Below are 56,510 nucleotides of genomic sequence, written 5' to 3'. Positions count from 1 at the left end.
GCCAAAGGCACGGATCGCGGCGGCGTTCCGATCGGCATCATTGCCCAGATCGAGCGTTGCGCCATCGCGCCAGAAATGGCGCGCCAGAACCGTCTCGGGGATCAGCGCGACATGGTCGGACAGTCGCGCGCCGACATCGGCAAACAGCGCTTCGAACACAGGCTTTAGCGTCATCACGGTCGGCCCGATATCCACCGGCCCCGCAACCGACGCCCGGGTGCGCATCTTGCCGCCCGGGGTGGGTGCCATGTCGATGACGGTTACGGCCAACCCCGCATGGGCCAGCCTGAGTGTCGCCGAAAGGCCGCCGATCCCGGCCCCGATCACGACCGCGCGGAGCGGCGCTTGTGTCACCTTCGTCTCCTGGTTGAGTGTCAATTCATGTTGACAGTTTGCGGGCATTTGTCCACCCTGATTTACATAGGAGCTGTCACTCTGCACAGATTCCCAAAGATGGGAGAGACCGCGCATGTCACTTAAGCCTCGGATCGAAGCGGCGATTGCCGGCGCCATCCGGCAGGGTCAGGCGGGCTTTCCGCCGCCGAAACTTGCCTCGGCGCTGGATTATGCGGTCAACCCGGGCGGCGCGCGCATCCGGCCAACGATCTGCCTGTCGGTGGCGATGGCCTGTGGCGACAGGCAACCGGCGATGGCCGATGCCGCCGCCAGCGCCATCGAATTGATCCATTGCGCCAGCCTTGTGCATGATGACATGCCCTGTTTCGACAATGCCGATACGCGGCGCGGCAAGCCGTCTGTGCATCGCGCCTATGGGGAGCCTCTGGCGCTTTTGGCTGGCGATTCGCTTATCATCATGGCGTTCGAGGTTTTGGCCCGCGCGGCCGAGGCCGATCCGCGTCGCGGTCTGCAATTGATGCGCATCCTCGGTGAAACCAGCGGCATGCCCGGCGGCATCTGCGCCGGTCAGGGCTGGGAAAGCGAGACCGAGATCAATCTGTCCGCCTACCACCGCGCCAAGACGGGCGCGCTGTTTGTCGCGGCGACCCGGATGGGCGCGGCCGCCGCCGGTCAGGATCCCGAAGCCTGGACCGAATTGGGCGCACGCATCGGCGAGGCGTTTCAGGTGGCCGATGATCTGCGCGATGCGCTCTATGACGAGGTGACCTTGGGCAAGCCTGCCCATCAGGATGAAATCCATGGTCGTCCCAACGCGGTGTCCGAACTGGGCGTGCGCGGCGCGATCCGGCGGCTCGAAGATATCTTGTCGGGCGCCATCGCGTCGATCCCGTCTTGCCCCGGTGAGGCAGGACTGGCCGCGCTGGTGCGCAAGACCGCCGAACGGCTGACCCCGGTTCTGCCCGCCAATCAGATGGTATGATCCGTGGCCTTGGCCGATCCCACCCATGATGACCGGCCCCGCCTGCGCGACAGGATCTATGCGTGGCGCACCGGCTTGCTGCGGTCGACGCGGTTTCAAAACTGGGCCGCGCGCACGCCGGTTGCCGCCCGCATCGCGCGCAAGGATGGCGAGGCGTTGTTCGATCTGGTCGCGGGATTCCTGCACAGTCAGGTTTTGATGGCCTTTGTCGCGCTGGACCTGGCCGATCACTTGTCGGCCCAACCCCGAAGCGTCGACAGTCTGGCGCTGCGGACGGGCGTTGCGCCGGATCGCATGCGCGTCTTGTGTCAGGCCGCGACGGCGCTGGGTCTGATGCAGCGCAAGGCCGATGGCCGCTATGCGCTGGGTCGGTTGGGTGCAGCGCTTCCCGGTATTCCGGGTCTGGCGCAGATGATCCGCCACCATGATGTGCTTTATCGTGACATGGGCGACCCGGTGGCGTTTTTCCGCGATGCACCTGCCACTGAATTGGCGGCGTTCTGGCCCTATGTTTTTGGCGCGGGCGGCACCATCGACCCCGAAACGGCCGCTGTCTATTCGCAATTGATGGCCGATAGCCAGACGCTTGTCGCGGCTGAGGCGCTGAGCGTCCTCGATCTCAGGGGCATATCGCGGCTGTTGGATGTCGGTGGTGGCACAGGCGCATTCCTTACGGCTGTGGGCCAAGCCTACGCGGATCTGGCGCTGCATCTGTTCGACCTGCCGCCCGTGATTGCGCCTGCAAACCGGCGTTTTGCCGAGGCGGGGCTTGATGGGCGCACGACTGTCACTGGCGGCAGCTTTCGCACCGACGCGCTTCCCATGGGGGCTGATGCAATCAGCCTGATCCGGGTGCTCTACGATCATTCCGATGACACGGTGCGCATGCTTCTGGCCAAGTCGCACGCAGCGCTTTGCAATGGTGGGCGCATTATCATCAGCGAACCCATGTCTGGCGGCGAGCGCCCCAATCGGGCAGGTGACGCCTATTTCGGCCTGTATTGTCTGGCCATGGGAACGGGCCGCGCGCGCAGCGCCGCCGAAATTGCCGCGCATCTGGACGCGGCAGGATTTACGCAAATCGCGCATCGCAAGACCGCGCGCCCCTTCATCACTTCGGTGGTTGAAGCCCGCAAGGCGTAAATAAAACCTGACACTTATGTCTATTTGGATTGACATAAAAAAGTGTCAGGATAAACTGACAGTCGAGTTGCGGTGGGTGTCAGATTCCCTGACCTGCCTGCAAAAAGATCGGAAAAGACCCTCGTGAGAACGACCGCCGTCATACTGCAAGGCCCCAAGGCCCTCGGACTGGGCGAAGTCGCCTTGACCGATCCGGCTCTGGGCGAGCTTGTGGTTGATGTGCGCCACTCGGGCATTTCCACCGGCACCGAGAAACTGTTCTGGTCGGGCCAGATGCCACCGTTTCCCGGTATGGGTTATCCGCTGGTGCCCGGCTACGAGGCCGCAGGCGAGGTGGTCGAGGCCGCCCCCGGCACGGGCTTCAAGCCCGGCGATAGGGTCTTTGTGCCCGGCGCCAATTGCTTTGGCGATGTTCGGGGCCTGTTTGGTGGTGCCGCGGGCCGTCTGGTGACCAGCGCCGATCGCGTGGTGCGGATCGACCCCGCCCTGGGGGCCGAAGGCGCGCTTTTGGCTTTGGCGGCAACCGCACGTCACGCGCTTGCGGGCATGAACACACAGCTTCCCGAATTGATCATCGGGCATGGCGTCTTTGGCCGCTTGTTGGCGCGCTTGACGATCGCAGCAGGCGGCGCGGCCCCCACCGTTTGGGAAATCAACCAGGACCGCCAATCGGGTGCCACCGGCTATAGCGTGATCCACCCTGATGCCGACCCGCGGCGTGATTATCGCTGCATCTACGACGCATCGGGCGTGTCGTCGCTCTTGGATACGATGGTTGGCCGTCTGGCCAAGGGTGGCGAAATCGTTCTGGCCGGGTTTTATCCCGAGCCGCTTCAGTTTTCCTTTCCGCCGGCATTTCTGCGCGAAGCCCGCTTCCGCATCGCGGCGGAATGGACGCGTCAAGATCTGGTCGCGACCCGCGACCTGATCGACCACGGTGCGCTCAGCCTGTCGGGGCTGATCACACACACCGCAACAGCAGATCAGGCCAAGGGTGCGTATCAGACCGCGTTCGAAGATCCGGCTTGTCTGAAAATGATCCTGAACTGGGAGAACGCCGCATGAGCCTCGATGTTCCGAACCTGCGCGATTACGACGCCAAATTGCGCGAAGAAGCCGCCGAGCCCACGCTGGAGGTGCCGCAGGGCGAGCCGACCAAGAAAACCCAGATCATTGCCATCTATGGCAAGGGCGGCATCGGCAAATCCTTTACGCTGGCCAACCTCAGCCACATGATGGCTGAACAGGGCAAGCGTGTGCTGCTGATCGGCTGCGACCCGAAATCCGATACCACCAGCCTTTTGTTCGGCGGCAAGGCCTGCCCCACGATCATCGAAACCTCGACCCAGAAGAAACTGGCAGGCGAGGAAGTGAAGATCGGCGATGTCTGCTTCAAGCGCGGCGGTGTTTTCGCGATGGAACTGGGCGGGCCCGAGGTCGGCCGCGGCTGTGGCGGTCGCGGGATCATCCATGGCTTCGAGCTGCTCGAAAAGCTGGGCTTCCATGACTGGGATTTCGACTATGTCTTGCTCGACTTTCTGGGCGACGTGGTGTGCGGCGGCTTTGGATTGCCCATCGCGCGCGACATGGCGCAAAAGGTGATCCTGGTCGCATCCAACGACCTGCAATCCCTTTATGTGGCCAACAACGTCTGCTCGGCGGTCGAATATTTCCGCAAGCTTGGCGGCAATGTCGGTGTGGCCGGTCTGGTCATCAACAAGGATGACGGCTCGGGCGAGGCGCAGGCCTTTGCGCAGGCTGTTGGCATCCCGATCCTGGCCGCAATCCCGCAAAATGACGACCTGCGCAAGAAGTCGGCGAATTATCAGATCGTCGGCACCGCTGAAAGCGAATGGGGCAGCCTGTTTGCCATGTTGGGCGACAATGTGGCGGTGGCCCCGCCGATGAAGCCCGTGGCGCTGTCGCAAGATCAGCTGTTGCAGCTGTTCGATGGATCGGAAACCGGCGCTGGCATCACGCTGGAGCCCGCAAGCGACATCGACATGCGCGGCAAGAATGCCGTGGCCAAGCCATCCCTCGAAGTCATCTACGACGAGGCGTGAACCGATGGCCGATGATCTCAGAGAAGTGCGCTACGACGACACGGCCGAGGCCCCGGTGATCCGGGGCGAGGCCGTCGTTGACGCCATCCCGACGGGATCCGCACCGCAGGGCGGGGATGGCATGGGATGCCATGCCGGGGCCGGGGAAATGGAAAAGGCCGCCCGGATGGCGGGCAAATCCGAGATCCTTGACCAATACGCCAAGGATTATCCCCAAGGTCCCCATGACAAGCCGCAATCCATGTGCCCGGCGTTCGGCAGCCTGCGGGTGGGTCTGCGGATGCGCCGCACCGCCACCGTGCTGAGCGGTTCGGCCTGTTGCGTCTATGGGCTGACCTTTGTGTCGCATTTCTACGGCGCGCGCCGGTCGGTCGGTTATGTGCCGTTCAATTCGGAGACGCTGGTCACCGGCAAGCTGTTCGAGGATATCCGCGAAGCGGTCCACGACATGGCCGATCCGGAACGCTATGACGCCATCGTGGTGACGAACCTGTGCGTTCCCACAGCATCGGGCGTGCCGCTTCGGTTGCTTCCAAATGAGATCAACGGGGTCCGGATCGTGGGCATCGATGTGCCCGGTTTCGGCATCCCCACCCATGCCGAAGCCAAGGATGTCTTGGCAGGTGCCATGCTCAATTATGCCCGCAAGGAAGTGGAGGCTGGCCCCGTGCAAGCCCCCGTCTCGGGCAAATCCGATCGTCCGACAGTGACATTGTTGGGCGAAATGTTCCCTGCAGACCCATTGGGTATTGGAGGGATGCTCGCGCCACTCGGTCTGGCGGCAGGTCCGGTCGTTCCCTGCCGAGAGTGGCGCGAGCTCTATTCTGCTTTGGATAGCCAGGTTGTTGCGGCGATCCACCCGTTCTACACCGCCGCCATCCGCGAGTTCGAGGCGGCAGGCCGCACCATCGTGGGTTCGGCCCCGGTGGGCCATGATGGCACCGCCGCCTGGCTGGCTGCGATCGGGGCGGCCTATGGCGTTGATCGTGCAAAAATTGCCGCCGCTCAGAACGCGTTCTTGCCTGCGATCAAGGCCGGGCTGGAGGCAAATCCGATCAAGGGCACGATCACCCTGTCGGGCTATGAAGGATCCGAATTGCTGGTTGCGCGGCTCTTGATCGAAAGCGGCGCCGATGTGCCCTATGTCGGCAGCGCCTGCCCCCGGACGAAATGGTCCGCCCCTGATATCGACTGGCTCGAGGCGCGCGGCGTCAAGATCAAGTTCCGCGCCAGCCTTGAGGATGATTGCGCCGCGATGGAGGCCATCAAGCCTGACCTCGCTATCGGTACCACCCCTGTGGTGCAAAAGGGCAAGGAAATGGGCATCCCGTCGCTCTATTTCACCAACCTGATTTCGGCCCGCCCGCTGATGGGCCCGGCCGGTGCCGGATCGCTTGGCCAGGTTGTCAACGCCGCCATGGCCAACAAGGGCCGCATGGATCATATGCGCGACTTTTTCGAAGGCGTGGGCGAAGGCGATACCGCCGGCATCTGGGAAGGCGCGCCGAATCTTCGGCCCGATTTCCGCGCCGCGTATCAGAAAAAGCTCGACAAGGCCGCGCGTGCGGCCGCCGCGGAGCAGATGATATGAGCGCAGTTTTTCATAGGGTTTCGGCCCTGCGGGCCGACCCAGCCGGGGGGCCAGCCCCCCGGAGTATTTGCAAAGCAAAGACGGGGGCGCCGTCATGCTGATCCAGGATCACGATCGCGCCGGAGGCTACTGGGGGGCAGTTTATGCCTTTACCGCCGTCAAGGGGCTTCAGGTTGTCATCGATGGCCCGGTGGGGTGTGAAAACCTGCCCGTGACATCGGTGCTGCATTACACCGACGGATTGCCGCCGCATGAATTGCCCATCGTGACCACGGGTCTGGGCGAAGAAGAACTGGGCCGCGACGGCACCGAGGGCGCGATGAAGCGCGCCTGGGGTGTGCTGGACCCGGCTTTGCCTTCGGTCGTTGTCACCGGCTCCATCGCCGAGATGATCGGCGGCGGCGTGACGCCGATGGGCACCAACATCCAGCGGTTCTTGCCGCGCACCATCGACGAGGATCAGTGGCAGACCGCTGACCGCGCGATGACGTGGATCTTTACCGAATTCGGCATGACCAAGGGGCGCATGCCGCCCGAAAAGCCGCGTGATCCGGGTGCCGCGCCGCGCGTCAACATCCTTGGGCCGATGTATGGCACGTTCAACATGCCCTCCGATCTGCACGAGATCCGGCGTCTGGTTGAAGGCATCGGGGCCGAGGTCAACATGGTCATGCCCCTGGGCAGCCATCTGGCCGAGATGCGCAACCTTGTGAATGCGGATGTGAATATCTGCATGTACCGCGAATTTGGCCGGGGCCTGTGCGAAGTTCTGGGCAAGCCCTATCTGCAAGCGCCCATCGGGGTGGAAAGCACCACCAAATTCCTGCGCAAGCTGGGTGAATTGCTGGCGCTTGATCCTGAGCCTTTCATCGCGCGTGAGAAGCATTCCACAATCAAGCCGGTCTGGGATCTGTGGCGGTCGGTCACGCAGGATTTCTTTGCCACCGCCAGCTTTGGCATCGTGGCCAATGAAACCTATGCCCGTGGCGTGCGGCAGTTTCTGGAAACCGATCTGGGCCTGCCCTGCGCCTTTGCGGTGGCGCGGGTGGCGGGGCGCAAGACCGACAATGATCAGGTGCGCGCGCTGGTGACCCAGAAGCGGCCGCTGATCTTGATGGGGTCAATCAACGAAAAGATGTATCTGGCCGAGATGGCGGCGGGGCATGGGCCCAAGCCGGCCTTTATTCCCGCGAGCTTTCCGGGTGCCGCGATCCGGCGCGCGACCGGCACGCCCTTCATGGGCTATGCGGGCGCGACCTACATGTTGCAAGAGGTCTGCAACGGCCTGTTCGATGCGCTGTTCCACATCCTGCCCTTGGGCAGCCAGATGGACAGCCTTGAGGCCACACCCACCACGCTGCGCCGGGATTTCCCGTGGGATGCCGACGCGCAGGCGCTATTGGATCGCATCGTGGCCGAGCATCCGATTTTGACCCGTATTTCCGCCGCCAAGACGCTGAGGGATGCCGCCGAAAAGACGGCGCTCGCCAGCGGGGCAGAGCGGGTGATGAAGCATACCGTCCGTGCCTTGGCGCCGGCCGGGTTCGAGTTCAACGAGGGAGAGGAAAGATGACGGACTTCACCTCCGACCATCCGGTCGCGCGGCACAAGACGCCCAAGGCCGAATTCATGGTCTATTTCGCAATCATCTTCCTGGCGACATTGCCGCTGGCGACCCTGACATGGGCGTTGGCTGCGATTCGCACGGGAAGTCTGACGGATAAGGGCCCGGTCAAACGGGCCTGGAGCCAGGCCCGGATCATCACACCGATGATCTTTTCCGCCTGATCCGGCTTGAACCCGCCCAACACAGCCTGTCGTCAGACCACAGGCGGGCGGGGGGAGCCACCACAGAACACTCGGCGTGACGACCGGAGCCGATAGAGAATTTACCGCATTTCGAGCGATCGGGATGGGGTGAATGGCCGACAGGGCAATGAGGCCTTGTCGGGGCCCGGCCGCGGGGTTCGCGGCATCGGTCTAACGTTCCGGAGGAAAGTTAATGGCTGATAATTCCGACCTGTCCTTCACGGGTCTTACCGACGAGCAGGCGCAAGAGCTGCACGCGGTGTACATGAGCGGGCTCTGGCTGTTTGCGGCCGTCGCCCTGGTAGCTCATCTCGCCACGTACATCTGGGCGCCCTGGTTCTGAGGAAGGAGCAACATCATGGCTAAGTTCTACAAGATCTGGCTCATTTTCGACCCCCGCCGCGTGTTCGTGGCACAGGGTGTCTTTCTGTTCCTTCTCGCGGCGATGATCCACCTCGTGGTTTTGTCGTCCGGTCTGAACTGGTTCGAATCCGCTGCTGCAACCGCAGGGTTTGGCGGCTGATCCGAAGCCCCGCGCCAGATGCTGGCGCGGCGACCTTTGCTGCGGGCGGTGCATGAGCGTGTCTCGCCCGCAGCGATCCGACCGAATTCATTGACGGCTGACCGGCACTGCCCGTTGACGCCGCCGAACGCGGAGACAGACGCATGGCTTTGCTTAGCTTCGAAAAAAAGTATCGCGTCCGCGGAGGGACGCTGATTGGCGGCGATCTGTTCGACTTCTGGGTTGGCCCGTTTTACGTGGGCTTTTTCGGGGTCACGACAGCCTTTTTCGCCTTGTTGGGGACGATCCTGATTTTCTGGGGCGCTGCCATGGATGGCAACTTCAACCCCTGGACCATCAACATCGCGCCCCCTGACCTGAGCTATGGGCTTGGGTTCGCACCGCTCATGGAGGGCGGTCTTTGGCAGATCATCACCTTCTGCGCGATCGGGGCCTTTGTGTCCTGGGCGCTGCGCGAGGTCGAGATCAGCCGCAAGCTGGGCATGGGGTACCACGTTCCCTTTGCCTTTGGCTTTGCGATTTTTGCCTATGTGACACTGGTCGTATTCCGCCCGCTCTTGATGGGGGCCTGGGGGCACGCGTTCCCCTATGGCATCTTCAGCCACCTCGATTGGGTGTCGAATGTGGGCTACTCCTATCTGCACTTCCACTACAATCCGGCGCATATGATCGCGGTCTCGTTCTTCTTTGCGACGACCTTTGCGCTGGCGCTGCATGGGGGCCTGATCTTGTCGGCGGCCAACCCTGAAAAGGGCGAGGAAGCCAAGACGCCGGATCACGAAGACACCTTTTTCCGGGACTTCATCGGCTATTCCATCGGCACCTTGGGGATCCATCGTGTGGGCTTGCTCCTTGCGCTGAATGCCGGGTTCTGGAGTGCGGTTTGCATCATCATCTCTGGCCCGGTCTGGACCTCTGGCTGGCCCGAGTGGTGGAACTGGTGGCTCACCCTTCCGATCTGGCCCGATGCGGGCCCGGTGCACACGTCCACTTTCCTTGAGACCTACGGGACCAACGCCCCCGTCGTCGCCGGAGGGACCAACTGATGGCCTACTTCGAATATCAAAACATCTTCACTCAGGTGCAGGTGCAGGGCGAACCCGAAATGGGCATGGCCCAGACCGGCGAGAATATCCTCGGCGGCGAGCGGACCAGAAAGGCGACGTTTTCGACGCTGATCGGTTGGCTCGGCAATGCGCAGATCGGCCCGATCTATCTGGGGTGGGCGGGTCTGATCAGCTTGGCCACCGGCACCTTGTGGTTCAACATCGTTGGCTTGAACATGCTGAGCCAGGTGGATTGGTCGCTGACCCAATTCGTCCGTCAGCTGTTCTGGCTGGCGCTGGAACCTCCGGGGCCAGAGCATGGGCTATCGATGCCGCCGCTCAATGATGGTGGCTGGTACATCATCTCGAGCTTCTTTCTGTTGATCTCGGTGATGGCATGGTGGCTGCGGACCTATCTGTTGGCTGCGCAGCACAAGATGGGCAAGCATATCGCCTGGGCTTTTCTTGCGGCGATCTGGCTGTTCCTTGTGCTGGGTCTGTTCCGCCCCATCCTGATGGGATCGTGGAGCGAGGCGGTGCCCTACGGCATCTTCCCGCACCTTGATTGGACCACGGCCTTTTCGATCCGCTACGGGAACCTCTATTACAACCCGTTCCACGCGCTTTCGATCGTGTTCCTGTATGGCTCTGTCCTGCTCTTTGCGATGCATGGCGCGACCATTCTGGCCGTGTCGCGCTATGGCGGTGATCGGGAACTGGAACAGATCTATGACCGCGGTACGGCATCCGAACGTGCTGGCCTGTTCTGGCGCTGGACCATGGGCTTCAACGCCACGATGGAAGGTATCCATCGCTGGGCGTGGTGGTTCGCGGTTCTGACGCCCATCACCGGCGGCATCGGTATCCTGTTGACCGGCACTGTCGTGGACAACTGGTTCATCTGGGCCATCGAACACAACTTCGCACCCGAATATCTGGGCGCCTATGGCTACGAGGCTTACGGCACCTATCAGGATTTCGGCGGCGTCCCGGCGGGAGGTAACTGAGCCATGTTTCCCAAGTGGTTTGACAACTGGAACAAGGACAACCCGACCAATATCTTCGGCCCCGCCATTGCGGTGGGTGTCGCGGGATCGGCGGTGTTCGTGGCGGCCATGATCGTGGCCTTCGGCCAGCCCTTCAAAACCGAAAGCCAACAGACCGGCCCGCGCGGCACCGGCATGCATGTGCAGGAGTTCGTGAGCGATCTGGCGGTTTATCCCGATGTGGCGGGTTTCTACACCTCTGAGCCGATCGTTCCGGCCCAAGGTGCGGCGGTCATGGGCGATGCAGCGGGGGTTCCCCCCTCGCTGGCCAACCTGACGCCGGAAAACTACGATCGTCTGGTCACCGCCATGCGTGAGTGGACGGGCATTCCTGATCTGCTTGCGCCCGGTAACGACAGCTATCAGACGCAAGTCGCCTATTCGATGATCGAGATGACCCAGAACATCAACCAGAACTGGATCGGCCATGTTCAGGCCAATGCCGAGGTGGGGGTGACTTGCTACACCTGTCACCGCGGTCAGGCCGTGCCGAACAATGTCTGGTTCAAGGTCAGCCCGGTCAATTCCAACGTGGCGGGCTGGTCGGCCAACCAGAACCGGGTGACGATGGTGTCGAATTTCACCTCGCTGCCCTCGGATTATCTGGAGACCTATCTGCTGGCGGACGAAGCCGGCAACTACGCCAATATCGGCGTGCATGACCTTGAAAGCCGCGTTCAGCAACAACCGGGCGATCCGCTGATCCAGCAGGCCGAACGCACCTATGGCTTCATGAATTACATCGCGAATTCATTGGGCGTGAACTGCGTCTTCTGCCACAACAGTCGCGCCTTCTATGATCCGGGCCAAGTGACCCCGCAATGGGCCACAGCCAGCCTTGGCATCGTCATGGTTCAAGAAACATTGGCCCAGTACATCTTGCCGCTTCAGGATGTGTTGCCAGCCGAGCGGCTTGGCCCTGTCTATGCCGATGTGCCCAAGCTGGCTTGCCGGACCTGCCATCAGGGCGAGCAGCAGCCGCTCAATGGCTTGAACGTGATCCGCAACTGGCCCGAGCTTGCCGTTCTTGACGGTGCGCCGGACTACTCGGCCTTCGAGTAGGCCATGCGGGCCGCGGCCCATAATCCATGTGACCGGGGGCGGGCGGCCCCGCCCCCGGTTTATCCCGACCCTTACGTCCCTTCGTGAGGTGACTCAAACGGCGGGCGGGTCAGACCCTGCCTGCGGTTTTTTCGTCCTTGACCCGCCGGTTCGGGAGGACCAGCAAAATGACCGACAGACCCCACACCCCCGTTCTTGACCGCGTGACCTGGCCCGCCGACCTGCGTCGCCTGACCGATGCACAGCTCAAGCAATGTGCCGATGAGCTTCGCGCCGAAACGATTTCGGCGGTGTCCGAAACGGGCGGTCATCTGGGTTCATCGCTTGGCGTGGTGGAGCTGACCGTTGCCATTCATGCGGTGTTCAACACGCCCTATGACAAGCTGGTCTGGGATGTGGGCCATCAATGCTACCCCCACAAGATCGTCACCGGCAGGCGCGACCGCATCCGCACGCTGCGCCAGAAGGATGGTCTGTCGGGGTTCACCAAACGCTCGGAAAGCGATTACGATCCTTTTGGCGCGGCCCATTCTTCTACAAGTATTTCCGCAGCGCTGGGATTTGCCATGGCGCGCGAGATGGGGCAAGCCACGGGTGATGCCATCGCGGTCATCGGCGATGGGTCAATCAGCGCGGGCATGGCCTATGAGGCGCTGAACAATGCCGGCCATATCGGGCGGCGTCTGTTCGTCATCCTCAATGACAACGACATGTCGATCGCGCCGCCGACGGGTGCGATGTCAAGCTATCTGGCCGGGCTTGCCAAGAATTCGCCGCTTGCCGCGCTGAGGGATATTGCCGATGGCATGGCCCAGCATTTGCCCGAACCGTTGCGTCAAGGGGCCGAGCGGGCGCGCGAACTGGTCACGGGCCAGCAGAAATCCGCCACGCTGTTCGAGCATCTGGGCTTTACCTACATTGGCCCTGTCGATGGTCATGATATGGGTCAGTTGTTGAATGTTTTGCGGTCGGCCAAGGCGCGGGCGACCGGGCCGGTTCTGATCCATGCGGTGACCGTCAAGGGCAAGGGCTATGCGCCCGCCGAACGATCAGCCGATTGTTATCACGGTGTAAACAAGTTCGATGTGGCGACCGGGGTGCAAAAGAAAACCACTCCCAACGCGCCTGCCTATACGAATGTGTTTGGGGAATGCCTGACACGCCACGCGCAATCCGATGGCGCCATCGTCGGGATCACCGCCGCCATGCCCGGCGGCACGGGGCTCAACATCTTGCAAAAGGCGATGCCGGGGCGTGTCTTTGACGTGGGTATTGCCGAACAGCACGCCGTGACCTTTGCCGCCGGGATGGCAGCAGGCGGGATGAAGCCGTTTTGCGCGATCTATTCCAGCTTTCTGCAGCGCGGCTATGATCAGATCGTTCATGATGTGGCGCTGCAAAATCTGCCCGTGCGATTCATGATTGACCGGGCCGGACTGGTTGGCGCCGACGGGCCGACCCACGCGGGCGCGTTCGACATCGGTTTTCTGGCGGCCCTTCCAAACATGACGGTCATGGCCTGTGCCGATGAGGCAGAGATGGTGCATATGATGGCCACGGCCGCCGCACATGACAGCGGCCCGATCGCGCTTCGTTATCCGCGCGGCGAAGGCACGGGCGTGCCGATGCCCGAACGGGGCGAGGTGCTGGAGATCGGCAAGGGGCGTGTGATCCAACAAGGTCGCGATATCGCGATCCTGAGTTTCGGCGCCCATCTGGCCGAGGCGACAGATGCCGCCCGCGCGCTTGAGGCACGGGGTCTGAGCGTAACCATTGCCGATGCGCGTTTTGCCAAGCCGCTTGATTGTGCGTTGATAGATCGCCTGGTGGCGCAGCATTCGGCCCTGATCACTGTGGAACAGGGCGCGATGCTGGGCTTTGGTGCCATCGTGCTGCACCATCTGGCGGCCACGGGCCAGCTGGACCGCGGTGTGGCGATCCGTACACTATGCCTGCCGGATCGGTTCATCGACCAAGCCAGCCCGGCGGATATGTATGCCGACGCCGGCCTGACCGCGACCGATATCGCGAACGCGGCGCTTGATGCGATCGGTGTGGCAAGCTTGCATGGAAAAGCCCGCGCCTGAGGGTGCGGGCAACAGATTTTTCGCCGCTCAGGCGGTCTGAAAAATCACGCCTGCATGGTCGCGCAGATAGATTTGCAGCCAAGGGGTATAGCCCAAGGGCCTTACGGCTACTTCTTCCATAAGATCAGGAAGGGGCGTCCAGATCGTATCCATGACCTCGTCCGGGTTGGGCTGCGGCTCATGGCCATCGGCCAACTCGCCGACAAAGATATCCACCACCTCATGTTCGATCAGCCCGCCGCCCACATCGGCGCGGTATTCCACCGTGTCGCGAAACCGCAATGCGATGCCATCAAGGCCCAGCTCCTGCCCAAGCCGCCGCGTGGCGCAATCAAGGGCCGTTTCGCCCCAATGCGGATGGGTGCAGCAGGTGTTCGCCCAAAGCCCAGGGGTGTGGTATTTTCCCATGGCACGCCGTTGCAGCAGCACCTTGTCGCCCCGCATCAAAAAGACGGAAATCGCCTTGTGCCGAAGACCCTTTACATGGGCCTCCAGTTTTTCAACGGGTGTCAATGTACCGTTCACCCAGGCCGGGATCATGTCGGTCATATGTGCGTCGGCGCCACCAGCCCGGTCAGATGGGCAAGGTTCTTGATGCCGATCTTGATATGGGCAAGGGGGCGCGCCTTGACCAGTTCCTTGTTCATATAGGCCTCGAAGGTCAGGCGCTGCACATCGATGTCATGGCACAGCGATACAAAGCGCTCGCGACGTTCATCGGATTTGTAATAGGCATCCTGCATCGCGCCCAATACCTTGAAGACGGATTTATGGTCGCGCATGAACAGTTTGCGCGCAAGTTTCAGATCCTTGATCATGCCGGTCTGAAGTTTCGTCGCCGCCGCAATCGCGGCCACGCGCCCGCCGACCATGGCGTAATAGATGCCTTCGCCGCTGGAGGGTGCCACAACGCCCGCCGCGTCGCCTGCCAGAACCACGTCGCGGCCATTGTCCCATTCATCCAGTGGCTTCAGCGGGATAGGGGCGCCCTCTTTGCGGATCGTCTTGCAATCGGCCAGCCCACTGGCCGCGCGCAGATCGGCGGTGGCTTTCTTCAGATCGACCTCGCGCAGAAAGCTGCCCATCCCGATCGAGGCCGATTTGCCATGCGGAAACACCCAGCCGTAGAAATCGGGGCTGATGCGCCCGTCATAGATCACATCGCAGCGGTCGGGGTGGTAATCACCGCGCGGGCCGGGGGCTTCGACGATCTCGTGATAGGCGATCACATAGGGGATCTTGTCGCCATCCTTGATTTCGGTTCGCGCCACATTGGATCGCGCGCCATCGGCGCCGATGACCATCCGTGTGGTCAGCGCCCGATCCTCGCCGCTGGCCTTGTCGCGGTAATGCACATGGGTGCCGTCACGGTCGCGGGTGATTTTCGTATAGGTCCCGGTCAGCCGTTCGGCCCCGGCATAGGCGGCGCGCGCGCGCAGGAATTCATCGAAATCCTCGCGATCGACCATGCCGACAAAACCGTTCTCGATCGGGATGTCGACACGCCGCCCGGTGGGCGAGATCATGCGGGCCGTCGTGATCTTGGCCACAAGCTGATCTTCGGGGATCTGGAAATCCCGGATCAGGCGGGGTGGGATGGCACCGCCACAGGGCTTGATCCGCCCCGCGCGATCCAGCAACGCCACCCGGTGCCCCGATCGCGCCAGATCTTCGGCGGCGGTCGCACCCGAGGGGCCACCGCCCACAACAACGACATCGTAGATCATGATCATTCCCCCGGAACGGTCGCGCCGGTCTGCCGCGACATGGAAACCCCGCCCTCCATCACGCGCAGCGCCATAAGGGCTGCGGCCAGATAAAGAAGCGCTTCGAATGTGAACACGGCCCCAAAGGCCGATGCGTCATTGGTCACAAGCCGGGCCAGATCAGCCAAACCCGCCCCTGCCAGCCCGCCGAAACCCGCGGCAATCGCCTGTGCAGCCCCCCAAAGGCCCATCCGTGTGCCTTCGCGGGCGTGGCGCCCCTCACCGGCCAGTGCCATCATCGACCCGATGGCCGCGACCGCGAACATGCCGTTGAAAAAGCCAAGCCCGACCACAGCGGGCAACAGCGGCGCGCCCGGCCCGATGTGGCCCAGCGCCGAAATGCCGATCAGCGCCCCCGCCGATCCGATGCAGCCGATGATCACCCAGGCCCGCAACGTCAAAAGGCCCAAGGCGGTCCCCGCCACGCCGACGACCACCATGCCCAGAAACACGCCACCATTCTGGGCGCCGGAAAGTGTGGTGGATTGGCCGGGGGTAAAGCCAAAGACAAGCCCGGCATAGGGTTCAAGGATCAACTCCTGCATGAAATACGCGGTCATGCTGAGGAACACGAACAGCGTGAACATGCGCGCCTTTGGTTCGGCCCAGATCTCGCGCAGGCCTTGCAGAAACGGGGCGCTTGGGCCCTCGGGCTGCGCGACCACGCGCGCCTCGAGCTTCCAGACCGCAAGACAGGTTAGCGCAAGGGCGCCAGACGTCACCACGGCCACGACAGCCATCAGGCGCGCAGGCGTGTAGGGATCGATGAATTGTCCCGACACGCCAGCCGTCATGGCGATGCCGAAAATCATCATCAGCCATGTGATCGTTGCCGCCGCGGGTCTGCGCCGGGGCGCGGTCGCGGTTGCCAGCAGCGCCAGAAGCGACGTGCCCGATGCGCCGACGCCCATCCCGATCGCGGCATAGGCCAACACCGAAATGATCAGGCCCAGCATGGGCTGATCGGCCATCACCACAACGCCCCAAGCCGCCGACAATCCGCCCAGCGCCAGAATGGCCATGCCGCCGATGATCCAGCGCGTGCGCTTTCCGCCGGTATCGGATCTATAGCCCCATTGGGGTCGGGTGATCTGGATGCCGTAATGCAGCGCCACCAGCGCCCCGGGCAAGACCGCAGGAAGCGCAAGCTCGACCACCATCAGGCGGTTCAGGGTCGATGTGGTCAGCACGACGATGGCGCCGAGCGCCATCTGCACAAGCCCAAGGCGCATGATCTGGAGCCAAGACAGGGTCACGGCCATGCCTCCATACTGCGGATGGCAAAGGCGGTGACCATCATGCCCGACACGTAGAGCGTGACACCCACGCCGTTATACCACGGCGCGCGGCCCTTGGGATCGCGCAGCAAGACCTGCATCGCGTAGGCTTGCGCAATCAACGATGCCGCGATGGCCAGCCCGTGAAGGGGGCGGTCCCAAACGAAGAATAGCAGCAAGAACACGATCGCTTGCGGCACGGCCATCACGATGCAGGCCAGCCTGGCCGCACGTTCGGGGCCCAGCGTCACGGGCAGCGAATTCACCCCCATCTGCCGATCGCCTTCCAGCGCCTTGAAGTCGTTGAGCGTCATGATCCCATGCGCGCCGATGCCGTAAAGCAGCGCAACAATGATCACCGGCCAGCTTGGCGCGCCCATCGACAAGACGGCGGCCCCGGTGAACCATGGCAAGCTTTCGTAAGACAGCCCCACCAGCCCCGGCCCCCACCAGCCCGAGCGCTTGAGCCGGACAGGTTCCGCGGAATAGGCCCAGGCGGCTGCGATGGCGACCAGCGTCGCACCAAAGCCCCACGGCCCCAGTGCCAGACCGATCAGCGCGGCGGCCACCGACATGGCGATGGCGATCCACAAGCCCCAACGTCCCGGAATCCGCCCCGACGGGATCGGGCGGTGGGGTTCGTTGATCGCATCCACATGCCGGTCGCACCAGTCATTCGCGGCCTGGCTCATGCCACAGACGATCGGCCCTGCAAGGACAACGCCCAACACCAGCATCAGCCAATGACCCGTTGGCGCCACACCGGCCGAAACCGCCCCGCACAGATAGGCCCACATCGGCGGAAACCATGTGATCGGCTTGAGCAACGTCAACACCGCCCGAGGTTCGGGCAATGATCGCGCAGCAGAGACAGGGGTGAGGTCGGTCGTTACACTCATAAGTGTAAACATAGCCTGACAGTTTACGAGTCGGCAAGTGTAAAGGCTAGCTTACGACATGCGGAAACGCCCCCGAAAGGGGCACGATCACTCGGTCGTGGAAAGGATCAATCCGCCGCGCTGCGGTCGCTTTTGCTCAAAAGCCCGTATTTGCGCAGCTTCACATAGAGCGATTGCCGCGACAGGCCCAGCATCTCGGCCGCGGCAACACGGTTGTTGTCGGTCAGCTCGACCGCGGTTTCGATGCACATCTTTTCGACCACATCGGTGGTTGCTGCCACGATATCCTTGAGCGGGGCCGAACCGACCAGATCCATCACATTGCGCATGGCATCGTCCGACACCGGGCCGGGTCCGGGCAAGGCCGCGGATGGTTCGCGCACCACCTCCATCCGCGAGGTGTCGCGGATCACGAAGGCAAAGCCGCTTTGGCCCGCCGTGCTCAAATGGGTCGCTGAAAGCTCTACCGACAATTGGGAGCCATAAGCCCCCTCCAGCCGCGTGGCATACATGCGCATCTTGCCGGATCGGGCGGCGTTATCGGTCAGCACCTTGAGGTCGACGCTTCCGCGCGACAAGAACTCGCCAAGCGATTTGCCCTTCACATCGGTCAGTGACCCCGAATCCGTCAGGTTCAGAAAGGCGTCATTGGCCGAACGGATCGTGCCATGGGCATCGGTGATGACGATGGCATCGGGGCCTTCGCGGTAAAGCTGCGCCAGCGTCTTCGACAATTCGACCGCCACCGTTTCCACGGTCTTTGCGGATTCGACCCGACACAGCAGCGATTTATCGCCAGCCGCGCGGAACACGATGGGATGCAGCACGACATCCAGCTTGCCGCGCCGCGTCTTGGCCATGACCGAGCTGCCCGCCTCGTCGCTGGCGGCATGAACCAGACTTTCGATGAATTCGCCGCGGCGGCGGCCTTCGAATTCCTGGGTAAAGGCGCTTCCGGTCAGCGCCTCGGTTTCCGTGCCCAACATCCGGGCAGCGGCGGAATTCAGATCGACGATCCGCCCCGATGATACATCCACCAGAACCATCGCATCGCGCACCGCTTCCATGATCACGCGGTAGCGCGTTTCATAATCGCGGTGGGTCTCGTAGTCCTTTTCCAGCGCAAGCTGTGCCTTGACCAGACGGTGCTGCAATTCGGCGATGGGGCGCAGATCACGACCCAGCATCAAGATGATGTCGGGGTTGCTGGTCTTGTGCACGGTGTAGCGGATCGGGAATTCCCAATTCGCATTGTCGAAATGGTTCACCTCGATCGCGTCGACGGCGGTTTTCTTGCCATGGCGATGCGCGTCAAGCTGTGCTTCCAGCTTGGACAGGCTGTCTTCGGCCATGAAGTCGCGGATGTCGCGGTCTTTCCAATGGTCCAGACGCCCAATCGTGGGGTTCAGCGGGTTGACGATGACGGATTTGACCGTGCCCCCGGTATCGAGAACAAGCGCAAGATCGGCGGCTGTGGTAACGATCTCGTTGAACTGCTCCGGCCCGATGGTCGGGGCCGACGGCTGATCCCAGAAATCCGATCCGCGCGAGTTCATACGATCCATATCCCTAAAGCCGATCCATGCGTGCGCCGGCGGCGTCTACCAGTTCTTGTGGCGATGCCGTAGCCACCACCGGATCCAGACCGCACCGCCGCAGGGCCGATCCTGCATCCCGGGCGGTATGATCCGCTCCTGTCAAGGTAAGCGTGTCATACTCTTTGTCGAGGATGGCACCGCCGATAACCACCGGTGTCACGCGTGTCACGGTGAGGCGTATCATGTCCACCAATTCTCTTGCTGACGCAATTGTTCTGCGCCCTGATACCGTGATGCCGACCATGCTGTAGCGCCGCTTGTGCACCATCTCGGCAACCTCGCGCGGAGATCGATCAATCGCCATGTCCACCTGATAACCGCGGCGGCGCAGCTGATCGGCCAGCACAAAGGCGCCCAGCGTGTGATCTTCCCCCCGCGGGATAATCAACAAGAGGGCCGGCGCCGCGACATGCCGATGATGCCGGCTGGGGTCGTGCCACCCCAGAACGCGCACGGCTTCTTGCAGGCGTGCCGCCCCGATGGTCACATGGGCAAAGCTGATCTCGTCGGCAAACCAGCGATCCCCCATCATGGCCGCTGCCGCGGGCACGATATGGTCGATGATCTCGTGTGTCGTAACGCCATCCTGGCGCAAGCGCATCACCATGTCGTGGCGCTCATCTTCATCAAGCGACAAGAAGGCATCGCACAACTGCCCAAGGCGTTGTGTGATGCCATCGGCCCGGCCCGGACGGTCCGCGGCCAGAACGGCAATCGCGCGCCGCGCCAGCCGGGCGATTTCCGCGGCCTCAATGGCTTGCCGGCTTGCCGGTGTGCTGTGCTGTTCGTTGGTCATGTGATCTCACCGCTTGCGCCGCCGCCTACGTCGTTATGTCGTCTCGCGTCGGTCGGGCAGCAGATGAATTGACCAGATTGTCGCGCATTCGGCTTATCGTGTCAAAGTAAATTGACACGACATCAAAAACAACCGCCCCAGCGCTGGGCCCTCAGGCAAGTTTTCCCTGAAAAAGCAATATTTTCAGGAGGCTTCGCCGTGTTTCCTCAACACCCGGCTGCAAGCAAATTGGACGCTCAAGGTGTAAGTTTTAATTGACACTCTGCCGCTGGCAAGGCTAACTTTTAAGCACTGTCCAAAGGAATCGACACGCGAATGCCGACCGGAACACTGACATCGGTACCGTCACGCCAGCTTTACACCTCCGAAGAACGGGCGCGGCGGGACAGCACGATCTGGACGACCGTGCAGGGCGTGCTGGCGCCGCTGCAATTCGTGGTGTTCCTTGTTTCCTTGGGTCTTGTGCTGCGGTTCTTGATGACCGGCACGGGATATGACGCAGCAACAGCTTCGATCATCCTCAAGACCGTGGTCCTGTTGACGATCATGGTAACAGGCGCGATCTGGGAAAAGGTGGTGTTTGGCCAATACCTGTTCGCGCACGCGTTTTTCTGGGAAGACGTCGTCAGCTTTCTCGTGATCGCGTTGCATCTGGCCTATGTCTGGGCGCTGATTGCGGGGTGGTCGCATGCCGATCAGATGTGGATCGCCTTGGCCGCCTACACCGCCTATGTGCTCAACGCTGCCCAGTTCATCTGGAAACTGCGCATGGCGCGGCTGGATGCGGAGGGGCGGTCATGAACCAACCCGCCAATGTCCTTGCCGCCACAAGCTGCCGCGACACGCCAATCCTGAAGGAGCGCGGCCAGCGCGAGGTGTTTTGCGGCCTGACCGGCATCATCTGGCTGCATCGCAAGATGCAGGATGCGTTTTTCCTTGTCGTCGGTTCGCGCACCTGTGCGCATCTGCTGCAATCGGCGGCAGGCGTGATGATCTTTGCCGAACCGCGCTTTGGCACCGCCATTCTGGAAGAAACCGATCTGGCGGGTTTGGCCGACGCCAATGAAGAGCTTGACCGCGAGGTCGGTCGCCTGTTGTCGCGCCGTCCGGATATCAAACAACTGTTTCTGGTCGGTTCCTGCCCGTCCGAGGTCATCAAGCTTGATCTGGCGCGCGCGGCACAGCGGCTGACCAAATTGCATGCGCCCCATGTGCGGGTGCTCAACTATTCCGGCAGTGGCATTGAGACGACCTTTACCCAGGGTGAAGATGCCTGTCTCGCCTCGATGGTTCCCGTCCTCCCCGGGACCGAGGACCGCGAGCTTTTGCTCGTGGGTGCGCTGCCGGATGTTGTCGAAGATCAGGCGGTCAGCCTTTTGGGCAAGATGGGTATCGGGCCCATCCGCGTGTTGCCAGCGCCACGGTCGGCGCAGGCACCCGGCGTCGGGCCGAACACCGTCTTTGCCTGCCTTCAGCCGTTCCTGGGCGATACCGCCGCCGCGCTGGAACGCCGTGGCGCGCGCATGATCGAGGCGCCCTTTCCCTTCGGGGAAGAAGGCACAACCCTTTGGCTGCGCGCCATCGCCAATGAGTTCGGCGTGGATGACGCGACCTTTGAAGCTGTGACCGCCGCGCCCCGTGCCCGTGCCCGCACGGCGATTGCCAATGCCTCTGAACATCTGCGGGGCAAAACGGTGTTTTTCATGCCCGACAGCCAGCTTGAAATTCCGCTGGCCCGCTTTTTGACCCGCGAATGCGGAATGGAGGCGATCGAGATCGGCCAACCCTTCATCCACAAGGGGCTTGTCGGCCCTGATCTGGATCTGATCCCGGCCGGTCCCACGATTTCCGAGGGGCAGGATGTGGACCGCCAGCTTGATCGTGTGCGCGCCGCGCGCCCCGATTTGACGGTTTGCGGCCTTGGCCTTGCCAACCCGCTCGAGGCCGAGGGGCTGACGACCAAATGGGCCATCGAACTGGTCTTTACGCCCGTCCATTTCTACGATCAGGCGGGCGATCTGGCGGGGTTGTTCAGCCGCCCGCTGCGCCGCCGCGCGCTTCTCAAGCTGGAGGCCGCCGAGTGACCCGCGCCCTTCATCTTTCGCCAAATACGCCGGGGTCCGGGGCAGCGCCCCGGGTGTTGCCATGAAGCTGACCGTCTGGACATATGAAGGCCCGCCGCATGTCGGCGCCATGCGCGTCGCAACCGCGATGAAGGGTCTGCATTACGTCTTGCATGCGCCGCAGGGCGACACCTATGCCGATCTCCTGTTCACCATGATCGAACGGCGGGGCCAGCGCCCGCCCGTCAGCTACACCACCTTTGAAGGCCGCGATCTGGGTTCCGATACCGCCGGCATCTTCAAAAAGACCTGCCAGGATGCCTTTGACCGCTTTCAGCCGCAGGCGTTGATCGTCGGCGCGTCCTGCACGGCCGAGCTGATCCAGGACGATCCGGGTGGTCTGGCCGAAACGATGGGCCTGCCTGTTCCCGTGATTGCGCTGGAATTGCCAAGCTACCAGCGCAAGGAAAACTTTGGCACCGACGAGACATTCTACCAACTGGTCAAGGCACTGGCCAAGCCCGTGGATCGCACCCCCGAGATCACCGCCAATCTGATCGGCCCGCTGGCGCTGGGTTTTCGCCATCGTGACGACATCGAAGAGGTCAAGGGTCTGCTGTATGACATGGGGATCGGCATCAATGTCGTGGCCCCGTTCGATGCCACGCCCCATGACCTGACCCGGCTGGGTGCCGCGCATGTCAATATTCTGATGTATCCCGAGCATGCCGAAACGGCTGCCCGCCACATGGAACGGGCCTTGGGCATTCCCTACACCAAGACCGTGCCCATCGGGGTGGGTGCAACGCATGATTTCGTGGCCGAAGTGGCGCGGCTTTGCGGCGTTGCGCCGAAAAAGGATCTTGGCCGCCTTCGCCAGCCCTGGTGGTCGCGATCGGTTGACAGCACCTATCTGACCGGCAAGCGCGTCTTCTTGTTCGGGGATGCCACCCATGTGATGGCCGCCGCCCGCATCGCACGCGATGAGATGGGCTTTGAGGTGGTAGGCCTTGGGTGCTACAACCGCGAATTTGCCCGGCCGATGCGTGCCCTTGGCAAGGATCTCGGGCTTGAGGCGCTGATCAGCGATGATTACCTCGAGGTCGAAAAGGCCATCGAAGAGGCCGCGCCCGAGATGATCCTGGGCACCCAGATGGAGCGCCACATCGGCAAGCGTCTGGGCATCCCCTGCGCGGTGATCTCGGCGCCCGTCCATGTTCAGGATTTCCCCGCCCGCTATTCCCCGCAGATGGGCTGGGAAGGTGCGAATGTGATCTTTGACACCTGGATCCATCCGTTGGTGATGGGGCTGGAGGAGCATCTGCTGTCGATGTTCCGCGAGGATTTCGAATTTCACGATGCGGCCGGCGCCAGCCACCATGGCGGCCACGCCCCGAAACCGATGGAGGGGGGCCAGCCCCCCGCTGCTGCGCAGCCCCCCCGGAGTATTTCGGAAGCAAAGATAGACGAAGAGATGCCTGTGACAACTGGCGCCGATGTCATGATCTGGCTGGTCGATGCCGAACGCGAATTGAAGAAGATCCCCTTTTTCGTGCGCGGCAAGGCGCGCCGCAACACCGAGAAATTCGCCGCCGAGCGCGGCGTGACGCAGATCAGCATCGACACGCTCTATGAGGCAAAGGCCCATTATGCGCGGTGATGGTGATCATATTCCCGGCTACCGGGTCGTCATCGTCACGCTCGACAGCCATGCGGCGGGTCCGGCGGCGCGGGTCAGCGAACGGCTGTCGGGTGCGTTTCCGGGGTTGAACGTCAGCGTGCATGCCGCCGCCGAATGGGCCGAAAACCCCGCCGCCCTGCAAGAGGCGCGCATCGCCGTGCGTCATGGCGATATCATCATTGCGAACCTGTTGTTCATCGAGGAACACATCACCGCGATCTTGCCCGATCTGATGGCGCGGCGCGGGTCTTGTGATGCGATGATCGGCATGATTTCGGCGCGCGAGGTCGTCCAGCTGACGCGCATGGGCGATCTGGACATGATGAAGCCCGCGACCGGGCCCATGAAGCTGTTGAAAAAGCTGCGCGGATCGAAAGAGCCCTCGGCAAATTCCGGCGAAAAGCAGATGAAGCTTTTGCGCCGCCTGCCCAAGATCCTGAAGTTCATTCCCGGCAAGGCGCAGGATCTGCGCGCGTGGTTCTTGACCATGCAGTATTGGCTGGGCGGATCCGACGACAATGTCGAACAGATGATCCGCTTTCTGATCGGCAGCTATGCCAGCGATCGCGCCTTCAAGGGCGCGCGCGCGGCGGCACCCATCGATTACCCCGAGGTGGGTCTGTATCACCCCGATCTGCCGGGCCATCGGATCACCACCAGGCTCGCAGACCTGCCACAGCCCGCAAACCCGGTGGCCACCGTGGGTCTGATGATGATGCGCAGCTATGTGCTGGCATCCGACACCGCGCATTATGATGGTGTGATCCGCAAGATGCAGGCGGCCGGGTTGGCCGTTGTGCCCGCTTTTGCCGGTGGGCTGGACGGGCGGCCCGCGCTCGAGGCGTATTTCGCGGGCGGCAAGATCGACGCCATGGTGTCACTGACCGGGTTCAGCCTGATCGGTGGACCGGCCTATAATGACAGCGCGGCGGCGGTGGCGGTTCTGAAAGATCTGGATGTGCCTTATATCGCGGCGCATGCGATCGAGTTTCAGACGCTTGGTCAGTGGTCGTCATCGGGTGGCGGGCTTGGTCCGGTGGAAACCACCATGCTGGTCGCCCTGCCCGAGATTGATGGCGCGACCAACCCCACCGTGTTCGGCGGGCGGCATGGTGTCGATGGTTGTCAGGGCTGCGCGCTGGCCTGCAAAAGCCAATCGGGCACCAAGGCGATGGCGCCCTGCCCCGAGCGGATCGACAGCCTTGTCGAAAAGACCCGGCGGCTGGCGGTTTTGCGGCGCAAACGCAATGCCGAGAAAAAGGTGGCGATCGTGCTGTTCGGCTTTCCGCCCAATGCGGGCGCGGTCGGCACGGCGGCCTATCTGAGCGTGTTCGAAAGCCTGTTCAACACGCTGACGCGGATGAAGGCCGATGGCTACGCGGTCGAGGTTCCGGCGTCGGTGGATGATCTGCGCGGCGCGATCTTGCAAGGCAATGCCAAGCAGTATGGCCAGGAGGCGAACGTCGCCGCCCATGTCGATGCCGATACCATCGTGCGCCATACCCTTCATTTGACGGAAATCGAGGCGGTCTGGGGCCCTGCGCCGGGAAAGATACAGTCCGACGGGCGCGGCGTGTTCATTCTGGGCCGGCACTTTGGCAATGTCTTTGTGGGGGTGCAGCCGACATTCGGTTACGAGGGCGACCCGATGCGCTTGTTGTTCGAGCGCGGCTTTGCACCGACCCATGCCTTTGCTCAATTCTACCTGTGGCTGCGCAACAGCTATTCTGCCGATGTCGTGCTGCATTTCGGAATGCATGGCGCGCTGGAATTCATGCCGGGCAAACAGGCCGGGCTTGGCGCGCGCGATTGGCCGGACCGGCTGATCGGTGAGCTGCCGAATGTGTATCTTTACGCCTCCAACAACCCGTCCGAGGCGACGCTGGCCAAGCGACGCTCGAATGCGGTGACGATCACGCATTTGACGCCGCCGCTGGCCTCAGCGGGGCTTTACAAGGGCTTGCTGGATTTGAAAGACAGCCTGACGCGGTGGCGCGCGCTGGCCCCCGATGCCCATGAGCGTGCTGAACTGGCCGCGCTGATCGACACACAGGCCGATGCTGTCGATCTGACCGAGCGTAACCCAGACCGGCTGTGGCTGACGCTGCTTGAAACCGAAGACGCGCTGATCACCGATGGCTTGCATGTCGTGGGCCGCCCGATGACCGAGGCCGCGTTGCACGACCATTTGCGTGTGATGGCCGAAACCGACCCGGACACTCGGGCGCGGGTCGAAAAGCTGTTGCGCCAGGAGACAGAGTTGACCGGGCTGATGCGGGCGCTGTCGGCGCGCTACATCGAACCCGTGCCGGGTGGCGATCTGATCCGCAGCCCGCAGGTTCTGCCGACCGGGCGCAACATCCACGCGTTCGATCCGTTTCGCATGCCCACCGCTTTCGCGTTGCATGATGGCGCGAAACAGGCCCAGCGCCTGATCGAGGCGGCAGGGGAATTTCCCCGGTCGGTCGCCCTTGTCTTGTGGGGGTCCGACAACATCAAGTCCGATGGCGGCCCGATCGCACAGGCCTTGGCGCTGATGGGCGCGCGCCCCCGCTTTGATGGCTATGGGCGGCTGTGTGGCGCCGATCTGATCGCGCTGGCCGAACTGGGCCGGCCGCGCATCGATGTGGTGATGACGCTTTCGGGGATTTTCCGCGATCTTCTGCCGCTTCAGACCCGCATGCTGGCCGAAGCGGCCCATAAGGCGGCCATTGCGGATGAACCGCTTCATATGAACTTTGTCCGCGCGCATGCGCTGGATTACGCCGACAAGATGGGCGTTGGCATGGAAGAGGCAAGCTTGCGCGTCTTTTCCAATGCCGAAGGCGCCTATGGCTCGAATGTCAATCAACTGGTCGACAGCGGCGCCTGGGGCGAAGAGGATGAACTGGCCGATGCCTATCAGGCGCGGAAATCCTTTGCCTATGGTCTGGATGGCAAGGCCCGCAAGAATGCGGGGCTTTTGCAGGCGGCGTTGAAAGATGTCGATCTGGCCTATCAGAACCTTGAATCGGTCGAATTGGGCGTCACGACGGTCGATCATTACTTCGATACGCTGGGCGGCATTTCACGGGCGGTCAAACGCGCCAAGGGTGGTCAGGAAGCCCCGGTTTTCATCGGCGACCAGACCCGCGGCGAGGGCAAGGTGCGCACGCTCAAGGATCAGGTCGCGCTGGAAACCCGGGCGCGCAGCTTGAACCCGAAGTGGTTCGAGGGGCTGCTCAAACATGGCCATGAGGGCGTGCGCATGATCGAGGCACAGGTGACCAACACGCTGGGTTGGTCGGCCACAACCGGTCAGGTCGATCCTTGGGTCTATCAACGCCTGTCCGAGACATTCGTGCTGGACGAAGAGATGCGCCGCCGGATGGCCGCGTTGAACCCACAAGCCTCGGTTCGCATGGCCAACCGCCTGCTCGAGGCATCCGAACGGAACTACTGGCACCCCGATGAGGCCACATTGGCCGCGCTTCAGGCTGGCGCGGATGAGCTGGAAGACAGGCTTGAGGGTCTGACCCCCGGCGTGGCCGCTGAATAGGAAGGACGACACCCATGCTGGACGAAAGATCACCCCCCGCCGCCCGCGCCAATGCCCGCGAGGCAGAAGGTCTGGCCCGGCGCGATCTGGGCGCCCCCCCGGTCTTGCGCAAGGGCGAGGATGGCGAGGGATCGCTTCAGGTCCATCTCGACCCCGAGATGAAGATCGAAGGCGCACAGGTCTTTGCCGTCTATGGCAAGGGCGGGATCGGCAAATCGACGACCAGTTCCAACTTGTCGGCGGCCTTTTCCAAGCTGGGCAAGAAGGTGTTGCAGATCGGTTGCGACCCCAAGCACGACAGCACATTCACGCTGACCGGGCATTTGCAGCCTACAGTGATCGATATCCTCAAGGATGTGGATTTCCACGCCGAGGAATTGCGCCCCGAGGATTTCGTCACCACCGGCTACAACGGCGTGATGTGCATCGAGGCAGGCGGCCCGCCCGCCGGCACCGGCTGCGGTGGCTATGTCGTGGGCCAGACGGTCAAGCTCCTGAAGCAGCATCACCTGCTGGAAGACACCGATGTGGTGATCTTTGACGTGCTGGGCGATGTGGTCTGTGGCGGGTTTGCGGCCCCGCTTCAGCACGCCGACCGTGCGGTGATCGTGACGGCCAATGATTTCGACAGCATCTATGCCATGAACCGCATCATCGCCGCGGTGCAGGCAAAGTCGAAGAACTACAATGTGCGCCTTGCGGGCTGTGTTGCCAACAGGTCCAAGGCGACCGATGAGGTTGACCGCTACTGCGCCGAGGTGGGTTTCAAGCGCATCGCGCATATGCCCGATGTGGATGCGATCCGGCGGTCGCGCTTGAAGAAAAAGACCCTGTTCGAGATGCCCGATGACGAGGATATCGTGCAGTGCCGCGCCGAATACATCCGCTTGGCCCAGACACTGTTGGCTGGCACCGATCCCTTGTCGCCCGCCCCGCTGGAAGATCGGCACATCTTTGAATTGCTGGGGTTCGATTGATGGTGGCAACGCCGACATACGGGCGCACGCGCGACCGGGTCGAAGAATATTTCGACCGCACCGCCACCCGCACATGGGAGCGTCTGACCTCGGACGCGCCGGTGTCGGGCATTCGCCAGACCGTGCGCGAAGGCCGTGACCGGATGCGGGCGATCATGTTGGGGCAATTGCCCGATGATCTGACCGGCAAGCGCGTGCTGGATGCCGGTTGTGGCACGGGTGCCATGACCGAGGAACTGGCGCGGCGCGGCGCCGATGTGGTGGCCATCGACATTTCGCCCGCCTTGGTCGCGATCGCGGCCAAGCGCCTGCCGGTGGCTTTGGCGCCCCGTGTCACCTTTACCTCGGGTGACATGCTGGCCGAGGGGTTGGGCCAATTCGATCACGTCATCGCGATGGACAGCATGATCTATTACGAGGCCCCCGATCTGGGCCGCGCGCTGGCCCATCTTTGCCCCCGCATCGGCACATCGGTCGTGTTCACCGTGGCGCCGCGCACGCCGTTCCTGATGGCGTTCTGGAGCTTGGGCAAGCTGTTCCCGCGGTCTGACCGCTCACCCACCATGATCCCCCATGATCCCCGCCGCCTGTCGCAAGAGGCGACCCGCCACGGCGCAAAAGGGTCGATCGCCGAAATCGAACGCGTTGCCCGCGGTTTCTACATCTCGACATGTCTGGAGTATCGGGCATGAGCGTGCTCAAGCGCATATCGATCCGGTATCTGCCCTTTGCGGATGCGGCTTCGGACGATCTGCCGCTTGGGCAATTGCTGCGCCTGTCGCTGTTTCAGGTTTCGGTCGGCATGGCGGCCGTGCTTTTGCTGGGCACGCTCAACCGCGTGATGATCGTGGAGTTGAAGGTGTCGGCCTTTCTGGTTGCCGCCATGGTCGCGCTGCCGGTTCTGATCGCGCCGTTCCGCGCGCTGTTGGGCTTCAAATCCGACACTTACAAATCCGCCATCGGCTGGAAGCGTATTCCCTATCTGTGGTTTGGCACGCTGTGGCAGTTTGGCGGTCTTGCCATCATGCCTGCCGCCCTTTTGGTCTTGGGCGGCGATGTCACACAGGTGCACCATGACATCCCCTTTGCCGGTGAGGTGCTGGCGGCGCTGGCCTTTCTGATGACGGGTCTGGGCATGCACATGACCCAGACCGCGGGTCTGGCGCTGGCCGCCGACCGCGCGACCGATGACACAAGGCCACGGGTGGTGGCGCTTTTGTATGTCATGCTGCTGGTCGGCATGGCGGTGTCGTCGCTTGTGATCGGCTACCTGCTCAAGGAATTCACCGCGCTGGAACTGATCGGTGTGGTTCAGGGCGCGGCGGTTGTGACCGTGATCCTGAACGTGATCGCATTGTGGAAACAGGAACGCGTGCGCCCGATGAGCCGCGCCGAACGCGACGCCCCAAGCCCCAGTTTCCGCGATGCATGGGCCGATTACGCCGCCGGCGGCACCGCGGGGCGGCTTTTGGTGGTGGTGTTTCTGGGCACCATCGCCTTCAACATGCAAGATGTGCTGCTCGAGCCCTATGGCGGCGAGATTTTGGGCCTGAGCGTGTCATCCACCACCCTTTTGACGGCCAGTTGGGCGGCCGGCGCGCTGGCAGGTTTTGCCTTGGCTGCGAAATGGCTGGGGGCTGGCATCAATCCCTACCGCATGGGTGCGCGCGGGATTCTGGCCGGGCTTGCGGCGTTTTCCGCTGTCATCTTTGCCGATCCCATGGGCTCGCCCGAGATGTTCTTTTTTGGTGCTTGCCTGATCGGCTTTGGTGGCGGCCTGTTCGCCGTCGCGACCTTGACCGCGGCAATGACCATGCCCGCGGGTCGCGCGGGGCGTGGTCTTGCGCTGGGCGCATGGGGGGCGGCACAGGCTACGGCCGCGGGCCTGTCCATCGCCATCGGTGGCGGTATCCGCGATCTGGTCAATTCCGCCGCGACGCAGGGCCATCTGGGCGTCGCGCTGAACGACCCGGCCACCGGCTATTCGGTGGTCTACCACATCGAGATCCTTCTGCTTTTCGTGACGCTGGTGGCCCTTGGGCCGCTGGTGCGCACTGCAACACCCTACAGGAACGGGGGGGCCGGGAAGTTCGGGCTCGCCGACCTGCCCACCTGAGACCCGCCGAACCCGAGAGGACCCCATCATGGAAGCTACATTCTTCGGCAACTTCGATCTCGCCAGCTTGTCGATCTGGTTGTTCTGGATCTTTTTCGCCCTGCTGATCTATTATCTGCAGACCGAAAACATGCGCGAAGGCTATCCTCTGGAAAACGAGGACGGCACGCTTGCACCCAACCAAGGGCCGTTCCCGGTCCCCAATCCCAAGACATTCAAGCTGATGCATGGCCGTGGTGAGGTCACCGTGCCATCGCCCGAGAACGAAGCCGCCCACCGCCGCGCCGATCTGGCGATGGAACGCTCAAGTTTTGGCACCAGCAATGGCTACCCCTATGATCCCACCGGCGATGCCATGACCGCCGGTGTCGGGTCGGGTTCCTGGGTGCCGCGCCGCGATGTGCCGGAGCTTGATGGCCATGGCCACGCCAAGATCGTGCCGATGGGCAAGACCGAAACCTTTCGTGTGTCGGCCGGGCGCGATCCGCGCGGGCTTCCCGTGGTGGCCGGCGATGGCGCCGTGGTCGGCACGATTGGCGACATGTGGATCGACGCCCCCGAACAGTTGATCCGCTATCTGGAGATCGAACTGAATGCCGAACATGGCGGTGGCAATCGGCTGGTGCCGATGACCTTTTGCCGGATCTGGGGCGGCAAGGTGAAGATCAACTCGATCTATGGCAAGCATTTCGCCGCCGTGCCGCTGACCAAATCCTCCACGCAGATCACGCTGCTCGAGGAAGAAAAGATCTCTGCCTACTACGGCGGCGGTATTCTCTATGCATCACAGGATCGTCTGGACCCGCTTCTGTGACCTCAAAACCGGCGCGCGCATCAGACCCGCGCGCCGGACCACGACCGACGAAGGAGAAACGACCGATGTCTCATGATCATGACGATTTTGCCGCCGAACCTGTGCGCGGACTTCCCGAAAAGCTTCCGCCGGGTGAACATATCTTGTGGCAGGGCCAGCCAGATTGGTGGCAGCTGGCCCGCGAAAGCCTGAATTTCTGGTGGGTGGCGGGCTATTTCACCTTTTTGTTCGCATGGCGCACCATCGGCGGTGCCGCGACCGAAAGCTGGGCCGACAGCGCCACGGCGGCGTCGTTCTTTCTGGTGCTGGGGCTGATCGTTTGCGCCATTCTGGCCATGGTCGCCCTGATGCAGGCCAAGGCAGCGGTCTATACCATCACCAACAAGCGGGTGGCGATGCGCATTGGTGCGGCGCTGACGATGACGTTGAACCTTCCGTTCAAGAAGATCGCCAATGCCAATCTGGGCGTGCGCAAGAACGGCACAGGCACCATCGCGCTGGAGTTGATGGAGGATGACGGCGCGCGGCTGTCCTATATCCTGACATGGCCGCATGTGCGCCCCTGGATGGTGAAACAGACCCAGCCCGCGCTGCGTTGCATCCCTGACGCGCGCAAGGTTGCGGCGATCTTGTCGGAGGCGGCGGAAACCGCCGTATCCGAACCCGTCATCGAACGCGCTCCGGCAGCCCGGCAGCCGGTCGCAGCGGAGTAAGCGCCATGGCCTATACCCGCAGCTATACCAAACAAGAACAGAAGCTGGTCGAGCGTGACCGCGAAATGGTTCCCACCATTCTGGTGCGTGCGATGTTCGTTTTGTGTGTTTCGGTTCTGATCATCGTGGCCTACGCCCGCCTGACCGATCGCCCGCTCGAGGCGATGCCGCCCTCCGAGGCCGAGGTGCCGGTGGTCACGGAGCGGATGATCCGCATTTTCGGTCAGATGGATGGATCGGCCCGTGTGCTTGACGCCAACGGCATGGTCATCGCCGATCTTGGACCGACAGAGGGCGGCTTTGTCGCCGGAATCTACCGCGTGCTGGAACGCGAAAGGGGGGCCGTTGGCCGCCATGCTTCGGAGCCTATCCGGTTGGTGCGTTTTTCAGACGGACGCATCGGGCTTCGGGACGACCTAACCGATTTCCGGGCCGAGCTTTTCGGCTTTGGGGCGGACAACGAGCGGGTTTTCGCCCGCATGCTGGAGGAATGACCCATGGGATGGCTTACGAAAGATTTTGAAACCGCACCCTGCGAAGTGGAGGTCAGCCACCGCTTCGACAGCCTGCATGCACATGTGAAATTCCTGAACGGCGCCGTGATCAACCCCGGCGACGAGGTTCAGGTGCAGGGCCCGCCGGTGATGGCACCCTATGGTGAGGTGATCCGCGAACAGCGCATCGCCCGCATCACGCGCGCCAGCAAGCTGGAACAGATCTGGACCAGGATGACCGGCGATTTCGAATTCATGGAATTGTGCGAGTTTTCGTTCAGCGAGGAGGTTTCGCTATGAAAGACATGACCCATTCCGCTGACGCCGCCACCGTCGAAGAAGCGCTGGCCGCCGACAATCATCAAGGCATCGTCGACAGCGAAGGCGCCACCGCGCTTGCGATGCAAAACACGCTGCTGACGCCACGCTTTTACACCACCGATTTCGACGAGATGGACGCGATCGATGTGACCCCGGTTCGCCGGGATTGGGATTTGCTGATCGATCAGATGAAAAGCGACCCCAACAAGGGCCATTTCAAGAAAAACGAAGATTGGGACCACGTCGATTGGGACGGGATGGAACCCAAGCTGAAGGCAGAGTTCATCGATTTTCTGGTGTCGTCCTGCACGGCCGAATTTTCGGGCTGCGTGCTTTACAAGGAAATGAAGCGGCGCGGCAACAACGAGGATATCGTGACGCTGTTCCAGCTCATGGCACGCGACGAGGCGCGGCATGCGGGCTTCATCAATGACGCCCTGCGCGAAGCGGGCATCGCGGTGAACCTCGGGTTCCTGACGCAAAAGAAGAAATACACCTATTTCCGGCCCAAGTTCATCTATTATGCCACCTACCTGTCGGAAAAGATCGGCTACGCCCGCTACATCACCATCTACCGCCATCTGGAACAGAACCCCGAGTTGCGGTTCCACCCGATTTTCAAATGGTTCAAGGAATGGTGCAACGACGAGTTCAGCCATGGCGAAGCCTTTGCGCTTCTGATGAAGACCGATCCCAAGCTGACCAGCGGCGTCAATGTGTGGTGGATCAAGTTCTTCCTGACGGCGGTCTATGCCACCATGTATGTGCGCGACCACCAGCGCCCGGCGTTTCACGCAGCCCTTGGTGTGGACCCGGATTGGTACGCACATGAGGTGTTTACCAAGACCTCTGCCATCTCGAAGCAGGTGTTCCCGATCACGCTCGATATCGATCATCCGCGTTGGCAAAAGGGTCTGGTGGCCCTTCAGCGCGCCAATGCCGATCTGGCGCGGGCCAAAAAGACCGGAAATCTGATCAAGCGGATCGGGGCGACCGCCCGTGCAGCCAGCGCCTTTGTCAGCCTGTTCACCATCCCGGCGGTCACGCATCGCGTGCCGGCCTCTAGCCGTATGGAGCCCGCATATTGATGCTGACCTCGCCCTGGATCGCGGCCCTTGTGGCCCTGTTTCTCTGGTGGTTCGCCACCGGGGCGATCCTTATGGCTGTTCGGCGCGCCGACCGCGAAGGCGCCAAGGCACGGCTTTGGGCCGTGCTTTGGAACCTGCCCTTTTTGCTTCTGGGCGGCTTTGGCTTTCTCGACACGCTGGGCAATGACAGTGTGGCAGGGGTCTATGTGGCGTTCTTGTCGGCCTTGGCGCTTTGGGGCTGGATAGAACTGGCGTTTCTGACGGGCGTGATCACCGGCCCGGTGCGCCAGCCACTCAAGGACGGCGTGCAGGGATGGGAACGCTTCATCCGCGCATGGGGCACCATCGCCTATCACGAGATGCTTTTGGCCTTCACGCTTTTGGCGATGATCGTGGCCAGCTACGGCGCAGAAAACCAGTTCGGCATGTGGACCTTTGCGGTGCTGTTTGCCGCGCGGGTTTCGGCCAAGCTCAATCTCTTTCTCGGGGTCCGCAAGATCAATGTGGAATTCCTCCCCGAACATCTCAACCACCTGCCCAGCCATTTCCGCATCGCGCGGATGAACTGGCTGTTCCCGATTTCGATCACGGCGCTCAGTTTCGCCGTGGCCTGTTTTCTGGAGCGCATCTGGGCGGTCGAAACGCAGGCCGACATTGTCGGATTTGCCTTGTTGAGCGCGCTCAGCGCGCTCGCCCTGCTGGAGCACTGGTTCATGGTGCTTCCGCTTCCAGACGAGAAACTCTGGCGCTGGATGCTCGCGGAGCGGACAGTGCCCAACCAAGCCATAAAGACAAGCGAGGATGCCCGATGAACTTTGACAAGCTGTTTCAATCCCAGCTCGATCAACTCAAGCAGGAGGGCAATTATCGCGTCTTTGCCGAACTTCAGCGAAAATGCGGGGCATTTCCCCGCGTCAAGAATCATTCCCATGGTCAGGACGAAGTCACCGTCTGGTGTTCCAACGACTATCTGGGCATGGGCCAGCACCCGGCGGTGATCGGCGCCATGGTCGAGACCGTTCAGGAATGTGGCACCGGCGCCGGTGGCACACGCAACATTTCCGGCAATGCATGGCACCACAAGCAGCTTGAGGCGGAACTGGCCGATCTGCACCACAAGGAAGCGGCGCTGTTGTTCACCAGCGGCTATGTGTCGAACTGGGCGGCGCTGTCGACCTTGGGATCGCGTCTGCCCAATGCGGTGATCTTGTCGGATGAATTGAATCATGCCTCGATGATCGAAGGCATCCGGCATGCGCGCTGCCAAAAGCTGATCTGGAAGCACAACGACCCCGCCGATCTGGATCGCAAGCTGGCGGCGCTGCCTGCCAATGCGACCAAGATCGTGGCTTTTGAATCGGTCTATTCGATGGATGGCGACATCGCGCCCATCAAGGAAATCCTTGATGTCTGCGAGCGTCATGGCGCGATGTCTTACATCGACGAGGTGCATGCCGTGGGCATGTATGGCCCGCGCGGCGGCGGTGTGGCCGAACGCGAAGGGCTGATGGATCGCATCACCTTGATCGAAGGCACGCTGGGCAAGGCGTTCGGGGTGGTCGGCGGATACATCACCGGATCGGCCGCGCTGGTCGATTTCATCCGCAGCTTTGCCTCGGGCTTCATCTTTACCACCGCGCTGCCGCCGGCCGTGGCTGCGGCCGCGACCGCCTCGATCCGCCACCTCAAGCAATCCTCGGTCGAACGTGACATGCAAAAGCGTCAGGTTGCCCGCCTGCGCGCGCGGCTGGATGCCGAAGGCATCCCCCATGAGCGCAACGACAGCCACATCATCCCGGTGATGGTCAAGGATCCGGTCAAGTGCCGGATGCTCAGCGACATCTTGATGGATCAGTTTGGCATCTATGTGCAGCCGATCAACTACCCCACCGTGCCCAAGGGGACGGAGCGTTTGCGCTTTACACCCGGGCCGCTGCACAGCGATGCCGATATCGAGTATCTGGTGCTTGCGCTCAAGACTTTGTGGAAACAGTGCGCCATCGCGCATGCCGTCGCATAATTGTGTGAAAAGGCACTGGACCCTGCCCCAAACGGCATAGTTTAACGCACACGGGACCATACGAGAGAGGGAGACTACCTGATGAGTCGCAAAATCGTGCTTGCTATGGCGGCAACGCTTCTTTCCGCGCCGATGGCCATGGCAGATGCCCATGCCGCCTCAGGCGATGCTGCGGCCGGTGAACGCCTGTTCAACCAGTGCGTCGCTTGCCACGTCGTTCAAAACGAAGCCGGTGATACATTGGCTGGCCGCAACGCCAGAAACGGCCCAAACCTTTATGATATCGCTGGAAAGCCTTGGGCGCATATCGCGGATTTCCGTTGGTCGCCGGGAATGCAGGCGCTGAACGCCGCCGGTATCTTGGTGACCGAAGAAACCTTTGTTGCCTATGTGCAGGACCCGACCGGTTACATCCGCGAGGCAACAGGCGACAATTCGTTTCGCGGCGCGATGAGCTTCCGCGTCCGTTCCGAGGAAGACGCGATCAATCTCTACGCTTATCTGGTGTCATTGACGGCTCAGTGAGCGTGCAAGCGATCTGACGGCAAACCAATCGAAAGGCGCCCCAGAGGGGCGCCTTTTTTCATGGGGCGGTCAGTTTTGCCGCAAAGATGCCGATGGCGTCGGCCACCCGAGCGGGCGCTTCTTCATGGGACAGATGGCCGATACCGGGCAGGGCGATCAACTCAGCCCTTGGCATGGCGCGGGCCGCGCGTTCGGCCACGCTCAGCTCCACAGCCCCGTCATCTGCCCCGTGCAAGAACAGCGTCGGCGTATCGATGCCTGGCAGCGCCCGGTTCAGATCATCAAGCGACCATTGCGCCATCATTGCCAAGGTTCCATCGACATGGGCACGGCGCTGGATCAGATGGGCGTAACGGGCCAGCCCCGCCTCATCCAATTCGGTGCCCGCGCTTGCCAGGATCGAACGCACCTGTCCGAGCGACCGCCCCCCTTGCGAAATCAGCAGCCCGGTCAGCGGATTGAGCGCCAGCATCTTGGCCATCACCGGGAACAACCAGCCGGCGGTGCCGCGGAAATTCTCGAGCGCGCCGTTCACGATAACGAGGGACCGGGGCTTGATCAGCGCCTGCCGCGCCAGCTCAAGGCTGATTGCGCCACCCGCTGAATGGCCGATCACCATCTCGGGCGCCCATCCCTCATGCGCGCAAAGGGTGGCGATATCATGGGCCACATCGCCCAGTCGGGCCCGGCCCCTTGGGCTGCGGGTCCAGCCATGGCCGGGCAGGTCAAGCGCGATGACCCGGTGGCGATCGGTCAGATGGGGGATCAGCCGCGCCCAGCTGTGGCTTGATGCCCCCGCCCCATGCAACAGCAGCACATCGGGGCCCGTTCCCATCACCTGCACATGCCAGCGATGCGGCTTTGCGGCCACGATCCGACTGGCCCCGCGATTGGGCCAGTCAGCCGGGGGCAGATCGGCCAGCGTCATGCCGGGGTCAGCGATGCATCCACCGCCGCAGACAGGGTCCGCGCATCCGCGCGCGGCAGCGGCAGATAGGGCGCCCCCATGTCGCGCGCCAAGACATCCAGCCCGCCTGTTGGTCTAAGCCCGGTGTCGATCACAATCGCAGGCCATCCCCGGGCCCGGATCGCACGCGCCATGGCGGTCGCATCCAAGCCAGCCTGAACGCGATTGGCGATGCCTGCCAGATCGACATTGGCGCGCCCATCGGTCAACAGCGCCACTGACGGCGTCATGCCCTTGGCTTGGGCCATGATCGCCAGCTCCAGTGCCGCCCTGAGACCCGCCGCCAGCGGCGTGCCACCGCCGCCCGGAAGCTGCGCCAGCCGCCGCTTGGTTTGAACCAGCGAACGGGTGGGCGGCAGCAAAACCTCGGATCCGTCGCCGCGAAACGCCACCAGCGCCACATGGTCGCGCCGCGCATAGGCCTCGCCCAGCAGCAATTCGATGGCGCCCTTCGCCTCGGCCAGTCGTGCCATCGCCGCCGACCCCGAGGCATCGACGACAAAAATGATCGCGCGGTCCGAGGTTTCCTGAAACTGGCGCAGGCGGATGTCGGACATGCGGATATGCAAACGGTCGGGTTGATCGCTGGCTGCGCGGCGCATCGCTTGCCACGGGGCCGCTGCGCGCAAGGTGGCCACCAGATCCACGCGTGCATCGCCACCCATGCGGCCCGGCCGGGACGCAAGCGGTCTTCCCCGTCGGTTCCCTTTTTTCGCTGCACCCGTGCCGGTGGCGCCGGGCGCGCGGCGCGATGCGCGCCCAGCCTGAAGCCGGGCCAAAAGATCGGGGGGCAGCATCGCCTTGGCGGCTTCAAGCAGCATCTCGATCGGTGGCAGGTCGATCTGATCTTGATCCTTTGCGTGGTCGGGCTGGGTCTCGGGTGCGGGTGGCGGATCGGGCGCCTGGGGTTCTGGCGGGCTGTCTTGCGATGCGGGAATTTGTGTGGCCCGGGGCGCCAGAACCAATTCCACCGCCAGCGTCAGATCGGCGCTTTCGACCCGGTCTTCGCCAGACAGCGCGGCACTGGCGCGGGCGACGGCCAGGGCTTGCAGCGGTGCGCGCAACGACGCGATGCCAAGACGCGCGGCAACTTCGGTCAGTTCCGCGATAGCCCCATCGGGCAAGGTGACGTGTGGCAAAAGTTTCGCCGCTTCGGCCAGATCGGCGGGGTCAAGCGCAAGTTCGGGCGCGTCAGACAGACATTGGTCGGCCAGATCCAGATGGATGGCCAGCCGATCGGCCAAGGCTCTTGGCAGGGTTTCCTCCGGCTCGGCCCCTTCATCAAGCGCGATCAGCGACAGGCCGCTTTTCGTGTCGAGTGCGCTGGCCAATCGGGCGGCAAGGCCCGGTTTCACCCGTTCGGCCATGGGCATCACCAAAACCGCAGACCCACCCAAAAGGCCGCGCGTGCGCACCATCTTTCCCTGGGCCAAGCTTGCGGCCAGATCGATGCCGCCAAACAGGGCGTCGTCACCGATGCCCGGATGCAAGCGGCGCAGCGTCAGACCTTGCAGGGATGTTTCAAGACCTTTTTGAACCCGGTCCCGGACGGGGCCAACACGGGCGCGCAGCCAGATGCCACCAAGGGCGGCGGGATCAAGCGCGAAACAGGCCAGCGCAAGGTTGACCCTTTGCCAGCGGTCTTCGCCAAGGCTCACCCCAGAACCTCCGTCACCACGCGTTCGACGCGGGTGGTCGATCCGGCCTCGTCCAGCGGGTCGCGGCGCAACCGGTGGCGAAGTGCTGCGGGTGCCACGCGGCGCAGATGATCGCGGCTGACGGTCGTGACACCATCGAATGTGGCCAGCGCGCGGGCGGCGCGGAGCAGCGTCAATTCACCCCGCAACCCATCCGATCCAAGTGCCACGCACAATTCGGCGCAATCGCGCAGGATCGGCTCGCCGGCCTCGGCCTGTCCAAGCGCGCGCTTCGCCGCGACGATGCGGGCGCGCAGGTCCATGTCGCTGCCACGCCAATTGGTCAGAAAACCGATCGGGTCGCGGTCATAGGCATCGCGGCGGCGGATCACCTCGATGCGCGTGTCGATATCACGGGGGCTTGTGACCTCGACCGACAGGCCGAAACGGTCCAGAAGCTGGGGGCGCAATTCGCCTTCTTCGGGGTTGCCCGACCCCACCAGCACAAAGCGCGCAGCGTGCCGGATCGACAGCCCTTCGCGTTCCACGACATTCTGGCCCGATTGCGCCACATCCAGCAACAGATCGACCAGATGATCCTCGAGCAGGTTCACCTCGTCGATGTAAAGGTATCCGCGATTGGCGCGCGCCAAAAGGCCCGGTTCAAACGCTTTCTCACCGCGGGTCAGTGCCTTTTCGATGTCGAGCGCGCCCACCACGCGATCCTCGGTCGCCCCAAGCGGCAGGTCGATGACCGGGGTCGGCTTTTCGATCACATGGCGATCGGTCACCTGTGCCCAGTCGGGGATGTCGCCCTCATGAGCGGAATTGACCGGACAGCCCGCGACGGCCGTGATCGGCGGCAACAGGGCGGCAAGCCCACGCACGGCGGTGGATTTTCCGGTGCCACGATCGCCAAAGACCAGCACGCCGCCGATGCCGGGGTCGATGGCGGTCAGGATCATGGCAAGCTTCATGTCCTCCTGCCCGACGATGGCGGAAAAGGGGAATGGACCTGACAGGGCGAAATCCTTCATTCAGCGGCGACTTTCATGTCTTGGGCATGTCCGCCGCGCGTTTGGGTCAGATCGGGGGTCATGCCCGCCCATCTGCCTTCGACCGCGTCGACGTGAAACCGGGCATATAATTCTTCCTTGAACAACCCGCCGTCGCGCACGGCGCGGATTGCACGGGCGTGCGGGCCATCGGCACGGGCGAATTCCGCCATGCTTTTGGTGTCGGGCCAGATCGAAAAGGTCGCCTGCCGCATCAGCGGCAATTCCCCGATCCCGATCTTGAACATTACATTGGGATCGCTGCCGATCGCGCGCGAAATCGCGGGTTCGTGCCGCCAGAACCGTCGCGCGCTGCGCAGCCGAATGGTGGCACGCGTCAATGCCGCGACCGGACCGTCGGTGGCCAGATCCTGCGGCATGAAGGGCTCCACCCCGTCCCAGCGCCCCCGCGCCGAGGTCGGCGTGAGAAAAATGGTCAGCCGTTCCTTGGCCATGTCCGCATAGCGGCGGAACACATGGGTTCCCAACATCGCCCTGCGGGCGGCGTCATGATCAGGCCAGGTGGCCAAGATCGCATAGACCGAGGTGTCGGGGATCGGCGTGAATCCCTCGCCCACGCCAGACCCGCACAGCTTTACCGTGCCGATGTCGCGTATCGCGCGCAGTGCGAATCGCGCAGGGCCCATCTGGAACAGGGCCCATGCGCGCGCGCGGGCCGAGCCAAAGCGAAACAGGCTCAAGGTGACGGATTGCATGGCCGGTCCTCCATGTGTCAACAAAGTCTGACATATTGCCCCTCCAAAGAAAAGGCAATTCGCGCTTGGATTGTGTTGGCAAAAGGTGCTTGGCTGACCTATTGTAAATCTGACTAGACAGTATGAGGCGCGGGATGACCGATCGACCGAATTCCCCCGGCCCCTCCAGCGCGATCGTGATCGGGGCGGGCCTTGGTGGCTTGTCCGCCGCGATGCGGTTGGGGGCCAAGGGGTATCGGGTGACGCTTCTGGATCGGCTTGATCGGGTGGGCGGGCGTGGTTCGTCTGTCACGCAAAACGGCCACCGCTTCGATCTGGGGCCCACCATCGTGACCGTGCCGCAGGTGTTCGAACAGCTTTGGGCCGAATGCGGGCGCGATTTTCGCAAGGATGTCGATCTGCGCCCTGTCGATCCCTATTACGAGATCCGCTGGCGCGATGGCTCGGTCTTTACCGTGCGCCAGGATGAACAGGCGATGATCGACGAGGTGGCCCGCCTGTCACCCGATGATGTGCCGGGCTACAGGCGGTTCCTGAAAGACAGCCAGGCACGCTATCAATTCGGCTTCGAAGGCCTGGGCCGTCGGCCGATGAACAAGCTGATGGATCTGATCCGTGAGCTTCCGGGGTTTGTCAGATTGCGGGCGGATCGGTCGGTTTATGCCCATGCCGCAGCGCGTGTGCGCGACCCGCGTTTGCGCATGGCGCTGTCGTTTCATCCGCTGTTCATTGGCGGTGATCCGACACATGTGACGTCGATGTATATCCTTGTGTCGCATCTCGAAAAGGAATTCGGGGTGCATTACGCCATGGGTGGCGTGCAAGCGATGGCCGATGCCATGATGCGCGTGATCGAGGATCAGGGCGGTACCGTCCGACGCGGTGTCGAGGTGGATGAAATCACCGTGGCGGGCGGCAATGCCAATGGCGTGATCACCACCAACGGTGAACGCATCGCCGCCGACATCGTGGTATCGAATGCCGATCCCGGTCACACCTATGACCGGCTTTTGCGCAATCAGACCAAGCGGCGGTGGACCGCGCGGCGGCTGAATCGCTCCCGGTGGTCCATGGGGCTGTTCGTGTGGTATTTCGGCACCAGGGGCACAAGGGGCAAATGGGCGGATGTGGGCCATCACACCATCCTGAACGGGCCGCGCTACAAGGGGTTGCTCCACGATATCTTCATGAAGCGGCATCTGGCGCATGACATGTCGGTCTATCTGCACCGCCCATCTGTCACTGACAGATCGGTCGCGCCCAAAGGGGATGATACTTTCTACGCGCTCAGCCCCGTGCCAAACCTGCACGGCGCGGGGTCTGTCGACTGGGCCGAGATGCAAGAGGTCTATCGCCAACGCCTTGCATCGGTGTTGAACGATCACCTGATGCCCGGTTTTCAGGATCATCTGTCGGCCAGTCACATCCTGACCCCCGCCGATTTCGAAAGCCGCTATCTCAGCCCGCATGGGGCGGGCTTCAGCCTTGAGCCGCGCATCTTTCAATCGGCATGGTTCCGGCCGCACAATATTTCCGAGGAATTCGGCAATCTGTTTCTGGTCGGCGCGGGCACCCATCCCGGCGCGGGCATTCCGTCTGTCGTGACGTCGTCCGAGGTGTTGACGAAGCTCGTGCCTGATGCGCCGCGACCCTATGTTCTGTCTGATACCAAGGTGGCCGCCGAATGATCCGACCCGATGATCTGGACTGGTGCCGAAATGCGATCCGCGAAGGGTCGTATTCCTTTCACGCGGCCTCCAGGCTGTTGCCCGCCGATGTGCGGGATGCGGCGCTGGCGCTTTATGCCTTTTGCCGGGTCGCCGATGATGAGGTGGATTTCGGCGCCAACAAGCCCGCCGCCGTGCTGGCGCTGCGCGACAGGCTGGATCTGGCCTATACCGGCCGGCCAAAGAATGCACCGGCGGATCGGGCGTTTGCCAGTCTGATCCAGGATTACGACATGCCCCGCGCCCTGCCCGAAGCCTTGCTGGAAGGTCTGGCATGGGACGGGATGGAGCGACGCTATCAAAGCCTCAGTGACCTGCGCGGTTATTCGGCCCGGGTGGCATCGGCCGTGGGGGCCATGATGTGCGTGTTGATGGGGGTGCGCGACCCCAACGCCCTGGCGCGGGCCTGTGATCTGGGCGTGGCGATGCAATTGACCAATATCGCCCGCGATGTTGGCGAGGATGCGCGCGCGGGCCGGCTGTATCTGCCGACCGATTGGCTGGACGAGGCAGGCATCGATCCTGCGGCGTTTCTGGCCAATCCCCGCCCCGGCCCGGATATCCGCCGTATGGTGCGCCGCTTGCTGGCCGAGGCGGACCGGCTTTACCATCGATCCGAAGCGGGGGTTAAGGTGCTTCCCATCGCGGCGCGGCCGGGTATTTTCGCGGCACGCTATTGTTATGACGCGATCGGGCGCAAGCTGGCACGGGGTGGCTATGACAGCGTAAGCTGCCGGGCCGTGACCTCGCGGACGCACAAGCTTGGTTTGCTTGGCTGGTCGGTGATTCGGGCCGGGATGGTAACGATCTTGCCGCAGAACCCGGTGATCTATGCCAAACCGCTGCCCGAGGTCGCGTTTCTGGTCAATGCCGCCGCGCAACCCGATCGGACCCAAAGCGATTGGGGCGAAAACCTGTTGTCCGTGCTGTCGCAGCTGGAAGCGCGTGATCGCAGCGGTGCGGGGTTGGCGCGGACCGTTTGACGCCCTATCTCTGGGCAATGGATTGGGCATTGTTCGCGATTTTTCTTGCCGCCTGCGGGGCGGCTGCCACGACCGGCTCCATGTTCATGCCGGGGGCGTGGTATCGTGACCTGTCCAAGCCATCCTGGACACCGCCCGATTGGGTGTTTCCTGTCGCATGGACGGTTCTTTACCTGTCATCCGCCGTTGCGGCCGCGCGGGTCGCCCCGATCGAAGGGGCCGCATACGGCATGGCGTTCTGGGCGATGCAGATCGCATTCAACACGCTCTGGACACCGGTGTTTTTCGGTCTGCACCGCATCAGGGCGGCCTTTGTCATCATGCTTGGCCTATGGATCGCGGTTGCGGGCACCATGATCAGTTTTTGGCAACTCGATTGGATCGCGGGGGCGCTGTTTGTGCCCTATCTGATCTGGGTCACGGTTGCAGGCGCCCTGAACGCAAGCGTCTGGTTGCGCAATCCGAATTCGGCAAGCATCGCGTCGGGCTGACAGAAAAAAGGGCGCCGCAAAACGGGCGCCCTTTTCCGATCATGTTTTCAGCGGTCACGCCAGGGCGCGTTCGATTTCTTCGCGTTCGAAAATCTCGATGACATCCCCTTTGCGGATATCGTCGTAATTGTCGAAAGCCATCCCGCATTCCTGACCCGATTGCACTTCCTTGACTTCGTCCTTGAAGCGCTTGAGCGTCTTGAGCGTGCCTTCGTGGACCACGACGTTGTCGCGCAGCAGGCGCACACCCGCAGAGCGGCGCGCGATGCCTTCGGTAACCAGACAGCCCGCGACATTGCCGACGCCCGAGACCTTGAAGACTTCGCGGATTTGCGCGTAGCCGATGAAGTTTTCGCGGATTTCCGCACCCAAAAGACCCGAAGCCGCCGCTTTCACGTCATCCACAAGATCGTAGATCACGCTGTAATAGCGAATCTCGACGCCCTTTTGATTGGCGCTGCTGCGGGCCGGTGCATTGGCGCGAACGTTGAAGCCGATGACCGGCGCACCCGATGCTTCGGCCAGGCCGATGTCGGATTCGGTGATCGCGCCCACACCGTAATGCAGAACACGCACCCGTACTTCGTCGTTGCCGATTTTCTCCATCGCCTGCACGATCGCTTCGGCCGAGCCTTGCACATCGGCCTTGACGACGATGGGAAGCTCCTTGACGTCCTTGTCGGCTTTGGCCTTGGCCAACAGCTGGTCCAGCGTCGTGGCAGCACCGGCGGCGGCGCGTTTGTCCTTGGCGGCTTGATGGCGATATTCCGCGATCTCGCGCGCTTGTGCCTCGGTGGCGACCACGTTCAAGACGTCACCGGCCTCGGGGGTGCCGTTCAGGCCAAGAACCTCCACGGGAACCGATGGACCGGCTTCCTTGATGCGTTCGCCACGGTCGTTTTCCATCGCCCGCACCTTGCCCCACTGTTCGCCGACGACAAAGATGTCGCCCTGCTTCAGCGTGCCTTTCTGGACCAGAACGGTGGCGACCGGACCACGGCCCACATCAAGCTGTGCTTCGATCACCGCGCCTTCGGCCGGACGGTCGGGGTTGGCGTTCAGTTCAAGGATTTCTGCCTGAAGCGCGATCGCCTCTAGCAATTCCGGCAGACCCTGACCCGTATGGGCAGATACTTCGACATCCTGCACATCGCCGGACATCTTTTCCACCACCACCTCATACTGGAGGAGTTCCGCACGCACCTTGTCGGGGTCGGCCTGATATTTGTCGATCTTGTTGATCGCCACGATCATCGGCACCTTGGCAGCGCGGGCGTGGTTGATGGCCTCGACGGTCTGCGGCATCACCGAATCATCTGCTGCGACAACCAGCACGACGATGTCGGTGACTTGCGCCCCGCGTGCCCGCATCGACGTAAAGGCCGCGTGACCGGGTGTATCGAGGAACGTCAGCACCGCACCACTGTCGGTCTTGACCTGATAGGCACCGATATGTTGCGTGATCCCACCGGCTTCGCCGGCCACGACATTCGCCTTGCGGATACGGTCCAACAGCGAGGTCTTGCCGTGGTCGACATGGCCCATGATCGTGATTACGGGCGGACGTGCCTGTAGATCGTCATGCGCATCGACCGCGCTGATGATCACGTCTTCCACATCGCTATCTGCCACGCGCTGCACGCGGTGGCCGAATTCCTCGACGATAAGCTCGGCCGTGTCGGCGTCGATCGCTTGGTTCTGGGTGACCATCATGCCCATTTTCATGAGCGATTTCACCACATCCGCGGCACGTTCTGCCATGCGGTTGGCAAGTTCCGACACCACGATGGTTTCGGGCAACTGCACATCGCGCACGACCTTTTCACGGTCTGCAACGCCGCCCATCGCCTTTTGGCGCTGGCGTTCTTGCTTGCGCTTCATCGCGGCGAGGCTGCGCTGACGGCCGCCTTCGCCACCCGAAAGGGCCTCGTTCAGGGTCAGCTTGCCGGAACGACGCTCGCTGTCGCGTTCGGCCACGCGGGCGCGACCAGCGCGATCATCTTCCTCGGTTTTGCGGCGCACCGGTCCGGGGGCCGGTTTTGGCGCACCGCGCGAGCCCGGGGTTGCGGCGGCGGCGGCTTCAATCGTGGCGGGGTCGCTTACGACTTCCTTCACCGCCGGGGTCGGCGCGGCGCGGCGGGCCTCTTCCTCGGCTTTGCGGCGCGTTTCTTCTTCTTCCTTGGCGCGCGCGGCTTCTTCGCGCTCGCGCTCTTCGCGTTCGCGGGCCTCGGCCTCGGCGCGGCGACGCGAGCGGTCTTCCTCGCGGTCTTTTTCTTCCCGCTGGCGACGGGCTTCGTCCTCGACCTCACGGGCGCGGGCGTTTTGCAGCGCCTTCAGGCGGCGCTCGAGTTCCGCATCCGGGAGCGATTTTTCGCGTTTTCCGCCTTCGGCATTTTGCGCCGCCGCGGATTGGGTGCCCGGTTTGGGCACAACCACGCGCTTGCGCTTGGTCTCCACGACGACCGATTTGGTGCGCCCGCGCGAGAAGCTCTGGCTGACGCGGCCAGACAGCGCGCTTCCAGACAAGCCAAGGGGTTTCTTTCCGTCCGTGTCGCTCATGCGTTCCGTTCGTCTTTCCCGGCGGGGTGTCCGCCGTCTGCCTTGCGCAGGCCTTGCAGTTTTGCGGCTCCCTCTACAACACGAGGGGCCAGACCGCCAGCGGCAAGCGCGCCATGTATCACACTTTGGCGTCCGAATGCCAAACCCAATTCCCGGGCGGTCAGGACGCTGAAATAGCGGGCGCCTGTCGGCGTCCACAGTTTGGATTTGCCCCGCTCCGAGCCATCAGTGGCCTGTAGCAGAACCTTGACCTGTCTGGTGGCCAGCCAGTCCTTGACCTTTTCGAACCCGGCCACAGCCTCGCCGGCCTTGCGCGAAAGCGCGATCATATCGGTCAGCCGCCGCACCAGCCCTGCCTCGACCCGGTCGATCAGATCATCGGGCAGGCTGACGGGTTGTTTGGCCGCACGGCTGAACAGGTTCTTTTTGACCGCCAGTTCCAGCGCTGCCCGGTCGGCGGCGACCCAGATGCCGCGCCCGGGCAGCTTTTCCGCCAGATCCGGGCCAAGCTGGCCTTCGGGGCCGACCACAAATCGGATCAGGCCGTGCTTGGGCTGTACGTCGCCTGTGGCGATACAGCGTCGCTCCGGACCGTCGTCGCGGTCTGTCGTTTGTCCGCCCCGGCTCATCCGCGGGCCCCGACCAGAGGGCCTTAGCCCTCCGACTCCTCGGCGGCGGCCTGTGCTTCCAGTTCCTCGATCGTGACCCACCCCAGCCTGACGCGGGCGGTCATGATCATGTTTTGCGCTTCTTCCAGGCTGACTTCAAAGGCTTCCAGCAAGCCTTCATCCTTGACGCGGTCGCCGTTCACCGTGGTCCAGCCGCCGGCCAGTTCCCAATCGGCGCATGTCGCGAAATCATCAAGGCTCTTGATGCCGTCTTCGGCCAGGGCCACCAGCATCTGGGGCGTCAGACCGTCGAATTCAACAAGCGCATCTTCCACACCCATGCTGCGGGCTTTTTCCAGCGCCTTCTTGTTCTGTTCTTCCAGATAATCACGGGCGCGGGCCTGAAGCTCACCGGCGGTGCCTTCGTCGATGCCTTCGATCACCAGAAGCTCGTCGAGATCGACATAGGCCACTTCCTCGAGCGAGGTGAAGCCCTCGGACACCAGAAGCTGGGCAAAGAATTCATCCAGATCGAGCGTGTCCATGAACAGGCGCGTGCGCTCTTCGAATTCGGCCTGACGGCGCTTGCTTTCTTCCTCTTCGGTCAAGATGTCGATGTCGAGGCCGGTTAACTGGCTGGCCAGTCGCACATTCTGGCCACGCCGACCGATTGCCAGCGACAGCTGTTCATCGGGCACCACAACTTCGATGCGCTCGGCGTCTTCGTCGATCACGACCTTGGTTACTTCGGCGGGCTGAAGCGCGTTCACAAGGAAGGTGGCGGCGTCCTTATTCCACGGAATGATGTCGATCTTTTCGCCCTGAAGCTCGTTGACCACAGCCTGAACGCGGCTGCCGCGCATGCCGACGCAAGCACCCACCGGGTCGATCGAGCTGTCATAGGAAATCACTGCGATCTTGGCGCGCGAACCGGGGTCGCGGGCGACGGCCTTGATCTCGATGATGCCGTCGTAGATCTCGGGCACTTCCATCTTGAACAATTCGGCCATGAATTCGGGCGCGGTGCGGCTGAGGAAAATCTGCGGCCCGCGTGCCTCGCGCCGGACATCCTTGATGTAGCAGCGGATGCGGTCGCCGTTGCGATAGGCCTCGCGGCCAATCTTTTCGTTGCGGCGCAGCACGGCTTCGCCACGGCCCACGTCAACGATGATGTTGCCGTATTCCTCGCGCTTGACGATACCGTTGATGATGGTGCCCGCGCGGTCACGGAATTCCTCGTACTGGCGGTCGCGTTCGGCTTCGCGGACCTTTTGCAAGATCACCTGCTTGGCCGATTGTGCGGCGATCCGGCCCAGTTCAACGGGCGGAATCACATCGACGATCACATCACCCACTTTGGGATCGGCCAGATAGGGCTTGGCCTGCGCGACGGTCAGTTCGGCCTTTTCGTTTTCGACGGCATCATCTGCGACCACGGTACGCACCCGGGTAAAGTCGGCGCGGCCTGTTTTCCGGTCGATCTTGACGCGAATGTCGAGATCGGCGCCGTAGCGCGACTTGGCCGCGCGGGCGAGGGATTCCTCCATCGCCTCGACCACGAGGGACGGGTCGATCATCTTTTCGCGCGCCACCGCATCGGCGGTCTGCAACAGTTCCAGCTGGTTGGCTGACGTGATGGACATTGTGGTTAATCCTCCGCCTTCGAGGTGTCTTCCTCGATCTCGTCAAATTGGGATTCGTCGATGATGCCTGCGGCCTTGCGGGCGCGCAGCATCTCTCGGATCAGCTCATCGGTCAGGACAAGCTTGGCATCCGACAGCCAGTCGAAATGCAAGCCGACCGTCAGGGTCTCGGCGCCTTCTTCGAGGTTGATCAAAACCTCATCGCCCTCGATGCCGGCCAGCACGCCCTTGAAGCGGCGGCGGCCATCGATCATCTCGGTCGTCTCAAGACGGGCTTCGTAGCCTTCCCATGTCTCGAAATCCTTGAGCCGCGTCAGGGGCCGGTCGATCCCGGGGCTGGACACTTCCAGCGCATAGGCATCTTCCAGCGGGTCTTCGACATCAAGCACGGCGCTGATTGCGGTCGATATCAGGGCACATTCATCGACCTCTATTCCGCCATCCGGGCGTTCGACCATGATCTGAAGCGTCTTGGCCATGCCGCCCATCAGGCGGATTCGCACCACTTCAAACCCCATGCCCTCGATCACGGGGGTCAGGATTTCGGACATTCTGCGGTCCATGGCAGATTTGGCGATCAGGTCATTCACGGTGGAAACGTGCCTTCAGAAACGAAAAAACGGGCCGAGCGGCCCGTCGAACTTGTCCGGTGGAGCCATCCGGTTTGGACCCGGGGGCGCCGCTGTTGAAGCGCATATAAGGGGAATCAGAGAGCGGCGCAAGTCATCCGCAACGCACCACCGCGATACGCCCCGCGGCGTCGAGTTCAAAGTTGATCCGGTCGGGTCGGAAATCCATCGTCACCCCGCTGTCGGGCGGGATGATGCGAACGGGCTGGTCCAATTCCAGCATCCGGGCGATCTCTCCCGCTTGGCCCACCAGCCCCTGAAAGCCCGCCCCACCGCAGGTGTCAGTGTCCTGTGCGCAGGCTGGGATCGCGACAAAACAGGCGAGCATGGCCAGGCCGGTGCGTATCATGATGGGCATCCTCCGTTGCGTTGCCCCTTAGATTGGCACAAGGTCGGCCTAACACAAGCATCTGTAAGGGGTCAGATCATGCGCACACGTGCTGCCGTTGCTTTGGAAGCCGGAAAACCGCTCACGGTGATGGAGGTCAATCTTGATGGCCCCAAGTCCGGCGAGGTTCTGGTGGAGATCAAGGCCACAGGCATTTGCCACACCGATGAATTCACCCTCTCGGGTGGCGATCCCGAAGGCTTGTTTCCCTGCATTCTCGGCCATGAAGGGGCGGGCGTGGTGCGTGAGGTGGGCGAAGGTGTGACCACACTCAAGCCCGGCGATCACGTGATCCCGCTTTACACGCCGGAATGCCGCCAATGCTATTCTTGCCTGTCGGGCAAGACGAATCTTTGCACCGCGATCCGGGGCACCCAAGGTCAGGGCCTTATGCCCGACGGCACGACGCGGTTTTCCATGCTGGATGGCACGCCGATCTACCATTACATGGGCTGCTCGACCTTTGCCAATCACACGGTGATGCCCGAGATCGCGCTGGCCAAGGTGCGCCCTGATGCGCCCTTCGACAAGATCTGCTACATCGGCTGCGGTGTCACGACCGGCATCGGCGCCGTGATCAACACGGCAGGCGTCGAGATCGGATCAACCGCTGCGGTCTTTGGGCTTGGTGGCATCGGGTTGAACGTGATCCAGGGCCTGCGGATGGCGGGGGCCGATGTGATCATCGGTGTCGATCTGAACGACAGCAAAGAAGCGATGGCCCGCAAGTTCGGGATGACGCATTTCATCAACCCCTCGAAAATCGAAGGCACGGTGGTGCAAGAGATCGTGAACCTGACCAAGCGCGGGATCGATCACATCGGCGGGGTGGATTATTCCTTTGACGCGACCGGCAACGTCAAGGTGATGCGCGACGCGCTGGAATGTTCCCATCGCGGTTGGGGCGTGTCGGTCATCATCGGGGTGGCGCCTGCGGGCGCCGAGATTTCGACGCGGCCCTTCCAGCTGGTCACGGGCCGCGTGTGGAAAGGCACGGCCTTTGGCGGGGCCAAGGGGCGGACCGACGTGCCGAAATTCGTAGACTGGTACATGGACGGCAAGATCGAGATCGATTCCATGATCACCCACACCCTGACGCTCGACCGGATCAACGAGGGTTTTGACCTGATGCATGCGGGCAAATCGATCCGCTCGGTCGTGGTTTATTGAGCGGAGCCGGTGGGCCAATGATGCAAGCCGGTCTGTCGATCCGTCGCGCCGCGCCATCGGATGGCGTGGCGCTTTGCGATCTGGTGATGCCGGTGTTTCGGGCGGGCGATACCTACACGATCGATCCCGACATCACGCCGGACGGCGCGCTGGCCTATTGGTGCGCGCCCGACAAGACCGTGTTTCTGGCCGAAGCCGATGGTGTGGCGCTGGGCAGCTATTACATCCGCCCCAATCAGGCGGGTGGCGGCGCGCATGTGTGCAATTGCGGTTTTGTCACCGCTCCGGCGGCGCGTGGGCATGGCGTGGCGCGTGCGATGCTGGCCCATGCCTTGCCTGAGGCCGAAGCGCAGGGATATCGCGCGATGCAGTTCAATTTCGTGGTGTCCACCAACACACGCGCCATCGCGATCTGGCAAGGGGCGGGGTTTCGCACCCTGGCCCGCTTGCCCGGTGCCTTTCGCCACCCCGAGCACGGTTTTGTGGACGCGCTGGTGATGTGGAAGGATCTGTAACGACACGAGGCAAAGGGGGCTCTGCCCGCGGCCTGCGGCCGCCCCCGGAGTATTTGGAAAGCAAAGAGGGCGGGCGCGTTAACCTTGATGCGAGGTGAACGGTTCAGGGGCGGCGGTAGCGCGCGAGGAAGGTCTTGACCGCTTCGGCGGCGACGCGGTCGATCTCGTCTTCGGTAGGGTTGTTCTGGATGCCGAACAGCACCTTGAGCATCAGATCGGCGCGGCAAAGCTGGGCCAGTTGGTCGGCCGCCAAAAGGCTGTCGTCGATGCAAAGCGTGCGTTGCGCCTTGGATGTTTCCAGATAGAGCGCGATCTTTCGCCCCCATTTCTTGGGCCCGCTGTCGTAAAAGGCCCGTCCAAGCTCGGGAAAGCGCTGGGCCTCGGCCACGCAGACGCGGAACATGTCCTGACCGAATCGTGACAAGATGAAGGTGATCAGCGTCTTGCAGATGACATGCAGCGTTTCTTCGACGGTCAGATCGCCGGTATCCTCAAGAAATTCGACCTCGGCTTGCTGGGCGCATTCGGTTTCCAGAACCGCAAGAAACAGGTGCTGCTTGTCGGGGAAGTAGCTGTAAAGCGTGGCCTTTGATACGCCGGCATCGCGCGCGATCTCATCGACGCTGGCGCCCTCATAGCCTTCGCGCATGAACACAGAGCGCGCGCCTTCGATCACCTGATCGAACTTGCGGCCCTTCTTGATCTGCGCCTCTGCGTTCATGCTCGCCCTCTTGATATATCGCAACGTAAACCATTCGGTTCAGTTTCGGCAAGGATCTCGGACCGTGCTTGCGTGGCGGCCTTGCCCGCTTGGGGGTGGATGGACTCTGGCCGGGGGTCGCATTAGCCAAGGGGCATGATCGAGATATTCCTCAAGACGCTGCCTTTCTTTGCTTTGATCGGCCTTGGCTGGCAGGCCTGCCGGAGCGGCTTTTTCACGGCCGAGGCGGCGGCCTATCTGACCAAGTTCGTGTTCTATTTCGCGCTGTCGGCGATGCTGTTCCGATTTGCCGCGAACCTGTCCCTGTCAGAGATATTCGATTGGTGGTTCGTGGCGGCCTATTTGTGGGGCTGTTTCTTCGTCTACGCCATCGCCACGGCTGTGGCGTTCTTGCGCAACCGTTCCATCGCGGAAGCAGCGGTCGAAGCGCAATGCGCGGTCATCGGCAACACCGGTTTTCTGGGTGTGCCGATGCTGATCGTGCTGATGGGGGAGGCGGCAGCGGGGCCTGTCTTGATGGTTCTGGCGCTGGATCTGGTCGTGTTTTCTTCGATCATCGTGATCTTGATCACAGGGAGCCGCGATGGCCGGATGTCGCTTGGCATCGTCAAGACGGCCGGGACCGGATTGCTGAAAAATCCGATGATCGTCTCCATGGTTCTGGGTCTGGCATGGTCGTCGACGGGCATGGCCTTGCCCGGGCCGGTGAACGAGTTTCTGGGCATTCTGGGGGCGGCGGCCACGCCCGGCGCGCTGTTTGCCATCGGGGCGTCGCTGGCGGGCAAATCGGCCGAGCGGATCGAGGTCGCGGGCTGGTTGAGCTTTTGCAAGCTGGTGCTGCACCCGGCGGCGGTGGCTTTTGCCGCGTTGGTGCTGTTTCCGGTGCCGGTATTCGACGCAGCCGTGATGATTGCGGCCGCATCCTTGCCGGTGGCGGGTAACATCTTCATGTTGGCACAGCATTACGGCGTCGCGCCACAGCGCGTATCGGCGGCGATCTTGATTTCGACGGTGGCCTCGATCGTGACCGTTTCGGTGGTGATTGCATGGGTATCCCAGATGGCAGGCATCGTGCCGGGCGGCTGAGGCGCTTGCGTGGTCCATATCTGGCAGGCTAGGGCTTGCCCCGTGGCCTGAGGAGGGCGCGATGGAGACGATATCCGAAAACCGCTGTTTCGGCGGCACCCAAGGGGTGTATCGCCATGCATCCGATGCCACGGGCACGGATATGACATTCGGCCTGTTTTTGCCCGCCGAAGCGACAGAGGGGCGTGTTCCCGTGCTGTGGTACCTGTCGGGGCTGACCTGCACGCATGCCAATGCGATGGAAAAGGCAGGGGCGCAAACATGGGCCGCCGAACAGGGGATCGCCCTGGTGTTTCCCGATACCAGCCCCCGTGGGGCGGCTGTGCCTGATGATGCGGCCTATGATCTTGGGCAAGGGGCGGGTTTTTATCTTAACGCCACACAAGACCCTTGGGCCCGGCATTTCCAGATGTGGAGCTATATCACCGAGGAATTGCCCCAAGCGCTGTTCAAGCGCTTTGCGTTGGATGAGGCACGCCAGGCGATCACCGGGCATTCGATGGGCGGGCATGGGGCGCTGACGATTGCGATGAGCTTTCCGGGGCGCTTTGCCAGCGTTTCGGCCTTTGCGCCGATCTGCAACCCGATGGAAAGCGAGTGGGGCCGCAAGCAGTTCACCGCCTATCTGGGCGACAACACCGCCCTGTGGGAAGCGCATGACGCCAGCGTTCTGATGCGCGAGCGCGGTTTTGCGGGGCCGATCCTGATCGACACCGGCACGGCGGATCAGTTCGGGCATCTCTTGGGGACCGAAGCCTTGGCAAGCGCCATCGCCACGCGGCGCCAGCATGCCGCGATCCGGTTCCAGCCGGGCTATGACCACAGCTATTTCTTTGTTTCGACCTTCATGGAGGATCATGTGAGCTTTCACGCCGAGGCGCTTTATGGGGTGGCCGAATGACACCGCAGGCCGTGATTTTCGACATCGGGAATGTGCTGATCGGCTGGCAGCCCGAGCATTATTATGACCGCGTCTATGGGGAGGATCGCCGCCGTGCGCTGTTTGCCGAGGTTGATCTGCATTGGATGAACGAGCGTGTCGATCGGGGTGAGCCCTTTACCCAAGTGATCTATGAAACCGCCGATGCCCATCCGAAATGGCGGGCCGAAATCCGCGATTGGCATGACAGCTGGATCGAACTGGCCACACCCGTGATCGATCATTCCGTGGCGCTTTTGCGGCGGCTGCGGGCCAAGGGGGTGCCGGTGCATTGCCTGACGAATTTCGGGGTGGACAGCTACGCCTATGCCCAGACGCAGTTCGATTTCCTCAATGAGTTCGATATCGAATTCGTCTCGGGGCGGTTGCAGGTGACCAAACCCGATCCGCGGATTTACGAGATGGTCGAGGACCGGCTGGCGCTTGCGCCGGGTGCGATCCTGTTTGCCGATGATCGGGAGGCCAATATCAAGGTCGCCGAAACCCGTGGCTGGCAGGCGCATCTGTTTGAGCATCCGCAAGGTTGGGCCGACAGGCTTGTGGCGGCGGGGCTCTTGAGCGCGGATGAGGCGGCGGCGTGAGCATCGCCATCATCGGACCCGAGGCCGAGGCGCGGCTGGATTGGCTGGGGCTGTGCGACGCGATCGAGGCGGGGCATGCGCGGCCAAGGGCCGAGATCGCCGATAGTTTTCTTTATCGCGGGGCCGATACGCTGTTGTCGCGCGCGGCCTGGATCGATGGCTTGGGGCAACTGGTCAAGACCGCGACAATCTTTCCGGGCAATGCCGGTTTAGGCAAACCGGCGGTGAACGGATCGGCGGCGCTATACTCCGATATCGACGGAACATTGGCGGCCATTGTCGATTTCCATCTGTTGACCAAGTGGAAAACGGCGGGCGACAGCCTGTGCGCCGCGCGGATGTTGGCGCGCAAGGACAGCGCGCGCATTTTGATCGTGGGGGCGGGAACGGTCGCGGCCTCGCTGCGTCAAGCCTATGGCGCGCTTTTTCCCGATGCGCGGTTCTCGGTCTGGAACCGCAACCGCGCAGGGGCAGAGCGTTTGGCCGCGCGCCATCCCGGCATGGCGGTGGTCGATGATCTGGCCGCCGCTGCCCGTGCGGCCGATATCATCACCTGCGCCACCATGGCGACCGACCCGGTGATCAAGGGCGAATGGCTGCGCCCCGGTCAGCATGTCGATCTGATCGGCGCCTATCGCCCCGACATGCGCGAGGCCGATGACCGGGCGCTCACCCGCGCGCGGATTTTCGTGGACAGCCGCGCCACCACCATCGGCCATATCGGAGAGTTGAAGATCCCGCTGGCGCATGGGGTGATTGGTGTGGGGGATGTGCTGGCCGATTACTATGATCTGGCCAGCGGTGCCTTTGCCCGCCGGTCGGAGGATGAGATCACGCTCTTCAAGAATGGCGGCGGCGCACATCTCGACCTGATGACCGCGCGGTATATTCTGGATCGGGTTGGGGGATAGGGGCTGTTGGTTGGGGCTCTTCAGGATCCAAGGGCAGCAATGCTGGACAAAGTTCCCTTTTGCGTTGCATCCCAATAGTCAGATTTTTGTGTCTCCATTCAATAACCTCGCCTTCCAAGACTCACGTGTGAGACAGTAGCACCGCCAAGATTGAGGGCCGCCGCCCAAATCCAGATCAGCTTCATGTGCCAAAAGCGCACCAAGCTTCATCGTCGCTGCTTGCGAGCGCATGTTGTGTATTCCAATGTGAAACCACGCTTCGGAATTATGCTTATAGAGATGATCAAGCATCAGGCTTTTCAGAGCTTTGTTCGTCGAACCGCCCCAATGTGAGCAAGTCAGAAAGGTGAATCCGATTGACAGTCGCGAGGGCGCTGAAGGATCTGTATAAAACGCAGAGCATCCGATCACGTCTTCTGTCGCGCGATCTCGAACCAGTAACGCTCCACCAATGTTGAGGAGTACCGTGAAATACCCGTCAAAGATGTCTCTTTGATACCTGTTCCGAGCTGGATGCCCTGCCCAAATGGCTGGATCGCTCGCCGCCATGGCCAGTTCGTCGATATCTGCGCGAGCCAATGGACAAAGGACAAGCAAGTCATTTTCAAGTGACGGTTGAGGATCAAAGTCATTGGGAAACTGAAACATGAGTATCTTCTTCCTTTGTACTTTTAAGCGCGCATTCGCGCCTCGCACGGCTGGTGCCAACAATGGCGCCTTGTGACCTTCTCCTCTACAACACCGCCGCCAGTCTTGCCGCCTGATCGATTGCCCGTTTCGCATCAAGC

At 62.4% G+C, this 56,510-nt stretch carries 56 protein-coding genes (1 of these 56 running past the window's edge); 38 read left to right on the top strand and 18 right to left on the bottom strand.

Translation table 11 applies throughout. The annotated features are described in order from the left end of the window. On the bottom strand, positions 1–402 hold the start of the coding sequence (crtD, locus tag Q0094_RS04870) for a 1-hydroxycarotenoid 3,4-desaturase CrtD (RefSeq protein ID WP_297615825.1). The gene continues 1,212 nt to the left of window position 1, outside the view; the window shows 402 of its 1,614 coding nt (coding positions 1–402); it begins with the start codon at positions 400–402; the stop codon falls past the left edge of the window. A gap of 67 nt (positions 403–469) precedes the next feature. Here crtD and Q0094_RS04865 point away from each other — a divergent pair, with 67 nt between their 5' ends. From Q0094_RS04865 to dxs, 13 genes are all read left to right on the top strand, one after another. After that, a complete protein-coding gene (locus Q0094_RS04865; protein ID WP_297615823.1) occupies positions 470–1,339 on the top strand; it encodes a polyprenyl synthetase family protein in 870 nt (289 codons plus the stop codon). Between the two features lie 3 nt (positions 1,340–1,342). Further along, complete coding sequence (locus Q0094_RS04860) at positions 1,343–2,482, top strand: methyltransferase (RefSeq protein ID WP_366940218.1); 1,140 nt, start codon at positions 1,343–1,345, stop codon at positions 2,480–2,482. 123 nt (positions 2,483–2,605) lie between these two features. Then, on the top strand, positions 2,606–3,547 hold the full coding sequence (bchC, locus tag Q0094_RS04855) for a chlorophyll synthesis pathway protein BchC (protein WP_297615819.1): 942 nt from the start codon (positions 2,606–2,608) through the stop codon (positions 3,545–3,547). Then, positions 3,544–4,545: a chlorophyllide a reductase iron protein subunit X gene (locus Q0094_RS04850; RefSeq protein WP_297615817.1), complete on the top strand. Its 1,002-nt coding sequence runs from the start codon at positions 3,544–3,546 to the stop codon at positions 4,543–4,545. The genes bchC and Q0094_RS04850 overlap by 4 nt, the downstream gene beginning before the upstream one ends. A gap of 4 nt (positions 4,546–4,549) precedes the next feature. Continuing rightward, complete coding sequence (gene bchY / locus Q0094_RS04845) at positions 4,550–6,136, top strand: chlorophyllide a reductase subunit Y (protein ID WP_297615815.1); 1,587 nt, start codon at positions 4,550–4,552, stop codon at positions 6,134–6,136. A gap of 94 nt (positions 6,137–6,230) precedes the next feature. After that, a complete protein-coding gene (gene bchZ, locus Q0094_RS04840) occupies positions 6,231–7,709 on the top strand; it encodes a chlorophyllide a reductase subunit Z (RefSeq protein ID WP_297615813.1) in 1,479 nt (492 codons plus the stop codon). After that, the gene (gene pufQ, locus Q0094_RS04835; protein ID WP_297615811.1) at positions 7,706–7,924 is read left to right on the top strand and encodes a cytochrome PufQ; all 219 of its coding nucleotides are present in this window, start codon (positions 7,706–7,708) and stop codon (positions 7,922–7,924) included. The genes bchZ and pufQ overlap by 4 nt, the downstream gene beginning before the upstream one ends. A gap of 214 nt (positions 7,925–8,138) precedes the next feature. After that, positions 8,139–8,288: a light-harvesting antenna LH1, beta subunit gene (gene pufB, locus Q0094_RS04830; protein ID WP_213684747.1), complete on the top strand. Its 150-nt coding sequence runs from the start codon at positions 8,139–8,141 to the stop codon at positions 8,286–8,288. 15 nt (positions 8,289–8,303) lie between these two features. After that, positions 8,304–8,468 (top strand): light-harvesting antenna LH1, alpha subunit, encoded by a 165-nt coding sequence (pufA, locus tag Q0094_RS04825; RefSeq protein ID WP_109666569.1) that lies wholly within the window; start codon positions 8,304–8,306, stop codon positions 8,466–8,468. Between the two features lie 143 nt (positions 8,469–8,611). After that, positions 8,612–9,514, top strand: coding sequence for a photosynthetic reaction center subunit L (pufL, locus tag Q0094_RS04820; RefSeq protein ID WP_297615805.1), 903 nt, complete (start codon positions 8,612–8,614; stop codon positions 9,512–9,514). After that, a complete protein-coding gene (pufM, locus tag Q0094_RS04815; RefSeq protein ID WP_297615803.1) occupies positions 9,514–10,521 on the top strand; it encodes a photosynthetic reaction center subunit M in 1,008 nt (335 codons plus the stop codon). The genes pufL and pufM overlap by 1 nt, the downstream gene beginning before the upstream one ends. Before the next feature lie 3 nt (positions 10,522–10,524). Continuing rightward, positions 10,525–11,622 (top strand): photosynthetic reaction center cytochrome PufC, encoded by a 1,098-nt coding sequence (gene pufC, locus Q0094_RS04810; protein WP_297615801.1) that lies wholly within the window; start codon positions 10,525–10,527, stop codon positions 11,620–11,622. A 167-nt stretch (positions 11,623–11,789) separates the two neighbouring features. Beyond that, the gene (gene dxs, locus Q0094_RS04805; RefSeq protein WP_297615799.1) at positions 11,790–13,709 is read left to right on the top strand and encodes a 1-deoxy-D-xylulose-5-phosphate synthase; all 1,920 of its coding nucleotides are present in this window, start codon (positions 11,790–11,792) and stop codon (positions 13,707–13,709) included. Between the two features lie 27 nt (positions 13,710–13,736). Here dxs and idi read toward each other — a convergent pair whose 3' ends face one another. From idi to Q0094_RS04775, 6 genes are all read right to left on the bottom strand, one after another. Continuing rightward, positions 13,737–14,258, bottom strand: a complete 522-nt coding sequence (idi, locus tag Q0094_RS04800) for an isopentenyl-diphosphate Delta-isomerase (RefSeq protein WP_297615797.1) — start codon at positions 14,256–14,258, stop codon at positions 13,737–13,739. Beyond that, positions 14,255–15,436: a geranylgeranyl diphosphate reductase gene (locus tag Q0094_RS04795; protein WP_297615795.1), complete on the bottom strand. Its 1,182-nt coding sequence runs from the start codon at positions 15,434–15,436 to the stop codon at positions 14,255–14,257. The genes idi and Q0094_RS04795 overlap by 4 nt, the downstream gene beginning before the upstream one ends. Before the next feature lie 2 nt (positions 15,437–15,438). Beyond that, positions 15,439–16,731 (bottom strand): BCD family MFS transporter, encoded by a 1,293-nt coding sequence (locus Q0094_RS04790; protein WP_297615878.1) that lies wholly within the window; start codon positions 16,729–16,731, stop codon positions 15,439–15,441. Beyond that, on the bottom strand, positions 16,728–17,651 hold the full coding sequence (gene chlG / locus Q0094_RS04785) for a chlorophyll synthase ChlG (RefSeq protein WP_297615793.1): 924 nt from the start codon (positions 17,649–17,651) through the stop codon (positions 16,728–16,730). The genes Q0094_RS04790 and chlG overlap by 4 nt, the downstream gene beginning before the upstream one ends. A gap of 107 nt (positions 17,652–17,758) precedes the next feature. Beyond that, on the bottom strand, positions 17,759–19,216 hold the full coding sequence (gene ppsR / locus Q0094_RS04780) for a transcriptional regulator PpsR (protein ID WP_297615791.1): 1,458 nt from the start codon (positions 19,214–19,216) through the stop codon (positions 17,759–17,761). 4 nt (positions 19,217–19,220) lie between these two features. Beyond that, positions 19,221–19,850: a B12-binding domain-containing protein gene (locus tag Q0094_RS04775; protein ID WP_297615876.1), complete on the bottom strand. Its 630-nt coding sequence runs from the start codon at positions 19,848–19,850 to the stop codon at positions 19,221–19,223. On the opposite strand from Q0094_RS04775, the gene Q0094_RS04770 reads away from it, so the two are divergent. The 16 genes from Q0094_RS04770 (at position 19,803) to Q0094_RS04695 (ending at position 36,395) form a co-directional block, all read left to right on the top strand. Further along, a complete protein-coding gene (locus Q0094_RS04770) occupies positions 19,803–20,117 on the top strand; it encodes a hypothetical protein (RefSeq protein ID WP_297615888.1) in 315 nt (104 codons plus the stop codon). The two genes, Q0094_RS04775 and Q0094_RS04770, sit on opposite strands and share 48 nt — an antisense overlap. A 243-nt stretch (positions 20,118–20,360) precedes the next feature. Then, positions 20,361–20,846 (top strand): 2-vinyl bacteriochlorophyllide hydratase, encoded by a 486-nt coding sequence (bchF, locus tag Q0094_RS04765; RefSeq protein WP_297615789.1) that lies wholly within the window; start codon positions 20,361–20,363, stop codon positions 20,844–20,846. Next, on the top strand, positions 20,843–22,129 hold the full coding sequence (locus Q0094_RS04760) for a ferredoxin:protochlorophyllide reductase (ATP-dependent) subunit N (protein ID WP_297615787.1): 1,287 nt from the start codon (positions 20,843–20,845) through the stop codon (positions 22,127–22,129). The genes bchF and Q0094_RS04760 overlap by 4 nt, the downstream gene beginning before the upstream one ends. A 61-nt stretch (positions 22,130–22,190) precedes the next feature. After that, positions 22,191–23,768, top strand: a complete 1,578-nt coding sequence (gene bchB, locus Q0094_RS04755) for a ferredoxin:protochlorophyllide reductase (ATP-dependent) subunit B (protein ID WP_297615785.1) — start codon at positions 22,191–22,193, stop codon at positions 23,766–23,768. Further along, positions 23,758–27,327, top strand: a complete 3,570-nt coding sequence (locus Q0094_RS04750) for a magnesium chelatase subunit H (protein WP_297615783.1) — start codon at positions 23,758–23,760, stop codon at positions 27,325–27,327. Before bchB ends, Q0094_RS04750 begins: the two co-directional genes overlap by 11 nt. Positions 27,328–27,485: 158 nt before the next feature. Next, the gene (gene bchL / locus Q0094_RS04745; protein ID WP_297615874.1) at positions 27,486–28,304 is read left to right on the top strand and encodes a ferredoxin:protochlorophyllide reductase (ATP-dependent) iron-sulfur ATP-binding protein; all 819 of its coding nucleotides are present in this window, start codon (positions 27,486–27,488) and stop codon (positions 28,302–28,304) included. Next, on the top strand, positions 28,304–28,996 hold the full coding sequence (gene bchM, locus Q0094_RS04740) for a magnesium protoporphyrin IX methyltransferase (protein WP_297615781.1): 693 nt from the start codon (positions 28,304–28,306) through the stop codon (positions 28,994–28,996). The genes bchL and bchM overlap by 1 nt, the downstream gene beginning before the upstream one ends. Next, positions 28,993–30,420: a PucC family protein gene (locus Q0094_RS04735; RefSeq protein WP_297615779.1), complete on the top strand. Its 1,428-nt coding sequence runs from the start codon at positions 28,993–28,995 to the stop codon at positions 30,418–30,420. Before bchM ends, Q0094_RS04735 begins: the two co-directional genes overlap by 4 nt. Before the next feature lie 28 nt (positions 30,421–30,448). Further along, positions 30,449–31,234 carry a photosynthetic reaction center subunit H gene (gene puhA / locus Q0094_RS04730; RefSeq protein WP_297615777.1) on the top strand — a complete coding sequence of 262 codons (786 nt, stop codon included), beginning with the start codon at positions 30,449–30,451 and terminating at the stop codon, positions 31,232–31,234. A 65-nt stretch (positions 31,235–31,299) separates the two neighbouring features. Then, a complete protein-coding gene (puhB, locus tag Q0094_RS04725; RefSeq protein ID WP_297615775.1) occupies positions 31,300–31,947 on the top strand; it encodes a photosynthetic complex putative assembly protein PuhB in 648 nt (215 codons plus the stop codon). A 5-nt stretch (positions 31,948–31,952) separates the two neighbouring features. Next, a complete protein-coding gene (gene puhC, locus Q0094_RS04720) occupies positions 31,953–32,441 on the top strand; it encodes a photosynthetic complex assembly protein PuhC (RefSeq protein WP_297615773.1) in 489 nt (162 codons plus the stop codon). A 3-nt stretch (positions 32,442–32,444) separates the two neighbouring features. Beyond that, complete coding sequence (locus tag Q0094_RS04715) at positions 32,445–32,741, top strand: hypothetical protein (RefSeq protein WP_297615772.1); 297 nt, start codon at positions 32,445–32,447, stop codon at positions 32,739–32,741. Further along, positions 32,738–33,850, top strand: coding sequence for a magnesium-protoporphyrin IX monomethyl ester (oxidative) cyclase (gene acsF / locus Q0094_RS04710; protein WP_297615771.1), 1,113 nt, complete (start codon positions 32,738–32,740; stop codon positions 33,848–33,850). Before Q0094_RS04715 ends, acsF begins: the two co-directional genes overlap by 4 nt. Then, positions 33,850–34,662: a putative photosynthetic complex assembly protein PuhE gene (gene puhE, locus Q0094_RS04705; RefSeq protein WP_297615769.1), complete on the top strand. Its 813-nt coding sequence runs from the start codon at positions 33,850–33,852 to the stop codon at positions 34,660–34,662. The genes acsF and puhE overlap by 1 nt, the downstream gene beginning before the upstream one ends. Continuing rightward, positions 34,659–35,870, top strand: coding sequence for a 5-aminolevulinate synthase (gene hemA, locus Q0094_RS04700; RefSeq protein ID WP_297615767.1), 1,212 nt, complete (start codon positions 34,659–34,661; stop codon positions 35,868–35,870). The genes puhE and hemA overlap by 4 nt, the downstream gene beginning before the upstream one ends. Before the next feature lie 81 nt (positions 35,871–35,951). Beyond that, entirely contained in the window at positions 35,952–36,395 is a 444-nt protein-coding gene (locus Q0094_RS04695; RefSeq protein ID WP_297615765.1) for a c-type cytochrome, read from the top strand. A gap of 58 nt (positions 36,396–36,453) precedes the next feature. On the opposite strand, the gene bchO is transcribed toward Q0094_RS04695, so the two are convergent. From bchO to crtA, 4 genes are read right to left on the bottom strand one after another with little or no spacing between them, the layout of a single operon-like run. Then, positions 36,454–37,323: an alpha/beta fold hydrolase BchO gene (gene bchO, locus Q0094_RS04690; protein ID WP_297615763.1), complete on the bottom strand. Its 870-nt coding sequence runs from the start codon at positions 37,321–37,323 to the stop codon at positions 36,454–36,456. Next, the gene (locus Q0094_RS04685) at positions 37,320–39,020 is read right to left on the bottom strand and encodes a magnesium chelatase subunit D (RefSeq protein WP_297615761.1); all 1,701 of its coding nucleotides are present in this window, start codon (positions 39,018–39,020) and stop codon (positions 37,320–37,322) included. The genes bchO and Q0094_RS04685 overlap by 4 nt, the downstream gene beginning before the upstream one ends. Then, entirely contained in the window at positions 39,017–40,021 is a 1,005-nt protein-coding gene (bchI, locus tag Q0094_RS04680; protein WP_297615872.1) for a magnesium chelatase ATPase subunit I, read from the bottom strand. The genes Q0094_RS04685 and bchI overlap by 4 nt, the downstream gene beginning before the upstream one ends. A gap of 11 nt (positions 40,022–40,032) precedes the next feature. Continuing rightward, positions 40,033–40,770: a spheroidene monooxygenase gene (gene crtA / locus Q0094_RS04675; RefSeq protein WP_297615759.1), complete on the bottom strand. Its 738-nt coding sequence runs from the start codon at positions 40,768–40,770 to the stop codon at positions 40,033–40,035. A gap of 134 nt (positions 40,771–40,904) precedes the next feature. Between crtA and Q0094_RS04670 the strand changes: the two genes are divergently transcribed. Genes Q0094_RS04670 through Q0094_RS04660 form a run of 3 tightly spaced genes read left to right on the top strand, consistent with a single transcriptional unit; the run spans position 40,905 to position 43,971 of the window. Next, positions 40,905–42,458: a phytoene desaturase gene (locus Q0094_RS04670; protein ID WP_297615757.1), complete on the top strand. Its 1,554-nt coding sequence runs from the start codon at positions 40,905–40,907 to the stop codon at positions 42,456–42,458. Further along, positions 42,455–43,480, top strand: a complete 1,026-nt coding sequence (crtB, locus tag Q0094_RS04665) for a 15-cis-phytoene synthase (RefSeq protein WP_297615755.1) — start codon at positions 42,455–42,457, stop codon at positions 43,478–43,480. Before Q0094_RS04670 ends, crtB begins: the two co-directional genes overlap by 4 nt. Before the next feature lie 17 nt (positions 43,481–43,497). Further along, positions 43,498–43,971: a TspO/MBR family protein gene (locus Q0094_RS04660; RefSeq protein WP_297615753.1), complete on the top strand. Its 474-nt coding sequence runs from the start codon at positions 43,498–43,500 to the stop codon at positions 43,969–43,971. A gap of 54 nt (positions 43,972–44,025) precedes the next feature. Here Q0094_RS04660 and infB read toward each other — a convergent pair whose 3' ends face one another. The 5 genes from infB to Q0094_RS04635 all read right to left on the bottom strand — a co-directional run bounded on the left by infB (position 44,026) and on the right by Q0094_RS04635 (position 49,759). Then, entirely contained in the window at positions 44,026–46,530 is a 2,505-nt protein-coding gene (gene infB, locus Q0094_RS04655; protein WP_297615751.1) for a translation initiation factor IF-2, read from the bottom strand. After that, positions 46,527–47,159, bottom strand: coding sequence for an RNA-binding protein (locus tag Q0094_RS04650; protein ID WP_297615749.1), 633 nt, complete (start codon positions 47,157–47,159; stop codon positions 46,527–46,529). Before Q0094_RS04650 ends, infB begins: the two co-directional genes overlap by 4 nt. Before the next feature lie 23 nt (positions 47,160–47,182). Continuing rightward, positions 47,183–48,781 carry a transcription termination factor NusA gene (gene nusA / locus Q0094_RS04645; RefSeq protein WP_297615747.1) on the bottom strand — a complete coding sequence of 533 codons (1,599 nt, stop codon included), beginning with the start codon at positions 48,779–48,781 and terminating at the stop codon, positions 47,183–47,185. Positions 48,782–48,786: 5 nt separating this feature from the next. Next, the gene (rimP, locus tag Q0094_RS04640; protein WP_297615745.1) at positions 48,787–49,344 is read right to left on the bottom strand and encodes a ribosome maturation factor RimP; all 558 of its coding nucleotides are present in this window, start codon (positions 49,342–49,344) and stop codon (positions 48,787–48,789) included. 160 nt (positions 49,345–49,504) lie between these two features. Beyond that, positions 49,505–49,759, bottom strand: coding sequence for an I78 family peptidase inhibitor (locus Q0094_RS04635; RefSeq protein WP_297615743.1), 255 nt, complete (start codon positions 49,757–49,759; stop codon positions 49,505–49,507). Between the two features lie 78 nt (positions 49,760–49,837). Between Q0094_RS04635 and Q0094_RS04630 the strand changes: the two genes are divergently transcribed. Further along, positions 49,838–50,968 (top strand): S-(hydroxymethyl)glutathione dehydrogenase/class III alcohol dehydrogenase, encoded by a 1,131-nt coding sequence (locus Q0094_RS04630; RefSeq protein WP_297615740.1) that lies wholly within the window; start codon positions 49,838–49,840, stop codon positions 50,966–50,968. Positions 50,969–50,988: 20 nt separating this feature from the next. After that, a complete protein-coding gene (locus Q0094_RS04625) occupies positions 50,989–51,483 on the top strand; it encodes an N-acetyltransferase (RefSeq protein WP_297615870.1) in 495 nt (164 codons plus the stop codon). A gap of 103 nt (positions 51,484–51,586) precedes the next feature. Here Q0094_RS04625 and Q0094_RS04620 read toward each other — a convergent pair whose 3' ends face one another. Continuing rightward, on the bottom strand, positions 51,587–52,204 hold the full coding sequence (locus tag Q0094_RS04620; protein ID WP_297615738.1) for a TetR/AcrR family transcriptional regulator: 618 nt from the start codon (positions 52,202–52,204) through the stop codon (positions 51,587–51,589). A gap of 135 nt (positions 52,205–52,339) precedes the next feature. On the opposite strand from Q0094_RS04620, the gene Q0094_RS04615 reads away from it, so the two are divergent. The 4 genes from Q0094_RS04615 (at position 52,340) to Q0094_RS04600 (ending at position 55,722) form a co-directional block, all read left to right on the top strand. Further along, positions 52,340–53,290 (top strand): AEC family transporter, encoded by a 951-nt coding sequence (locus Q0094_RS04615; RefSeq protein WP_297615736.1) that lies wholly within the window; start codon positions 52,340–52,342, stop codon positions 53,288–53,290. 61 nt (positions 53,291–53,351) lie between these two features. Beyond that, positions 53,352–54,191: an S-formylglutathione hydrolase gene (gene fghA, locus Q0094_RS04610; protein ID WP_297615734.1), complete on the top strand. Its 840-nt coding sequence runs from the start codon at positions 53,352–53,354 to the stop codon at positions 54,189–54,191. Next, entirely contained in the window at positions 54,188–54,811 is a 624-nt protein-coding gene (locus Q0094_RS04605; protein WP_297615732.1) for an HAD family phosphatase, read from the top strand. The genes fghA and Q0094_RS04605 overlap by 4 nt, the downstream gene beginning before the upstream one ends. After that, positions 54,808–55,722, top strand: coding sequence for an ornithine cyclodeaminase (locus tag Q0094_RS04600; protein ID WP_297615730.1), 915 nt, complete (start codon positions 54,808–54,810; stop codon positions 55,720–55,722). The genes Q0094_RS04605 and Q0094_RS04600 overlap by 4 nt, the downstream gene beginning before the upstream one ends. A 78-nt stretch (positions 55,723–55,800) precedes the next feature. Here Q0094_RS04600 and Q0094_RS04595 read toward each other — a convergent pair whose 3' ends face one another. Further along, positions 55,801–56,370, bottom strand: coding sequence for a GNAT family N-acetyltransferase (locus tag Q0094_RS04595; protein ID WP_297615728.1), 570 nt, complete (start codon positions 56,368–56,370; stop codon positions 55,801–55,803). Between the last annotated feature and the right edge of the window lie 140 nt (positions 56,371–56,510).

Source organism: uncultured Roseicyclus sp. (genome assembly GCF_937892565.1).
Lineage (GTDB): Bacteria > Pseudomonadota > Alphaproteobacteria > Rhodobacterales > Rhodobacteraceae > Roseicyclus.
Note: the sequence above shows the minus strand (reverse complement) of the source record. Positions and strands in the feature narration are given on the sequence as shown.

Bases quoted from the DNA above. Each gene is read 5' to 3' on its own strand.
- Q0094_RS04865 (WP_297615823.1), top strand. From the start codon at position 470: ATGTCACTTAAGCCTCGGATCGAAGCGGCGATTGCCGGCGCCATCCGG.
- Q0094_RS04850 (WP_297615817.1), top strand. From the start codon at position 3,544: ATGAGCCTCGATGTTCCGAACCTGCGCGATTACGACGCCAAATTGCGC.
- bchY (WP_297615815.1), top strand. From the start codon at position 4,550: ATGGCCGATGATCTCAGAGAAGTGCGCTACGACGACACGGCCGAGGCC.
- bchZ (WP_297615813.1), top strand. From the start codon at position 6,231: ATGCTGATCCAGGATCACGATCGCGCCGGAGGCTACTGGGGGGCAGTT.
- pufQ (WP_297615811.1), top strand. From the start codon at position 7,706: ATGACGGACTTCACCTCCGACCATCCGGTCGCGCGGCACAAGACGCCC.
- pufB (WP_213684747.1), top strand. From the start codon at position 8,139: ATGGCTGATAATTCCGACCTGTCCTTCACGGGTCTTACCGACGAGCAG.
- pufA (WP_109666569.1), top strand. From the start codon at position 8,304: ATGGCTAAGTTCTACAAGATCTGGCTCATTTTCGACCCCCGCCGCGTG.
- pufL (WP_297615805.1), top strand. From the start codon at position 8,612: ATGGCTTTGCTTAGCTTCGAAAAAAAGTATCGCGTCCGCGGAGGGACG.
- pufM (WP_297615803.1), top strand. From the start codon at position 9,514: ATGGCCTACTTCGAATATCAAAACATCTTCACTCAGGTGCAGGTGCAG.
- pufC (WP_297615801.1), top strand. From the start codon at position 10,525: ATGTTTCCCAAGTGGTTTGACAACTGGAACAAGGACAACCCGACCAAT.
- dxs (WP_297615799.1), top strand. From the start codon at position 11,790: ATGACCGACAGACCCCACACCCCCGTTCTTGACCGCGTGACCTGGCCC.
- idi (WP_297615797.1), bottom strand. From the start codon at position 14,258: ATGACCGACATGATCCCGGCCTGGGTGAACGGTACATTGACACCCGTT.
- Q0094_RS04795 (WP_297615795.1), bottom strand. From the start codon at position 15,436: ATGATCTACGATGTCGTTGTTGTGGGCGGTGGCCCCTCGGGTGCGACC.
- chlG (WP_297615793.1), bottom strand. From the start codon at position 17,651: ATGAGTGTAACGACCGACCTCACCCCTGTCTCTGCTGCGCGATCATTG.
- ppsR (WP_297615791.1), bottom strand. From the start codon at position 19,216: ATGGATCGTATGAACTCGCGCGGATCGGATTTCTGGGATCAGCCGTCG.
- Q0094_RS04770 (WP_297615888.1), top strand. From the start codon at position 19,803: ATGGTCGATGATCTCGTGTGTCGTAACGCCATCCTGGCGCAAGCGCAT.
- Q0094_RS04775 (WP_297615876.1), bottom strand. From the start codon at position 19,850: ATGCGCTTGCGCCAGGATGGCGTTACGACACACGAGATCATCGACCAT.
- bchF (WP_297615789.1), top strand. From the start codon at position 20,361: ATGCCGACCGGAACACTGACATCGGTACCGTCACGCCAGCTTTACACC.
- Q0094_RS04760 (WP_297615787.1), top strand. From the start codon at position 20,843: ATGAACCAACCCGCCAATGTCCTTGCCGCCACAAGCTGCCGCGACACG.
- bchB (WP_297615785.1), top strand. From the start codon at position 22,191: ATGAAGCTGACCGTCTGGACATATGAAGGCCCGCCGCATGTCGGCGCC.
- Q0094_RS04750 (WP_297615783.1), top strand. From the start codon at position 23,758: ATGCGCGGTGATGGTGATCATATTCCCGGCTACCGGGTCGTCATCGTC.
- bchL (WP_297615874.1), top strand. From the start codon at position 27,486: ATGAAGATCGAAGGCGCACAGGTCTTTGCCGTCTATGGCAAGGGCGGG.
- bchM (WP_297615781.1), top strand. From the start codon at position 28,304: ATGGTGGCAACGCCGACATACGGGCGCACGCGCGACCGGGTCGAAGAA.
- Q0094_RS04735 (WP_297615779.1), top strand. From the start codon at position 28,993: ATGAGCGTGCTCAAGCGCATATCGATCCGGTATCTGCCCTTTGCGGAT.
- puhA (WP_297615777.1), top strand. From the start codon at position 30,449: ATGGAAGCTACATTCTTCGGCAACTTCGATCTCGCCAGCTTGTCGATC.
- puhB (WP_297615775.1), top strand. From the start codon at position 31,300: ATGTCTCATGATCATGACGATTTTGCCGCCGAACCTGTGCGCGGACTT.
- puhC (WP_297615773.1), top strand. From the start codon at position 31,953: ATGGCCTATACCCGCAGCTATACCAAACAAGAACAGAAGCTGGTCGAG.
- Q0094_RS04715 (WP_297615772.1), top strand. From the start codon at position 32,445: ATGGGATGGCTTACGAAAGATTTTGAAACCGCACCCTGCGAAGTGGAG.
- acsF (WP_297615771.1), top strand. From the start codon at position 32,738: ATGAAAGACATGACCCATTCCGCTGACGCCGCCACCGTCGAAGAAGCG.
- puhE (WP_297615769.1), top strand. From the start codon at position 33,850: ATGCTGACCTCGCCCTGGATCGCGGCCCTTGTGGCCCTGTTTCTCTGG.
- hemA (WP_297615767.1), top strand. From the start codon at position 34,659: ATGAACTTTGACAAGCTGTTTCAATCCCAGCTCGATCAACTCAAGCAG.
- Q0094_RS04695 (WP_297615765.1), top strand. From the start codon at position 35,952: ATGAGTCGCAAAATCGTGCTTGCTATGGCGGCAACGCTTCTTTCCGCG.
- bchO (WP_297615763.1), bottom strand. From the start codon at position 37,323: ATGACGCTGGCCGATCTGCCCCCGGCTGACTGGCCCAATCGCGGGGCC.
- crtA (WP_297615759.1), bottom strand. From the start codon at position 40,770: ATGCAATCCGTCACCTTGAGCCTGTTTCGCTTTGGCTCGGCCCGCGCG.
- Q0094_RS04670 (WP_297615757.1), top strand. From the start codon at position 40,905: ATGACCGATCGACCGAATTCCCCCGGCCCCTCCAGCGCGATCGTGATC.
- crtB (WP_297615755.1), top strand. From the start codon at position 42,455: ATGATCCGACCCGATGATCTGGACTGGTGCCGAAATGCGATCCGCGAA.
- Q0094_RS04660 (WP_297615753.1), top strand. From the start codon at position 43,498: ATGGATTGGGCATTGTTCGCGATTTTTCTTGCCGCCTGCGGGGCGGCT.
- infB (WP_297615751.1), bottom strand. From the start codon at position 46,530: ATGAGCGACACGGACGGAAAGAAACCCCTTGGCTTGTCTGGAAGCGCG.
- Q0094_RS04650 (WP_297615749.1), bottom strand. From the start codon at position 47,159: ATGAGCCGGGGCGGACAAACGACAGACCGCGACGACGGTCCGGAGCGA.
- nusA (WP_297615747.1), bottom strand. From the start codon at position 48,781: ATGTCCATCACGTCAGCCAACCAGCTGGAACTGTTGCAGACCGCCGAT.
- rimP (WP_297615745.1), bottom strand. From the start codon at position 49,344: ATGGACCGCAGAATGTCCGAAATCCTGACCCCCGTGATCGAGGGCATG.
- Q0094_RS04635 (WP_297615743.1), bottom strand. From the start codon at position 49,759: ATGATACGCACCGGCCTGGCCATGCTCGCCTGTTTTGTCGCGATCCCA.
- Q0094_RS04630 (WP_297615740.1), top strand. From the start codon at position 49,838: ATGCGCACACGTGCTGCCGTTGCTTTGGAAGCCGGAAAACCGCTCACG.
- Q0094_RS04625 (WP_297615870.1), top strand. From the start codon at position 50,989: ATGCAAGCCGGTCTGTCGATCCGTCGCGCCGCGCCATCGGATGGCGTG.
- Q0094_RS04620 (WP_297615738.1), bottom strand. From the start codon at position 52,204: ATGAACGCAGAGGCGCAGATCAAGAAGGGCCGCAAGTTCGATCAGGTG.
- Q0094_RS04615 (WP_297615736.1), top strand. From the start codon at position 52,340: ATGATCGAGATATTCCTCAAGACGCTGCCTTTCTTTGCTTTGATCGGC.
- fghA (WP_297615734.1), top strand. From the start codon at position 53,352: ATGGAGACGATATCCGAAAACCGCTGTTTCGGCGGCACCCAAGGGGTG.
- Q0094_RS04605 (WP_297615732.1), top strand. From the start codon at position 54,188: ATGACACCGCAGGCCGTGATTTTCGACATCGGGAATGTGCTGATCGGC.
- Q0094_RS04595 (WP_297615728.1), bottom strand. From the start codon at position 56,370: ATGTTTCAGTTTCCCAATGACTTTGATCCTCAACCGTCACTTGAAAAT.